50 protein-coding genes, 4 tRNA genes and 4 pseudogenes (1 of these 58 cut by a window edge) are annotated in these 57,671 nt (G+C 73.7%); 9 read left to right on the forward strand and 49 right to left on the reverse strand.

The genetic code is table 11. The features are described from left to right. The 17 genes and pseudogenes from pilM to AC1VL8_RS15030 all read right to left on the reverse strand — a co-directional run. Positions 1 to 889, reverse strand: the 5' portion of a protein-coding gene (pilM, locus tag AC1VL8_RS14950; protein ID WP_389229354.1) for a type IV pilus assembly protein PilM. 173 nt of this gene lie to the left of the window's left edge; 889 of the gene's 1,062 nt are visible here — the first part of the coding sequence; the start codon lies at positions 887 to 889; the stop codon falls past the left edge of the window. A 90-nt stretch (positions 890 to 979) separates the two neighbouring features. Next, positions 980 to 1,774, reverse strand: coding sequence for a prepilin peptidase (locus tag AC1VL8_RS14955; RefSeq protein WP_389229357.1), 795 nt, complete (start codon positions 1,772 to 1,774; stop codon positions 980 to 982). A 25-nt stretch (positions 1,775 to 1,799) separates the two neighbouring features. Further along, positions 1,800 to 3,365 carry a ricin-type beta-trefoil lectin domain protein gene (locus tag AC1VL8_RS14960; protein WP_483075721.1) on the reverse strand — a complete coding sequence of 522 codons (1,566 nt, stop codon included), beginning with the start codon at positions 3,363 to 3,365 and terminating at the stop codon, positions 1,800 to 1,802. 2 nt (positions 3,366 to 3,367) lie between these two features. Further along, entirely contained in the window at positions 3,368 to 4,126 is a 759-nt protein-coding gene (locus AC1VL8_RS14965; protein WP_483076264.1) for a PulJ/GspJ family protein, read from the reverse strand. Beyond that, positions 4,039 to 4,929 (reverse strand): Ig-like domain-containing protein, encoded by an 891-nt coding sequence (locus tag AC1VL8_RS14970; RefSeq protein ID WP_483075722.1) that lies wholly within the window; start codon positions 4,927 to 4,929, stop codon positions 4,039 to 4,041. Before AC1VL8_RS14970 ends, AC1VL8_RS14965 begins: the two co-directional genes overlap by 88 nt. A 142-nt stretch (positions 4,930 to 5,071) precedes the next feature. Then, positions 5,072 to 5,842: pseudogene (locus AC1VL8_RS14975) on the reverse strand (prepilin-type N-terminal cleavage/methylation domain-containing protein); the annotation flags it as partial. Positions 5,843 to 5,946: 104 nt separating this feature from the next. After that, positions 5,947 to 6,369 carry a type IV pilin protein gene (locus tag AC1VL8_RS14980; protein WP_483075723.1) on the reverse strand — a complete coding sequence of 141 codons (423 nt, stop codon included), beginning with the start codon at positions 6,367 to 6,369 and terminating at the stop codon, positions 5,947 to 5,949. A gap of 273 nt (positions 6,370 to 6,642) precedes the next feature. Beyond that, positions 6,643 to 9,504: a PilT/PilU family type 4a pilus ATPase gene (locus AC1VL8_RS14985; protein ID WP_483075724.1), complete on the reverse strand. Its 2,862-nt coding sequence runs from the start codon at positions 9,502 to 9,504 to the stop codon at positions 6,643 to 6,645. 103 nt (positions 9,505 to 9,607) lie between these two features. After that, a complete protein-coding gene (locus tag AC1VL8_RS14990) occupies positions 9,608 to 11,281 on the reverse strand; it encodes a GspE/PulE family protein (RefSeq protein ID WP_389229378.1) in 1,674 nt (557 codons plus the stop codon). Positions 11,282 to 11,436: 155 nt separating this feature from the next. Further along, positions 11,437 to 12,318 carry a shikimate dehydrogenase gene (locus AC1VL8_RS14995; RefSeq protein WP_483075725.1) on the reverse strand — a complete coding sequence of 294 codons (882 nt, stop codon included), beginning with the start codon at positions 12,316 to 12,318 and terminating at the stop codon, positions 11,437 to 11,439. Continuing rightward, positions 12,315 to 13,487: an endolytic transglycosylase MltG gene (gene mltG, locus AC1VL8_RS15000; protein ID WP_389229384.1), complete on the reverse strand. Its 1,173-nt coding sequence runs from the start codon at positions 13,485 to 13,487 to the stop codon at positions 12,315 to 12,317. The genes AC1VL8_RS14995 and mltG overlap by 4 nt, the downstream gene beginning before the upstream one ends. Further along, a complete protein-coding gene (ruvX, locus tag AC1VL8_RS15005) occupies positions 13,484 to 14,008 on the reverse strand; it encodes a Holliday junction resolvase RuvX (protein ID WP_483075726.1) in 525 nt (174 codons plus the stop codon). The genes mltG and ruvX overlap by 4 nt, the downstream gene beginning before the upstream one ends. A 77-nt stretch (positions 14,009 to 14,085) precedes the next feature. Further along, positions 14,086 to 16,779, reverse strand: a complete 2,694-nt coding sequence (gene alaS, locus AC1VL8_RS15010; protein ID WP_483075727.1) for an alanine--tRNA ligase — start codon at positions 16,777 to 16,779, stop codon at positions 14,086 to 14,088. A gap of 147 nt (positions 16,780 to 16,926) precedes the next feature. After that, positions 16,927 to 17,433 (reverse strand): hypothetical protein, encoded by a 507-nt coding sequence (locus AC1VL8_RS15015; protein ID WP_389229390.1) that lies wholly within the window; start codon positions 17,431 to 17,433, stop codon positions 16,927 to 16,929. Beyond that, on the reverse strand, positions 17,430 to 17,795 hold the full coding sequence (locus tag AC1VL8_RS15020) for a DUF948 domain-containing protein (RefSeq protein ID WP_389229393.1): 366 nt from the start codon (positions 17,793 to 17,795) through the stop codon (positions 17,430 to 17,432). Before AC1VL8_RS15020 ends, AC1VL8_RS15015 begins: the two co-directional genes overlap by 4 nt. A gap of 165 nt (positions 17,796 to 17,960) precedes the next feature. After that, positions 17,961 to 18,587, reverse strand: a complete 627-nt coding sequence (rpsD, locus tag AC1VL8_RS15025) for a 30S ribosomal protein S4 (protein ID WP_389229396.1) — start codon at positions 18,585 to 18,587, stop codon at positions 17,961 to 17,963. Between the two features lie 210 nt (positions 18,588 to 18,797). Next, positions 18,798 to 20,225 (reverse strand): replication-associated recombination protein A, encoded by a 1,428-nt coding sequence (locus tag AC1VL8_RS15030; protein ID WP_389229399.1) that lies wholly within the window; start codon positions 20,223 to 20,225, stop codon positions 18,798 to 18,800. A 92-nt stretch (positions 20,226 to 20,317) separates the two neighbouring features. Here AC1VL8_RS15030 and AC1VL8_RS15035 point away from each other — a divergent pair, with 92 nt between their 5' ends. Beyond that, a complete protein-coding gene (locus AC1VL8_RS15035) occupies positions 20,318 to 22,555 on the forward strand; it encodes an MMPL family transporter (RefSeq protein ID WP_483075728.1) in 2,238 nt (745 codons plus the stop codon). A 24-nt stretch (positions 22,556 to 22,579) separates the two neighbouring features. On the opposite strand, the gene AC1VL8_RS15040 is transcribed toward AC1VL8_RS15035, so the two are convergent. The 3 genes from AC1VL8_RS15040 to AC1VL8_RS15050 form a co-directional block, all read right to left on the reverse strand. Beyond that, positions 22,580 to 23,425, reverse strand: a complete 846-nt coding sequence (locus AC1VL8_RS15040; protein ID WP_483075729.1) for a GNAT family N-acetyltransferase — start codon at positions 23,423 to 23,425, stop codon at positions 22,580 to 22,582. Beyond that, entirely contained in the window at positions 23,422 to 25,236 is a 1,815-nt protein-coding gene (gene aspS / locus AC1VL8_RS15045) for an aspartate--tRNA ligase (RefSeq protein ID WP_483075730.1), read from the reverse strand. The genes AC1VL8_RS15040 and aspS overlap by 4 nt, the downstream gene beginning before the upstream one ends. 79 nt (positions 25,237 to 25,315) lie before the next feature. Continuing rightward, positions 25,316 to 26,428: an Rv2578c family radical SAM protein gene (locus AC1VL8_RS15050; protein WP_483075731.1), complete on the reverse strand. Its 1,113-nt coding sequence runs from the start codon at positions 26,426 to 26,428 to the stop codon at positions 25,316 to 25,318. Positions 26,429 to 26,530: 102 nt separating this feature from the next. Here AC1VL8_RS15050 and AC1VL8_RS15055 point away from each other — a divergent pair, with 102 nt between their 5' ends. Beyond that, positions 26,531 to 27,100 (forward strand): TspO/MBR family protein, encoded by a 570-nt coding sequence (locus tag AC1VL8_RS15055; RefSeq protein ID WP_483075732.1) that lies wholly within the window; start codon positions 26,531 to 26,533, stop codon positions 27,098 to 27,100. Between the two features lie 28 nt (positions 27,101 to 27,128). Here the strand turns inward: AC1VL8_RS15055 and hisS are convergent. Together hisS and AC1VL8_RS15065 are read right to left on the reverse strand one after the other, a co-directional pair. Next, positions 27,129 to 28,489, reverse strand: a pseudogene (gene hisS, locus AC1VL8_RS15060) (histidine--tRNA ligase). A gap of 5 nt (positions 28,490 to 28,494) precedes the next feature. Then, positions 28,495 to 29,217 (reverse strand): MBL fold metallo-hydrolase, encoded by a 723-nt coding sequence (locus AC1VL8_RS15065; RefSeq protein WP_389229420.1) that lies wholly within the window; start codon positions 29,215 to 29,217, stop codon positions 28,495 to 28,497. Positions 29,218 to 29,393: 176 nt separating this feature from the next. On the opposite strand from AC1VL8_RS15065, the gene AC1VL8_RS15070 reads away from it, so the two are divergent. The 3 genes from AC1VL8_RS15070 (at position 29,394) to AC1VL8_RS15080 (ending at position 32,632) form a co-directional block, all read left to right on the forward strand. Beyond that, positions 29,394 to 30,176, forward strand: a complete 783-nt coding sequence (locus tag AC1VL8_RS15070; RefSeq protein ID WP_483075733.1) for a peptidylprolyl isomerase — start codon at positions 29,394 to 29,396, stop codon at positions 30,174 to 30,176. Further along, the gene (locus AC1VL8_RS15075; RefSeq protein WP_483075734.1) at positions 30,173 to 31,900 is read left to right on the forward strand and encodes a DUF349 domain-containing protein; all 1,728 of its coding nucleotides are present in this window, start codon (positions 30,173 to 30,175) and stop codon (positions 31,898 to 31,900) included. The genes AC1VL8_RS15070 and AC1VL8_RS15075 overlap by 4 nt, the downstream gene beginning before the upstream one ends. Before the next feature lie 72 nt (positions 31,901 to 31,972). Then, positions 31,973 to 32,632, forward strand: coding sequence for a hypothetical protein (locus AC1VL8_RS15080; protein ID WP_483075735.1), 660 nt, complete (start codon positions 31,973 to 31,975; stop codon positions 32,630 to 32,632). Between the two features lie 66 nt (positions 32,633 to 32,698). Here AC1VL8_RS15080 and AC1VL8_RS15085 read toward each other — a convergent pair whose 3' ends face one another. The 23 genes and pseudogenes from AC1VL8_RS15085 to AC1VL8_RS15195 all read right to left on the reverse strand — a co-directional run bounded on the left by AC1VL8_RS15085 (position 32,699) and on the right by AC1VL8_RS15195 (position 53,383). Beyond that, positions 32,699 to 35,029 carry a RelA/SpoT family protein gene (locus tag AC1VL8_RS15085; protein WP_483075736.1) on the reverse strand — a complete coding sequence of 777 codons (2,331 nt, stop codon included), beginning with the start codon at positions 35,027 to 35,029 and terminating at the stop codon, positions 32,699 to 32,701. A gap of 198 nt (positions 35,030 to 35,227) precedes the next feature. Beyond that, on the reverse strand, positions 35,228 to 35,788 hold the full coding sequence (locus AC1VL8_RS15090; RefSeq protein WP_389229435.1) for an adenine phosphoribosyltransferase: 561 nt from the start codon (positions 35,786 to 35,788) through the stop codon (positions 35,228 to 35,230). After that, positions 35,785 to 36,891, reverse strand: coding sequence for a protein translocase subunit SecF (gene secF / locus AC1VL8_RS15095; RefSeq protein WP_483075737.1), 1,107 nt, complete (start codon positions 36,889 to 36,891; stop codon positions 35,785 to 35,787). Before secF ends, AC1VL8_RS15090 begins: the two co-directional genes overlap by 4 nt. Next, the gene (gene secD, locus AC1VL8_RS15100) at positions 36,891 to 38,864 is read right to left on the reverse strand and encodes a protein translocase subunit SecD (RefSeq protein ID WP_483075738.1); all 1,974 of its coding nucleotides are present in this window, start codon (positions 38,862 to 38,864) and stop codon (positions 36,891 to 36,893) included. Before secD ends, secF begins: the two co-directional genes overlap by 1 nt. Positions 38,865 to 38,962: 98 nt before the next feature. Further along, positions 38,963 to 39,394 carry a preprotein translocase subunit YajC gene (yajC, locus tag AC1VL8_RS15105; protein WP_483075739.1) on the reverse strand — a complete coding sequence of 144 codons (432 nt, stop codon included), beginning with the start codon at positions 39,392 to 39,394 and terminating at the stop codon, positions 38,963 to 38,965. Between the two features lie 93 nt (positions 39,395 to 39,487). Continuing rightward, positions 39,488 to 40,558 carry a Holliday junction branch migration DNA helicase RuvB gene (gene ruvB, locus AC1VL8_RS15110; protein ID WP_483075740.1) on the reverse strand — a complete coding sequence of 357 codons (1,071 nt, stop codon included), beginning with the start codon at positions 40,556 to 40,558 and terminating at the stop codon, positions 39,488 to 39,490. Then, positions 40,551 to 41,171 carry a Holliday junction branch migration protein RuvA gene (ruvA, locus tag AC1VL8_RS15115; RefSeq protein WP_483075741.1) on the reverse strand — a complete coding sequence of 207 codons (621 nt, stop codon included), beginning with the start codon at positions 41,169 to 41,171 and terminating at the stop codon, positions 40,551 to 40,553. The genes ruvB and ruvA overlap by 8 nt, the downstream gene beginning before the upstream one ends. A gap of 94 nt (positions 41,172 to 41,265) precedes the next feature. Next, positions 41,266 to 41,835: a crossover junction endodeoxyribonuclease RuvC gene (ruvC, locus tag AC1VL8_RS15120; RefSeq protein WP_483075742.1), complete on the reverse strand. Its 570-nt coding sequence runs from the start codon at positions 41,833 to 41,835 to the stop codon at positions 41,266 to 41,268. A gap of 248 nt (positions 41,836 to 42,083) precedes the next feature. After that, complete coding sequence (locus tag AC1VL8_RS15125; RefSeq protein WP_389229457.1) at positions 42,084 to 42,842, reverse strand: YebC/PmpR family DNA-binding transcriptional regulator; 759 nt, start codon at positions 42,840 to 42,842, stop codon at positions 42,084 to 42,086. A gap of 87 nt (positions 42,843 to 42,929) precedes the next feature. Further along, complete coding sequence (gene pdxT / locus AC1VL8_RS15130; protein WP_483075743.1) at positions 42,930 to 43,547, reverse strand: pyridoxal 5'-phosphate synthase glutaminase subunit PdxT; 618 nt, start codon at positions 43,545 to 43,547, stop codon at positions 42,930 to 42,932. Positions 43,548 to 43,556: 9 nt separating this feature from the next. Next, on the reverse strand, positions 43,557 to 44,759 hold the full coding sequence (locus AC1VL8_RS15135; protein ID WP_483076265.1) for a pyridoxal phosphate-dependent aminotransferase: 1,203 nt from the start codon (positions 44,757 to 44,759) through the stop codon (positions 43,557 to 43,559). A 41-nt stretch (positions 44,760 to 44,800) separates the two neighbouring features. Beyond that, entirely contained in the window at positions 44,801 to 45,088 is a 288-nt protein-coding gene (locus tag AC1VL8_RS15140) for an NUDIX hydrolase (protein WP_483076285.1), read from the reverse strand. Between the two features lie 85 nt (positions 45,089 to 45,173). Continuing rightward, positions 45,174 to 45,335: pseudogene (locus AC1VL8_RS15145) on the reverse strand (NUDIX domain-containing protein); the annotation flags it as partial. 35 nt (positions 45,336 to 45,370) lie between these two features. Next, positions 45,371 to 45,715 (reverse strand): type II toxin-antitoxin system PemK/MazF family toxin, encoded by a 345-nt coding sequence (locus AC1VL8_RS15150; protein WP_483075744.1) that lies wholly within the window; start codon positions 45,713 to 45,715, stop codon positions 45,371 to 45,373. Continuing rightward, entirely contained in the window at positions 45,709 to 45,957 is a 249-nt protein-coding gene (locus AC1VL8_RS15155; RefSeq protein ID WP_483075745.1) for a ribbon-helix-helix protein, CopG family, read from the reverse strand. Before AC1VL8_RS15155 ends, AC1VL8_RS15150 begins: the two co-directional genes overlap by 7 nt. Before the next feature lie 124 nt (positions 45,958 to 46,081). After that, positions 46,082 to 47,005, reverse strand: a complete 924-nt coding sequence (gene pdxS, locus AC1VL8_RS15160; protein ID WP_389229469.1) for a pyridoxal 5'-phosphate synthase lyase subunit PdxS — start codon at positions 47,003 to 47,005, stop codon at positions 46,082 to 46,084. 117 nt (positions 47,006 to 47,122) lie between these two features. Next, positions 47,123 to 47,554, reverse strand: coding sequence for a hypothetical protein (locus tag AC1VL8_RS15165; protein ID WP_483075746.1), 432 nt, complete (start codon positions 47,552 to 47,554; stop codon positions 47,123 to 47,125). A gap of 189 nt (positions 47,555 to 47,743) precedes the next feature. Continuing rightward, entirely contained in the window at positions 47,744 to 48,937 is a 1,194-nt protein-coding gene (locus AC1VL8_RS15170; protein ID WP_483076266.1) for a glycosyltransferase family 4 protein, read from the reverse strand. Between the two features lie 23 nt (positions 48,938 to 48,960). Beyond that, the gene (locus AC1VL8_RS15175) at positions 48,961 to 49,962 is read right to left on the reverse strand and encodes a phosphatidylinositol mannoside acyltransferase (RefSeq protein ID WP_483075747.1); all 1,002 of its coding nucleotides are present in this window, start codon (positions 49,960 to 49,962) and stop codon (positions 48,961 to 48,963) included. Continuing rightward, positions 49,959 to 50,564, reverse strand: a complete 606-nt coding sequence (gene pgsA / locus AC1VL8_RS15180; protein ID WP_389229479.1) for a phosphatidylinositol phosphate synthase — start codon at positions 50,562 to 50,564, stop codon at positions 49,959 to 49,961. Before pgsA ends, AC1VL8_RS15175 begins: the two co-directional genes overlap by 4 nt. Before the next feature lie 7 nt (positions 50,565 to 50,571). Then, positions 50,572 to 51,159 carry an HIT family protein gene (locus AC1VL8_RS15185; RefSeq protein WP_483075748.1) on the reverse strand — a complete coding sequence of 196 codons (588 nt, stop codon included), beginning with the start codon at positions 51,157 to 51,159 and terminating at the stop codon, positions 50,572 to 50,574. Positions 51,160 to 51,163: 4 nt separating this feature from the next. After that, positions 51,164 to 53,179 carry a threonine--tRNA ligase gene (thrS, locus tag AC1VL8_RS15190; RefSeq protein WP_483075749.1) on the reverse strand — a complete coding sequence of 672 codons (2,016 nt, stop codon included), beginning with the start codon at positions 53,177 to 53,179 and terminating at the stop codon, positions 51,164 to 51,166. Between the two features lie 132 nt (positions 53,180 to 53,311). Further along, positions 53,312 to 53,383: transfer RNA gene (locus AC1VL8_RS15195), tRNA-Val, on the reverse strand. Positions 53,384 to 53,621: 238 nt separating this feature from the next. Here AC1VL8_RS15195 and AC1VL8_RS15200 point away from each other — a divergent pair. Then, positions 53,622 to 54,050: an SsgA family sporulation/cell division regulator gene (locus AC1VL8_RS15200; protein WP_389229488.1), complete on the forward strand. Its 429-nt coding sequence runs from the start codon at positions 53,622 to 53,624 to the stop codon at positions 54,048 to 54,050. 11 nt (positions 54,051 to 54,061) lie between these two features. On the opposite strand, the gene AC1VL8_RS15205 is transcribed toward AC1VL8_RS15200, so the two are convergent. From AC1VL8_RS15205 to AC1VL8_RS15215, 3 genes and pseudogenes are all read right to left on the reverse strand, one after another. Then, complete coding sequence (locus tag AC1VL8_RS15205; protein ID WP_483075750.1) at positions 54,062 to 54,364, reverse strand: aminotransferase class IV; 303 nt, start codon at positions 54,362 to 54,364, stop codon at positions 54,062 to 54,064. Positions 54,365 to 54,410: 46 nt separating this feature from the next. Then, positions 54,411 to 54,974: pseudogene (locus AC1VL8_RS15210) on the reverse strand (aminotransferase class IV); the annotation flags it as partial. Then, positions 54,896 to 56,008: a chorismate-binding protein gene (locus AC1VL8_RS15215; RefSeq protein WP_483075751.1), complete on the reverse strand. Its 1,113-nt coding sequence runs from the start codon at positions 56,006 to 56,008 to the stop codon at positions 54,896 to 54,898. The gene AC1VL8_RS15215 and the pseudogene AC1VL8_RS15210, both read right to left, overlap by 79 nt. A gap of 179 nt (positions 56,009 to 56,187) precedes the next feature. Here AC1VL8_RS15215 and AC1VL8_RS15220 point away from each other — a divergent pair. The 3 genes from AC1VL8_RS15220 to AC1VL8_RS15230 all read left to right on the forward strand — a co-directional run bounded on the left by AC1VL8_RS15220 (position 56,188) and on the right by AC1VL8_RS15230 (position 56,489). Beyond that, positions 56,188 to 56,259: transfer RNA gene (locus AC1VL8_RS15220), tRNA-Gly, on the forward strand. A gap of 55 nt (positions 56,260 to 56,314) precedes the next feature. Then, positions 56,315 to 56,385, forward strand: a tRNA-Cys gene (locus AC1VL8_RS15225). Between the two features lie 29 nt (positions 56,386 to 56,414). Continuing rightward, a tRNA-Val gene (locus tag AC1VL8_RS15230) sits at positions 56,415 to 56,489 on the forward strand. Between the two features lie 50 nt (positions 56,490 to 56,539). Here the strand turns inward: AC1VL8_RS15230 and AC1VL8_RS15235 are convergent. Then, entirely contained in the window at positions 56,540 to 57,538 is a 999-nt protein-coding gene (locus AC1VL8_RS15235) for an NAD-dependent epimerase/dehydratase family protein (RefSeq protein WP_483075752.1), read from the reverse strand. Between the last annotated feature and the right edge of the window lie 133 nt (positions 57,539 to 57,671).

The following is a 57,671-nucleotide window of genomic DNA, read 5'->3' on the forward strand; positions in this document are numbered from 1 at the left end:
CGCCACCACCGGTGAGCAGCACGCCCTCGATGCCCGCGCCCGGGTGGTTGCCCGCGTAGTAGACGAACGTGTTGCGGATCGACTCGACGAGCTGCCGACCGATCGCGGCGATCGCCTCGCCCGCCGACTCCGCGCCGGGAGGCGCCTGGAACTGCAGACCGACCTCGCGCTTGAGGCCCTCGGCCTCGTGCGCGGTGATGCTCATGGAGGTCGCGACGGCGTCCGTGATGTGCTGCCCGCCGGTCGGGATCATCCGGACGAGCACCGGCACACCGCGGGCGGAGATCACGACGTTGGTGACCCGAGCGCCGATGTCCACGAGCGCGACCGTGGACTCGCCGACACCGCCCCGGGCGAGCGCCCGGACGAGCGCGAACGCGTTGAGGTCGACCATCGTCGGCTTGAGGCCCGCGGACTCGGCGGCGAGCACGTTGGCCGCGACCGTGTCGCGCTGAGCGGCGACCAGCAGGCCGCGCACCGTACGGCCGCGGTCCGTCGTCGCCTCACCCGTCGGGTAGAAGTCGAGCAGCGCGTCACCTCCCGCGACGGGGATCAGCTCCTGCACCTGGTACGGCAGGGACGCCTTGAGCTGCGGGAGCGGCATCCAGGGCAGCTCCATCTCGCGGACGACCACGCGCTGGTTGCCGACCCCGAGGACGACGTCCTTGGTGCTGAACCCGGCCTGCTGCCAGAGCTGCTTCAGCGCGTGCGACACGACCGCCTGCTCGACGACCTCGCCGTCGCGCACCGCGCCCGGGGGCAGGTCCACCTGACCGAACCGCTCGAACGTCCCGTTGCCGCCGGCGGGACCGCCGCCGCCGAAGGCCACCTCGGCGGCGCGCACGGCGCTCGTCCCGATGTCCAGCCCGACCACACGTGAGGAGGCCACCGCACGTCCCTTCATCGATTGTCTTCAGTGCCTATCGGGCAGCCCGGGGGCGCCCTTGAGAAGTCGTGCGGGTGGGATCGCCGACAAACGTCAGAACACCGCCAGGTAGGACGCCCAGAGCGGCTCCCCCGCGGCGATCCCCAGAATGGCGCCCGCGATCATCCACGGGCCGAACGGAATACCGGACTTGCGCCCCGCCCGCCGGGTCACCAGCAGGCCGATGCCGAACACGCCACCGAGGACGAACGCACCGAACGCGCCGACCGCCAACGCGCCCCAGCCGAACCACCCGAGGTAGAGACCCAGCACCCCGGCGAGCTTGACGTCGCCGAATCCCATGCCGCGCGGGTTGACGGCGAACAGCACGAAGAAGAACGCGGCGAGGGCGGCCGCGCCGATGACCGCGCGCACGGCCGCGCCCGTGTCGAGCGACCCGTCGGGTGCGAGGTCGGCCAGCAACAGCAGCCCCGCGCCGACGCCGTACGACGGCAGCACGATCGCGTCCGGCAGCCGGTGCACGTCGAGGTCGATCAGCGTGAGCGCCACCATGACGGCGGCCAGGTACAGCATCGCCGGCAGCGCCCAGAGCGTGAGCGTCTCCGAGACGAACCACCCGGTGAGCGCGAACAGGAGCGCCGTGCCCGCCTCGACCAGCGGGTAGCGGCGCGCGATCGGCGCGCCGCAGTCCCGGCAGCGGCCGCGCAGCGCCAGCCACGACAGCACGGGGACGTTGTCGCGGGACCGGATCCGGTGCCCGCACGCCGGGCAGGCCGACGGCGGGCTGACCACGGACTCGCCGCGCGGGACCCGCCACACGACGACGTTGAGGAACGAGCCGACGAGCAGGCCGAGCAGCGCACTGCACGCGATGACCAGACCCGTCACGACGACGCTCCCCCTGCGGCGCTGGTCATGGCCGGGTGCCCTCCACGTAGTCGCCGATCTGCGCGTCGGACTTCTGCGGCGGCGCGTTCCACTTCTGGTCGGCCTCGCCGGAGCACGAGGTCACGACGATCTTCGACCAGGCGGACTTGTACTTGTCGTCGCTCAGGCCGACGCAGCGGCCCAGGTAGTCCACGAACGTGTAGGAGTTCGCCGAGTTCCCCGTGTTCTGGTACCGGTCCCACTGCTGAGCCGGCGCGGTGGTGCTGCAGCTGCTGGTCAGCGTGACGTACGTGCCGCCGGCGCCGGGCGCCTGCAGGCAGTAGGTCTTCGAGGTGTTGTTGTCCACCCGGACGCTGATCCGCTGGTTCTCCAGCACCGACTGCCCGACCGGCGGCTCGGAGTAGTACCACTTGTGGTTCCAGTTGAGCTTGGAGCCGCCGGTGGGGTCCTGCTTGCACGGGTACACGATCATGAACGCCGATCCGACGGTCTGGTCGGTCACGTCGAAGCAGCGACCGAACTCGAGGTAGTTGACGATCTGGATCGTCTCGTACTTCGCGCCACCGGCGCCGACGGCCGGGTCCGGGTTGAACGAGCCCCACGCCTGGTCGCTCGCGCACGAGCCGATGTGCAGCTTGGCGCCGTTGATCGCGCCGGAGTTCGTGGTGCCCGCGAACAGGCACGACCCCGAGTAGTCGGTGATGCTGTCGTTCTCGCCCCGCCACCGGGCGCCGGTGTCCCAGCTCCACAGCTGCTGCCACCGCGAGGCATCCGTCGTGCACTCCTGCAGCTTCGCCTGCACGGACCCCGACCGCGGGTCGCCGCCGATGCACAGCGCCTTGCCACCGGGGAGCGTCGACACCGACAGCTCGAGCTTGTAGTCGGCGTCGTAGACCCAGAGCTCGCGGTCGTCGTCCGCACCGCACTGGTCCTTGGGCACGTAGGTGATCGTCGACCCCACCGTGGTGTTGTCGGCGCGCAGGCAGTACTGGTCGCCGAACGTGTAGATGCGACCGCCGTTGATGTTGCTGTTCGTGGTGTTGAACTGGTAGACGCTGGACAGCGAGCGGTCCGCCTCGTCCGCGGACAGCCGCGGCGTCGTCTCGGAGAAGCCCTGGGCGCTGATGTACGCGTACGCGGGCTGGGTCGCGGGGCGGCAGCCCGTCATCTTGTTGTTCGCCAGCCACGTGGCGGACTGCCCGGCGGGGTCGTCCTTGTAGTACCGGACCTGCACCGAGTAGCGCAGCTCGCCGGTCGCATCCGCGACGGTGCCCGACAGGGTGCACGGGAGCTGGGTGAGGTCGCCGTAGACGGCTCCGGTGAAGTCCGCGGCGCCGCCCGCCGAGCGGATGCGGCTCAGCGCCGCCTCGACACCGGCCTCGGCCGCGAAGATGGTCCGGGTGTTCTTCCGTGCGAACTCGGTGGGGCGGGTCTGCGCCATCACCAGGGCGAGCACGACCATGCTCAGCGACGCCATGATCAGCACCAGCAGGATCGAGCTCATCATCGCGACGCCGCTGTCGCGGCCGATCGCCTCGAGGAGGGTCCGGCGACGGGCGCCCGCACCCCGCGTCGTGGTCCGCTTGCGCATGGTCAGGGCCTTCCCGCCGCGGACACGCAGACCTGCGTGTCCGACCTGCCGTCGTTGTTCGCGTCCGCGTTGCTGACCGACGCGACGCTGCTGTTGCGTGCCACGAACGTCGTCTCGCTCACGGCCTTCGCCCCCGCGAGGTCGTTGCCGACCGTCAGGCGCAACGTCAGCCGCTGCCGGGGCTCGTTCTTCGTCGCGATCGCCTGGTGCACCTGGAACGGGTACGGCCGCGCCGGGCTGGCGTCGTCCGGGAGCACGTCGGAGATGACCGTCGTCCACGCGGGGATCGACGGCGTCGCCACGTCCCGCCACGTGCGGAACTGCAGGTCGCCGCTGCCGGGCACCCACCGCCACTGCGTGCACATCGCGACGCCGGTGCTGGACACCGCGGCGCCGGTACGGAACTCCACGTACTGCGCACCGCTCGTGCCGGTGCCGGGGTAGTTCACCGACTCCGCGTACCGGACCTGGCGCTCCATGCGCTGGAACGTGTTCCGGAGCGAGTCGCCGGACGCCGCGGTGACGTCGGCCCGCACGGTACCGCGGGTCATGATGACGACGCCGGCCATGAACACCGCGATCACGACCATGAAGATGCCCATCGCGACGAGCAGCTCGACGAGCGTCATCCCCTCGTCGCGACGCTCGGGTCGCAGCGCCCTGCGGACCCGGCTCACTTCGTGGTCACCGTGACCGTGACCGGGTCGGACACGAGGTCCGCGTACTGGCCCGTGCCCTGCAGCGTGTAGGTGAAGGTGCACGTGGTCGCCTTGTTCACGTCCGGCGTCTGGAAGTTGACCCGGCCGTTCTGGATGTCGTTCTGCTGGCTCGGGAACGAGCCGCACGACGGCTTGCTCAGGATCGGCGACAGCTGGACGGTCCCGCCGTAGTTCATCGGCGCGTCGTTCTGCCCGATGTACAGGCTGACCGTCGACTTCCGGTTCTGGTTGGTGAACGTGTCCGGCTGCGCGACGGGCATGATCATCAGCGTGATCGTCTTGACCTCGGACTTGACCGACGAGTCCGGCGTCATCACGCGGTACTGGAACGTCCACCTGCCCAGCACGTTGCCCTGCTGCGCGTACGCGACCTGCGTGCCGATGCGGTTGTTGCTGGCGTTGTAGGCCTTGCCGTTCACGAAGACCTGGCCCTGGTTCGCCGAGACCGACATGACCTCGACGAGGTAGCCGGCCGGGTTCCCGGTGATGCCGAGCATGTTGAGGTCCAGGGTCGAGCCGTTCACCGTCGCCGGGACCCGCACCGTCAGGTCCGCGGACTTCGGGGGCGCCCAGGCGGTGACGGTGATCGAGACCTTGGCCTGGTTCTCGCTCACCAGCCCGCTGGTGTCGGTCACCTTGTACTCGAGCGTGTCGGCGCCGATCTGGCCCGGCGTGTACACGATCGAGGTGCCGGAGACCGTCGCGGTGCCCTTGGTCGGCTTGGTGATGATCTGGATCGACGCGGGAGTCGCGAAGTCGTTGGCGGTGACCGGGATCGTCACGGTCTGGCCCTGCGACGTGGTGGCCGTGTCGTCCTTGACCACGGGGGTGACCTTGACCCGCACCGTGGCGTCGTTCGACTCGCGACCGGCCTGGTCCTTGAGCTTGTAGGTGAAGCTTCTTGTTGCCCGACCAGTAGCTGCCGGGCGACTGCGCCGGGTTGTACAGGACCGTCCCGTCGGCCTGCAGCGTCGCCGTGCCGTGCGTGGGGGCGGTCACCAGGCGGACCGGGTTCGAGACGACGACGCCCAGGATGTCGTTCCGCAGCACCTCGACCGGGACGGCCGTGCCACCCGCGTACGCGACCGCGTCGTCGTCGACGGCGATCGGGCGGGTGGTGTTGTTCCAGGTGAGGTCGGAGTTCGGGTCGATCAGCGAGGCGACCTGGTACGAGCAGCCGTCCGGGGGGCAGGACTGGCTGTCCCAGGTGACCTGGACGATGACGCGCATCAGGCGGGTGTAGCCCGACGGGACCGAGGTGGGCTCGGTCGCCCCGACCGTGCCGCATGCGGCGTTGGCGTCGGCCTTCGAGCGGTAGCACGGTCCGACCAGGGTCAGCGCGGAGTACTCGAGGTTGTTCAGGGTGGAGGTGCGGGTCAGCGGGACGGCGTCGTCCGTGGTGCCGGCCAGCGCGGTCGTGGCCGGGTCCCACGCCGGGTAGGTCTGGGAGTAGCCCTCCAGGCCGGCGGTCGCGACGGACGCCCAGGCGGCGTCGACGTCGCTCTTGGTCCGCCCGGCCACCAGGCCGCTCGTCGCGCCGTTCAGCTTGGCGGCGACCGAGTACGCGCTCTCCATCGCCTCGTTCGCGACGACCACGGCGTTCTGGGACTGCTGCTGGTGGCTGACCGCCCGGGTCCCGCCGACGAAGAAGTACAGCGCCGCCGTGGCCGTGATGGTCAGCAGCGCGAGGGAGACGATGACCTCGACGAGGGTGAAGCCTGCGTCGTCCTGCGGGACGGTGGGGCGGCGCCGGGCCATGGGGAGGTCTCCTGTCGGGGTGGGCTGCGTACCGGAGCCGGAGCGGCCAGGTGGGCCCGAGCGCGTGCTCGGGCCCACCTGGGTCGTGCGGGGTGAGCAGCCGATCAGGGCTGCAGGCCGCCCTTGGCGCTGTCGTACGTGTACAGCGTGCCGGTGCCGTCCGTGCTGTTGATGCCGGTGATCGTGTAGGTGCCAGAGCCACCGTTGGTGTACTTGATGGTGGTGTTGGCGTTGCTCAGGTTGACGACCTTGGTGTCCGTGCCGGTCACCAGAGTGATCGTCTTACCGGAGGAGTCGACCGAGGCCGGGTAGGCCTGCTTGTTCACGAAGGCGGTCTCGACCTCGTTCGCGACCGTGCGCAGGTCGGACTTGATGCCGGCGTCGACCGCGCTCTTGCGCTGGTTGAGGAACACCGGGATCGCGATGGCCGCGAGGATGCCGATGATGATGACGACGACGAGGAGCTCGATGAGCGTGAAGCCCTTGTCGTCCTTCTTCGCCATGGCCTGGTGGATGCGAGCGATCATGCTCAACTCCTGTTTCAGATTCGGATTCAAGGTAGTCAGTCGGCGGTGCTCCCGGGGAGCGCCGCCGATGAAGATTTCGGGCTCCTGGAGGTCCGACTTGAGGCCGTCACGGGGCCAATCTCCGAATCACCCGTTCGCCGCACCAGAACCGGTCGAACCGGACATTAAAGGATGAAATGCGTCACCCGTTCGGGTGGGCGTCGTCGCTGGTCAGGCGCGCGAACGGGCGACGCCGCAGAGGTCCCGCGACGTCGCCCGTGCGTTTGTCCGGCGCTACTGGACCAGCTCGTAGATCGAGAAGATCGGCATGTACAGCGCGACGATCATGCCGCCGATGAGGCCACCGAGGACGACGATCATCAGCGGCTCGATGAGGCTGGTCAGCTGCTCGGTGGTGGATTCGACCTCCTGGTCGTAGAAGTCCGCCACCTTGGCCAGCATCGTGTCGAGCGCGCCGGTGTCCTCGCCCACGGCCATCATCTGGGTGACCATCGGCGGGAACACCGGGTGATCGGCCAGCGGCCCCGCGAGCGAGTGACCGGTGCGCACGGACTCCTGCACGGCCTTGGTGGCGCGCTCGATGACGATGTTGCCGCTGGTCTCGCCGACGATCTCGAGGGCCTGCAGGATCGGCACGCCCGCGTGGATCATCGCGCCGAAGTTCCGGGTGAACCGGGCGATCGCGATCTTCTGGAACAGCTTGCCGAACACCGGCATCTTGAGCTTGACCGGGTCGAGCTTCTCCCGCACCGCACGGTCGTTCTTGTGCTTGCCCCACCAGAACGCGAACACGATGACCGCGACCACGATCGGGACGATGGCCCACTTGAGCCCGGCGGACAGCATGACGAGGAACTGGGTCGGTGCCGGGAGGTCGCCGCCGAGCGAGGCGAACATGTTCTCGAAGATCGGGACGATGAACAGCAGCATCCCGACCACCGCGAGGATCGCGATGATGAAGACCACGACCGGGTAGGTCATGGCGCTCTTCACCTTGCCGCGCAGCTTGACCTCGGACTCGAAGTTCGTGGCGATCGACGTCAGCACCTCGTCCAGGAAGCCGCCGATCTCACCGGCTCGGACCATGTTGATCATCAACGGCGGGAACACCACCGGGTGCCGACCGAGCGCGACCGAGAACGCGACACCGGTCTCCACGTCGTTGCGCACCTGGGCGAGCACCTTCGCCAGCGGCTTGGACTCCGTCTGCTCCGTGAGGATCGCCAGTGCACGGATCAGCGACAGGCCGGAGCTGATCATCGTCGCGAGCTGCCGGGACGCGATCGCGAGGTCCTTCAGCGTGATCTTCTCGCCGATGCCGGCGATCGAGATCTCCCGGCTGAGCCCCGTGTTCCTGACCTCGTTGATCGAGAGGGCAGCCATGCCCATCTCGCGCAGGCGGCTCGCGACCGCCGCCTCGTTGGCCGCGTCGACGCGGCCCTTGACGATCTTGCCCGCGCGGTCGCGGACCGCGTACTCGTAGGTCTTGGAACCCGTTGCCGTCGTCGTCGCCATCAGTGTGCCTGCATCCCGTACGCGTCGTGGCCGAGGCCGGCGGAGCCCTGCGTCTGGCCGCCGGAACGGCCCGTGAGCCGGTTGAAGTCCTCGATGTGGTGGCACTTCTCCAGACCGACCTCGTAGCTGATCGAGCCGTTCTTCACGAGCTCGGCGAGGTGCTGGTCCATCGTGTGCATGCCCTGCTGGGCGCCGGCCTGCATGGCCGAGTAGATCTGGTGGGTCTTGCCCTCGCGGATGAGGTTCCGGATCGCGGGGGTGGCGATCATGACCTCGGTCGCGACCGAACGGCCGATGCCGGTGGTCCGCTTGCACAGCGTCTGGCTGACGACGCCCTGGATCGCGCCGGCGAGCTTGCGTGCGCACCTGCGCCTGCTGCGACGCGGGGAACACGTCGATCACGCGGTCGATGGTCTGCGCGGCGTCCTGGGTGTGCAGCGTCGCGAACACCAGGTGACCGGTCTCGGCCGCCGTCAGCGCCACCGAGATGGTCTCCAGGTCGCGCATCTCACCGACCAGGATGATGTCGGGGTCCTGACGCAGCACGTGCTTGAGCGCGTTCGCGAACGAGTGGGTGTCCTCCCCCACCTCGCGCTGGTTCACCAGGGCCTTCTTGTGCCGGTGCAGGAACTCGATCGGGTCCTCGACCGTCATGATGTGGTCCGCGCGGGTGCGGTTCGCGAGGTCGATGATCGACGCGAGCGTCGTCGACTTGCCGGAACCGGTCGGGCCGGTGACCAGGACCAGCCCGCGCGGCAGGCCGGCGAAGGTCGAGACGATCGGCGGGACGCCGAGCTTCTCCAGCGGCTTGATCTCGTAGGGGATCACGCGGAACGCGGCGCCGAGCGACTCGCGCTGCTGGTACAGGTTGAGCCGGAACCGGGCGAGCCCGCGGACCGAGTAGGACAGGTCGAGCTCGAGGTTCGCCTCGAACTTCTCCCGCTGCTTCTGGGTCAGCACGGCGTAGATGGTCCGGCGCAGCGCCTCGGCCTGCATCGGCTCGAAGCCCTCGAGCGGCTGCAGCGACCCGCTCAGCCGGATGGTCGGGGCGGCGCCGGAGGTGAGGTGCAGGTCGGAGGCGCCGGCCTGGACCATCGCGGTGAGGGTCGCGTCCAGGTCGAGGTCGCCCTCGCGGGCACGGTCGCCCTGACCGGCGCGCTGCGGAGCGGCCTGCCGGAGCGCGGCGCGCGTGCCGGCCGGCGCGGGGCGCTGCTCGGCGGGCGGGCTCGCCGGGGACGGGGGCGACGCTGCCGGGGCGGGCGTCGGGACGGACGGGGCGGGCACGTGCGCCGCGGGGACGCCGCCGTACGGCGGGAGCCCGGCGGGCGGGGCCGTGGGGTGGGCGTACGCGCCGACGGGCGGGATGCCCGGAGCACCGTGGGCCGCGCCCGGAGCACCGTGGGCACCGACGGGCGGCGCGCCGGGCGCGGGCGCCCCAGCGGGACCACCCGCGTAGCCGGGCGGCGGACCGGCGGGGGCACCGTAAGGGGCGAGGGCCGGGACCGGCCCGGAGCCCGCAGCGGGCGCGCTCGGGGTCGGGACCCCGGCGCCGGCGGGCACGTACGGCGGCAGCGCCCGCGCGGGCTGCTGCAGCGGGTCACCCGGGTAGGGCTCGGTCACCGTTCCACCTCTTCTGTCGCGCGCCGCGCACCCGCGGCGTCCCGTGCGTACTCATCGGTCGCACCGGTGCCGCTCTTGAGCGTCCGGGCGGTGAACCAGCCGGTCACGCGACGACCCGCAGGATCTCCTCGAGCGAGGTCTGCCCGAGGACGACCTTCTGCCAGCCGTCGTCGCGGAGCGTGATCATCCCCTGCTTGCGCGCCGTGGCGCCGATCTCGGCGGCGGAGGCGCGGGCGACCGCGAGGCGCTCGATCTCCTCGCTGACCTCCATCACCTCGTGCAGCGCGACGCGCCCGCGGTAGCCGGTGCGGGAGCACGCGACGCAACCGACCGGCCGGAACATCTCGGGCCGCTGCTCCCCCGGCACCCACGGGAAGCGCGCGGCGACGAGCTCCTCCTCGGTCGGCACGTACGGCTCGCAGCACTTGGCGCACAGCCGGCGCGCGAGCCGCTGGGCCACGACGGCGTCGAGGGCGGAGCCGACGAGGAACGGCTCGATGCCCATCTCGACGAGGCGGGTGACCGCGGACGGCGCGTCGTTGGTGTGCAGGGTGGACAGCACGAGGTGGCCGGTGAGCGCCGCCTCGATGGCGATCTGCGCGGTCTCGTGGTCACGGATCTCACCCAGCAGCACCACGTCGGGGTCGGACCGCAGGATCGAGCGCAGCGCACCCGCGAACGTCAGGCCCGCCTTGGGGTTGACCTGCACCTGGTTGATGCCGGGGAGCCGGTACTCGACCGGGTCCTCGACCGTGATGACGTTGATCTCCGGCTTCGACACGGCGTTGAGCGTCGCGTAGAGCGTGGTCGACTTGCCGGAGCCCGTCGGACCGGTGACCAGGATCATCCCGTAGGGCTTGGTGTACGCCTCGCGGTACGTCTCGTAGTTGTGGTCGAGGAACGCCAGGTCCCGCAGGTCGAGGCTCGCCGTGGAGTTGTCGAGGATACGCATGACGATCTTCTCGCCCCACACCGTCGGCAGCGTCGCGACGCGGAGGTCGATCTTCCGGCCGTTGTGCGTGACCGACATGCGGCCGTCCTGCGGCTTGCGGCGCTCCGCGATGTCGATGTCCGACAGGATCTTGACGCGCGAGATCACGCCGCCCTGGATCTGCTTGGGCGAACGCTGCATCTCGTGCAGCACGCCGTCGATCCGGTAGCGGACCCGCAGGTCGTGCTCGGTGGGCTCGATGTGGATGTCGGACGCGCGGTCCGAGATCGCCTGCGTGACCAGCAGGTTCACGTATCGGACGATCGGGGCGTCGTCGTCGACGACGTCGCCCATGTTGCTGAGGTCGACCTCGGGAGCGCGGTTCTCCTCCTCGAACGCCGAGGACAGGTCGTCGATCTCCCCGTCCGCGCGGCAGTACCGGTCGATCGCCCGGCTGAGGTTCTCGAACGTCGCGACGATCGGCAGCACCGCCATGCCGGACACCGTGCGCACGTCGTCGACCGCGACGACGTTGCCGGGGTCGGCGGTCGCGAGCACGAGCGCCCCGTCCTGGAACCCGACGGGCAGCACCGTGTACCGCCGGCACAGGGCCGCGGGGACCATCGACACGGCCGACCGGTCGACCTGGTACTCGTCCAGGTCCACGAACGACATGCCGACCTGGCGCGCGAGCGCCGCCACGAGCTGACCCTCGGTGAGGATGCCGATCTCGACCAGCGTCCGACCGAGCGACTGGCCGCGGGCCATCTGCTCGTCCAGCGCCGCCATCAGCTGCGCCTCGCTGACCAGGCCCTCGTCCAGCAGGATCTCGCCGAGCTGCTTCACCCCGTGTCCCTCCGTCCGGGGCAGGCGGTGCACCTGCCCCGTTCAGCCCATCGGCAGGACCGGCCGGTGAGATGAGGGACGAGGGCAGATCGGTGCCCGGGACCGAGGTCCCGGGCCGGGTGAATCGGCAGGGGCCCCGTCCCTGGTGGGGCGGGTCAGGCGGGCGCGGACGTCCCGTCCAGCGCGGCGCCGAGCGCCGCGTCCATCGCCGCGAGCGGGCCGGGGCGACCCGTCATCAGCCGCACCTGCTCGACGGCCTGGTGCAGCAGCATCCGCTCCCCCGGCACCGCCGCGCCGCCCCGGGCCGCCCACACGGACTGCAGCGCGGTGGGCCGCGGGTCGTACGCCACGTCGAGCAGCACCGCACCGGGCCGGAGCGGGTCGACCCCGCGCGCGAGGTCGGCCGCGAGGTCGTCGGCGGCGTGCGGCGGCAGCGTCGACACGACGAGGTCGGCGCGGGTCAGCGCGTCGAGCGCGCCCGTGAGCGACCGGAGGACGGGCTCGACGCCCATCCGGTGCGCGGCCCGGGTCAGCCCGCCGGTGCGACCGAGCGAGCGGACGTGCACGACGGGCGTGGTGCAGCCGAGCTCGGCGAGCGCGGCCAGCGTGGACGCCGCCGTCGCGCCGGCACCGAGCACGACCGCGGTCGGCCGGTCCGGGAGCCCGGCGGGGCCGGCGCCCTCGCGCAGCGCCGCGACGATCCCGTGCACGTCGGTGTTGGCGCCCGTGAGCACCGGCCGTCCCCCGCCGGGCTGCACCAGGAGCGTGTTCACCGCGCCCACGACGTCGGCCAGCGGCTCGACGTGGTCGAGCAGCGGGATCACGGCCTGCTTGAGCGGCATGGTGAGGCTGAGACCCGCCCACGTGCCGTCGAGCGCGGCGACGAACGCGGGCAGCTGCTCCTCGGTGACGTCGACCGCCTCGTAGGACCAGCCGTCGAGGCCGAGCGCGCGGTACGCGGCCCGGTGCAGCAGCGGGGACAGCGAGTGGGCCACCGGGTGGCCGAGGACGGCCGCCCGGCGCCCGCTCGTCGTCATCCGCCGTTCGCCTCCTGCCAGGCGCGCAGCTCGTCCCGGTTCGCCTCGTGCTCCGGGAAGGTCTCCGCGAACTTGGTCTCGCCGGTGTCGAGGTTGACGGTCACCCAGTAGAGCCACGGCCCGTCCGCCGGGTTGAGCACCGCGTCGATGGAGACCTCGCCGGGGTTCGCGATCGGCGTCGGCGGCAGGCCGGTCACCTTGTAGGTGTTGTACGGGTTGTACGGCGGCTGGGCGTCGCGGGTGTCCGCGTACGTCAGCTCCGTCCCCGACTTGCCCAGGCCGTAGGCCACGATCGCGTCGATCTGCAGCGGCATGCCGATGTCGAGGCGGTTCTGGATCGCCCGCGCCATCTTCGCCCGGTCCTCGTCCAGCTTGCCCTCGCGCTCGACGATCGACGCCTTGTTCAGCACCGTCTCCCACTGGTCCTGCGGGACGCCCTTGCTGGTGAGCAGCGACGTGGTCCGCGCGACCATCTGGGACAGCACGCTGGCGGCGCTGGAACCGGGCTCGATCTCGTAGGTGGCCGGGAACAGCCAGCCCTCGACGTTGCCGCCCGCCTCCGCGGGCAGGCCGATGGCGGCGGGGTCCGCGGCGGCGGCCTGCAGGTCCTCGACCGGGATCGTCGTGATCTCGTACAGCCGCTGGTAGATCTGCTGCGCGGTGTACCCCTCGGGGATCGTCACGCGGGACGACACGCGCGCCTCGGGGTCGAGCAGGGCGACGACGGCGTCGCTCGCCTTCATCTCGAGCAGCAGCGTGTAGGTGCCGGGCTGGATGCCGACCGCGGCGGGGTTGGCCGCGTACGCGTCCGTGAACGCCTTGGCCGTCGCGACGACCCCGGCCTCCTCGAGCGTCGCGCCGATCGCGCCGCCGGTGTCACCGGCGGCCACGGTGACCTGGACCTCGCCGCTGCCGGGGCCCGGGTAGTCCGAGACGCCGGTGTCGCTGCCGCCCCCGACTCCGGTGAACAGGCCGCCGAAGATGCTCCAGACGACGAACGCGGCACCGCCGAGCAGAGTGAGCGCGAGCACGAGCACGACGACCGTGCGGCGACGGCGGTGCTTGCGTCGCTGCACGCGCTGCTCGGCGCTGTCCCGGCGTGACCGGCGCGAGGGCGGGGGCGCCTCGTGGTTCTCCTGCTGCGGAGCCCCGAGGAAGAGGTCGCTCACTCGGTCGTCCCTTCGGTTCGTCCTGGCTGTGCCACGTCCTGCGGACCCCCCGCGCGCTCACCCGGTGCGTCCACCTGGCGGGCCGGGACGACCCGCTCGCCGGGCCGTCGGCCCGAGGAACGCTCCGCGTCGAGCGCGGTCTGCAGGATCACCACCGCGGCCGCCTGGTCGACGACCGCCCGGTGACGTCGCCCGGACCGGCCGGACGCGTGCAGCGCCTGATGGGCGGTGATGGTGCTCATCCGCTCGTCGACCAACCGCACCCCGACGGGTGCGACAGCCTGCGCCAGCGCACCAGCGTACGCGCGCGCGGCCTGCGCCGCAGCGCCCTCGTCGCCGGACAGGTGCCGTGGGAGCCCCACGTACACCACCGCGGCGTCCCGCTCGGCGACCTCGGCGACGATGTCGGCCAGGTCCCCGGGCAGGTCACCGGCGTCGACGGGGTCGGTGTCGCGGGCGAGCGTGGCCACCGGTGTGGCCACGAGTCCGTCCGGGTCGCTGGCCGCGAGTCCGACGCGCACCGATCCCACGTCGACCGCGAGGCGTGCCCCGCGGACGACGGGTTCGGCTGCCCGGGTGCGGGGCTTGGCGCCCGGCCTCAGGCGCCCGCTCCGACCGTGTCGCGGATGCCGGCCAGCGCCTCCGGCAGGCGCGCCGCGTCGGTGCCGCCGCCCTGGGCGAGGTCGTCCTTGCCGCCGCCGCCGCCACCGAGGACGGTCGACGCCGCCTTGACGAGCGCACCGGCGCGGACCCCCCGCTCGCGCGCCGCCGCGTTGGTCGCGACCACCACGACGGGCCGGCCCTTGGCCACGCCGCCGACCGCGACGACCGCGGGCGCGGACTCGCCCAGGCGCGACCGGACGTCCAGCACGAGCGTGCGCAGGTCGTCCGCCGCGACCTCGCCGGCGTCGTGCGTGACGACCCGGGTGCCGCCGACGTCCTGCGCGCCCGCGGCGAGCGAGCCGGCCGCGGCCAGCACCTGGGCGGCGCGCAGCGCGGCGAGCTCCTTCTCGGACTCCTTCAGCCGGCTGACCAGGGACGACACCCGGTCGGACAGCTCGTCCGGGCGGGCGCCGAGCAGGCCGGACAGCTGGCCGACCAGCGCGTGCTCCTTGGCGTGGAACCCGTACGCGCCGTCGCCCACCAGCGCGTCGACCCGGCGGACGCCGGAGCCGATCGAGGACTCGCCGAGCAGCGTGACCAGGCCGAGCTCACCGGAACGGCGCACGTGGGTACCACCGCACAGCTCGCGGGACCAGTCTCCGCCGATGGACACGACGCGGACCTGGTCGCCGTACTTCTCGCCGAAGAGCGCCATCGCGCCGAGCGCGCGGGCCTCGGCGATCGGCATGGTCTGGTCGGTGACGTCGAGGTTCTCCTGCAGGCGGGTGTTGACCCGCTCCTCGACCTCGGACAGCACGCCCGCGGGGACGGCCTGGCCGGACCGGAAGTCGAACCGGACGCGGCTGGGCGCGTTCTCGGACCCGGCCTGGGTCGCGGAGTCGCCCAGCGCCTCCTGCACGGCCTTGTGCACCATGTGCGTCGCGGTGTGCGCGCGGCTGATCGCGAGGCGGCGCGCGGTGTCGATCGTCGCGACGCCGGGCTCGTCGAGCGTGACCGTGCCCTCGACGAGGCGGCCGCGGTGCACCGGCAGGCCCTTGACGGGCGCCTGCACGTCGTCGACCTCGACGGTCGCGCCGCCGTCCAGCACGATCGTGCCGTGGTCGGCCAGCTGACCACCCATCTCGGCGTAGAACGGCGTGACGTCGAGGACGATCTCGACGTCGGCGGGCGCGGTCGCGGCGGGCGCGGGCACGCCGTCGACCAGCAGGCCCACGACGCGGGACCGCGACGCGGACTGCTGGTAGCCGACGAACTCCACCGGCTTCGCGCCGGACCCGCTGAGCGTCGCGTGCAGGTCCTGGTAGGCGGCGGTGTCCGCGCGGCCCGCGCGCTTGGCCAGCGCGTCGGCCCGGGCGCGGTCGCGCTGCGCCTGCATCAGGGTGCGGAACGCCTTCTCGTCCACGGAGACGCCCTGCTCGGCCGCCATCTCGAGCGTGAGGTCGATCGGGAACCCGTAGGTGTCGTGCAGCTGGAACGCCTTGTCGCCGGTGAGCAGCGGCTTCGTGCCCGCGCCCGCCTGCTTCGCCTCGTTCACGGCGAGGTCGAGGATCGACGTGCCCGACACCAGGGTGCGCAGGAACGCCTCCTCCTCGGCGTACGCGACGCGGGAGATGCGGGCGAAGTCGCGCTCGAGCTCGGGGTACGAGGCGGCCATCGCGTCCTTCGACACGGGCAGCAGCGTGGGCAGCGCGGGGGTCTCGACGCCGAGCAGGCGCATCGCGCGCACGGCACGGCGCAGGAGGCGGCGCAGCACGTACCCGCGGCCCTCGTTGGACGGCGTGACGCCGTCGCCCATCAGCATGAGGCCCGAGCGCACGTGGTCCGCGACGACGCGCATCCGCACGTCGTCCTCGTGGTCCGCGCCGTACCGGCGGCCGGAGAGCTGCTGCGCGGCCTCGATGACCGGGAACACCTCGTCGATCTCGTACATGTTGTCGACGCCCTGGAGCAGGAACGCGACGCGCTCCAGGCCCATGCCGGTGTCGATGTTCTTCTGCTTGAGCTCGCCGAGGATCGGGAAGTCCTCCTTGCCGCCCCCGTCGCCGCGCTCGTACTGCATGAACACGAGGTTCCAGATCTCGATGTAGCGGTCCTCGTCCACGACGGGGCCGCCCTCGGCGCCGTACTCGGGGCCGCGGTCGACGTAGATCTCCGAGCACGGGCCGGCGGGGCCGCGCGCACCGGTGGACCAGTAGTTGTCCTTCATGCCGCGGCGCTGGATGCGCTCGTCCGGCAGGCCGGCGATCTTCTTCCACAGCGCGGCGGCCTCGTCGTCGGTCTCGTAGACCGTGACCCAGATCTTCTCGGCCGGGAACCCGTAGCCGCCCTGGTCCTGGGGGGTGGTGATCAGCTCCCACGCGTGGGTGATCGCCCCCTCCTTGAAGTAGTCGCCGAAGGAGAAGTTGCCGTTCATCTGGAAGAACGTGCCGTGCCGGGTGGTCTTGCCGACCTCCTCGATGTCGAGGGTGCGCACGCACTTCTGCACGCTGGTGGCGCGCGGCCACGGCGCGGTCTGCTCGCCGAGCATGTACGGGATGAACGGCACCATGCCGGCGATCACGAACAGCGTGGAGGGGTCGGGCGAGATCAGCGGGGCCGAGGGCACCACGGCGTGGCCGCGGGCCTCGAAGAAGTCGAGCCAACGCTGGCGGATCTCGGCGGTGCGCATGGTGTCCTCGTCATCTCGCGGGCGGGGTGGCGTCCCGCCGTCCTCGTGCTCAGCGTCGCACCGGGCGGGGGTGTTCCCGCGGGGGCGACCGGGTGCAGCCTAGGGCGCTGCGGGCCCGGGGTCAGGCACCCGGGCCTCGGTGGGTGGTCAGAAGGAGTACGGCAGGTCGCCGTCCTGGTCGTCGGGGTCGTCGGTCGGCTCGTCCGCCCAGCCGCGCCGCGACCGGGCGGCGCGGGCGGCCACGCGGGCCTCCGGGTCGTGCTGCCAGGCGGGCGGGGTGGACCCGGAGGGGTCGTCGTGCAGCCCGTCGCGCTCCGCCCGCCGCGCCGCACGCTCGGCGCGGATCGCGTCCACGTCGACGTCGCCGACGAGGTCGTGGCGCAGCTGCTGCTCGCGCTCCGCCATCCCGTCACGGAACGCGCGCCGGGCGTCCGAGAACGACCGGACGGCGCCCGCGGTGGTGGCGCCCGCGCGGAACGCGGTGCGCACGGCCCGGGCGGCGGTCGTGGCGGTGGTGGCCGCGCCCGTGGCGGGGCCGCCGGCGTGGGCGCCGTGGGCGGCCGGCGCGCCGGTCACCCCGTCGAGCAGCCCGAGCCGCTTGGCACCGGCGACCGCGGCAGCGGCGCCGACGGCGACCCAGAGCAGGCGGCTCATCGCCCGGACCTCCCCCGGCCCGTGAGGCCGGACAGCGCGCGGCGCACGCCGTAGGAGAACGCGGCGACCTTGATCATCGGGCCCCCGACCGTCGCCGCGAACAGGGACGTCAGCGCGGAGGCGTTCTGCGTGATCTGCGCGGCGGACGTCGTGATCGCGTCGACCCGCTCGAGCTGGGTGTTCGTCGAGGAGACGGTGGTCGCGGCCTCGTCGAGGATCGGCACGGTGTGCTCGGTGATCTCGCGGACCGAGGTGCGCGTCTCGTCCAGCACCCGCCCGAGCTTCACCAGCGGCACGGCGAGCGCGCCGACCAGCAGCACGAAGGCGATGGCCGCGATCAGCCCCGCGATGTCTCCCAGCATGGTCAGCCCTTCAGCTCGTGCCGGTGGTGCCCGGCGCTCCCGCGAAACCCTACCCGGCACGGCCGGGTCGACCGTGCCGTCCTGCACGTGGCCCCGGAACGCCGCGACGCCCCGGCACCGGCCCTGACGGGCGGCACGGGGGCGTCGCGGGTGGACCGGGTGCGGTCAGCGGGCGTAGTACTCCACGACCAGCTGGACCTCGCACGTGATCGGGACCTCGGCGCGCTTCGGGCGGCGGACGAGGACGGCGCTCAGCTTCTCGAGCTGGACGTCGAGGTAGCCCGGCAGGGCCGGCAGCACGTCGCGGTGGGCGCCGGCGGCGGCGACCTGGAACGGCACCGTGGTCTGGCTCTTGGGCTTGATCTGCAGGGTCTGGCCCTCCTTCACGCGGAAGGACGGACGGTCCACGATCTTGCCGTCGACCAGGACGTGACGGTGCACGACCGTCTGGCGCGCCTGGAGGATGGTGCGGGCGAAGCCGGCACGCAGCACCAGGGCGTCGAGGCGGGTCTCGAGGTCCTCGACGAGGGCCTCACCGGTCAGGCCCGGGGCCTTGCGGGCGTCCTCGTACGCACGGGCGAGCTGCTTCTCGCGGAGCGCGTACTGGGCGCGCAGACGCTGCTTCTCGCGCAGACGCACCGCGTAGTCCGACTCGGTGCGGCGACGGGCGCGGCCGTGCTCACCGGGCGGGTAGGGGCGCTTCTCGAAGTGCTTGACGGCCTTGGGCGTCAGCGCGAGGCCGAGGGCGCGCGAGAGGCGCACCTGGCGACGCGCACGGGTCACGTTGCTCATGAGGATCTTCCTGTCGTTCGTACGGCACACCCGGTCCCGGCGACTCCGGGGCGGGCGCGGGGCCGACCTTGGTGCGTCGGGGGCTGCGAGACGAGCCGTGGGCCCCCGGGACGCGGCTAAGACCCCAGGCGGCCGTCCGGCACACGGCGCGGACGACCTGTCGACTCTACCGGGACCGGGTCGGATCACCTAACCGGTGGCGGCGCGCGGCTACGGCGCGTCCGGTCGCGGCGGCGGTGCCTGGTCCAGGACCGACCGGATGCGGCCCAGCCGCTCGCCGACCTGCCGCTCGTAGCCGTTGTCGGTCGGCGTGTAGTAGCGGCTGCCGACCAGGTCGTCCGGCAGGTACTGCTGCGCGGCGATCCCGTGCGGGTGGTCGTGCGCGTACAGGTAGCCCTTGCCGTGGCCGAGGGCCTTCGCGCCCGCGTAGTGCGCGTCCCGGAGGTGGCCGGGCACGGCGCCGATCCGACCCGCGGACACGTCGGCCAGCGCGGCGTTGATGCCGTTGTACGCCGCGTTCGACTTCGGCGCCGTCGCGAGGTGCACCACCGCCTCCGCGAGGATGATCCGGGCCTCGGGCATGCCGATCAGAGCGACGGCCTGCGCGGCGGCGACCGCGGTCTGCAGCGCCGAGGGGTCCGCCATCCCGACGTCCTCCGCCGCGGAGATGACGATCCGCCGGGCGATGAACCGCGGGTCCTCCCCCGCCGCGATCATCCGCGCCAGGTAGTGCAGGGACGCGTCGACGTCGGACCCGCGCACCGACTTGATGAACGCGCTGATCACGTCGTAGTGCTGGTCGCCGTCCCGGTCGTACCGCACGGCCGCGACGTCGATCGCCCGTTCGGTGGTCGCCAGGTCGACCTCGGCCGGCTGGTCCGGGTCCGGCGGCTCGGCGTCCGGGTCGGCCAGCCGCTCCGACCGGGCCGCCAGCGCGGACCCCGCCGCCGCCTCGAGGATGGTCAGCGCCTTGCGCGCGTCGCCGCCGGCCAGGCGCAGCAGGTGGTCCTCGGCGTCCTCGGTGAGCCGGACCGCACCGCCGAGGCCGCGCTCGTCCTCGACGGCCCGGCGGATCAGCGCGCGCACGTCCTCGGTGTCGAGCGACCGCAGGGTCAGCAGCAGCGACCGGGACAGCAGCGGGGAGTTGACGGAGAAGCTCGGGTTCTCGGTCGTCGCCGCGACCAGCGTGACCCAGCGGTTCTCGACGCTCGGCAGCAGCGCGTCCTGCTGGGCCTTGGTGAACCGGTGCACCTCGTCGATGAACAGCACCGTCTCCGAGCCGTCCGCCGCGAGCCGCCGGCGCGCGTCCTCGACGACCTGGCGGACGTCCTTGACCCCGGCGGTCACGGCCGACAGCTCCACGAACCGGCGGCCGGACGTCGTCGCCACGAGGTACGCCAGGGTCGTCTTGCCCGTCCCCGGCGGCCCCCACAGCACCACCGACGAGGGCGCGGCCCGGCGCGTCGTCTCGTCGCCGGGCTCGACCAGGCGCCGCAACGGCGAACCCGGGACGAGCAGGTGGGCCTGGCCGGCGACCTCCGCCAGGCTGCGCGGACGCATGCGCACCGCCAGCGGTGCGCCCGCTGACAGCGCGGGGGTCCCCTGCGCCGTCGAGGTCACCGCGTCGAACAGATCCATGCCCGCGAGCCTACGCACGCCGTCCCCCACGGCGCGCACCGCAGGTGCCGGCGGGGTGCGCCGGACCGTCCCGGCCTGAGATGCTGACCGGCGTGCTCGACAGACTCGGCCTGACGGTCGCCCGCCACCCCCGCCTGACGGTCCTCACCTGGGCGGTCGTCGCGGGCGCGTGCCTGTTCCTCGCGCTCGTCGGCGTCGGCGGCCAGAACCTGTTCGACCGGCTCACCACCGGCGAGCCCACCGTGCCCGGCTCCGACAGCGCCCGCGCCGGCGAGCTGCTGTCGGAGACGAGCACCGCGGGTGCGTCGCTGAGCCTGGTCGTGCAGGGCGTCGACCCGGCGACCGAGGGCCTCGCGGACGCCCTCGCGCCCGCACGCGACGACGTCGCGGGGGTCGAGGGCGTGGTGTCCGTCATCGACCCGTTCGTGCTGCCCGACGGCCCCGCGAACCCCGCCGCAGCGCCGCTGCTCGCGCAGGACGGCGACGGCTTCCTCATGGTCGCCGAGCTCGACCCCGCGCTGTCCGCGGACGACCGGGCCGTCGCGCTGGCGGACGTCGAGCGGCACCTCGCCGCCGTGCCGGGCGCGCTGGACGGCGTCGCGCCCGGGGCGACCGGGCTGGTCGGGGGCGGGTCGCTCATCGTCTCGGCGATCACCGACCAGGTGAAGCAGGACCTCACCACCGGCGAGGCGATCGCGCTGCCGGTCGCGTTGCTCATCATGGTGCTGGTGTTCGGCGGGTTCCTCGCCGCGGCGATGCCGATGGTGGGGGCGCTGGCCTCGATCGCCGGCGGGCTGGGTGCCCTGGTCGCGCTGTCGCACGTGATGGACGACCTCGAGTCGTCGGTGGTGAACGTCGTCACCGTGCTCGGGCTCGGGCTGTCGATCGACTACGGCCTGCTGATCGTGTCGCGGTTCCGCGAGGAGCTGGGCCGTGCCCTCGGCGACGACGCCGGGGCGGGCGCGCGCCGTCGTCGCGGCGACGGGGCCGTGCTGACCGCGCTGCTGGCCACGATGCGCACCGCCGGGCGGACCGTGGCGTTCTCCGCCCTGACGGTCGCCATCTCGATCGCCGGGCTGCTCGTGTTCCGGCAGGACATCCTCCGGGCGTTCGGGGCCGGTGCCGTCGCCGTGATCGTGTTCGCCGTCGCGACCGCGCTGACCCTGGTCCCCGCGCTGCTCGTGCTGACCGGCCGCCGGCTCGCCCGACCCGGCCTGCTGTCCCGCGTGCCCGTGCTGCGCGGCCTGCTCGCCCGGACCGCGGACGTGCAGGCCGACGAGGGCGTGTTCTCCCGGCTCGCGACCCGCGTGCAGCGCCGACCGTGGTGGGTGATGGGGGGCACCCTCGCGGTGCTCCTGGTCCTCGCGACGCCGCTGCTGCACCTCGAGCTGCGCAACTCCACGACCGAGCTGCTTCCCCTGTCCAGCCCGCAGCGGGAGTTCGTCGCCCTGCTGGCCGAGCAGTACCCGGCGTCGTCGTCGCCGTCGGTCACGGTGGTGGCGCGCGCGGACGCTGCCGAGGCGGCGGCGGTGGTCCCGCAGATCGAGGCGCTGCCCGGGGTCGCCTCCGTCGACCCCCCGGCGACCCGGGACTCGGTGGTCGTGATCGGCGTGCGCCCCGAGGGCACCGACCCGGGCGGCGCGACCGCCCAGGAGGTCGTGCACGGGCTGCGCGACCTGGACCTGCCGTTCGACGCCTACGTCGGCGGTCAGGCGGCCAACCAGATCGACTTCACCGACGCGCTGCTCGACCGCGCACCCTGGGCGCTGGGGATCGTCGCGGTGGCGACCCTCGTGCTGCTGTTCCTCATGACCGGGTCGGTCCTGGTGCCGGTCAAGGCGCTGCTGACCAACGCCGTCTCGCTGTGCGCGTCGCTGGGCGTGCTGGTCTGGGTGTTCCAGGACGGGCACCTGTCCGGCCTGCTCGGGTTCGAGCCCACCGGCGGGATCGAGACGTACGTGATCGCGCTCGTGATCGCCTTCGCGTTCGGCCTGGCGATGGACTACGAGGTGTTCCTGCTGTCCCGGATCAAGGAGCTGCACGACGCGGGCGTCCCGAACGACGAGGCGGTCCGGCTCGGGCTGCAGCGGTCGGGCCGGGTCATCACGTCGGCCGCGGCGATCATCGTCGCGGTGTTCGCGGGCTTCGTCGCCGGCGAGCTGCTGGTGATCAAGGAGGTCGGGTTCTCGCTCGCGGTCGCCGTGCTGGTCGACGCGACGCTGGTCCGGCTCCTGCTCGTGCCCGCCACGATGACGGTGCTGCAGGAGGCGAACTGGTGGGCGCCCGGCCCGCTGAAGCGCCTGCACGCGCGTCTCGCGATCACGCACTGACGCACGGACGCCGCCCGCACGGCGTCAGGGACGGCGCAAGGTCGTCAGGCGGTGCACCGTCGCGAAGCCGAGCCGGTGGTAGATCCGCCGCGCGCCGTCGTTGTCGTCCCACATCCCCAGCGACACCCAGTCCAACCCGTCGCCGAGCAGGCCGCGGGTGGCCGCCGCGGTGAGCCCCGCCCCGAGGCCGCGCCCGCGCGCGGCGGGCAGCACGCCGAGCCCGTGCAGGTGCGCCGAGCCGCGACCGCCCGGCCGGCCGACCCGCGGGCCGGCGCCGATCACGCCGCCGAGACCGCCGCGGCCGTCCTCGACGCCCCACCAGCGCTCGCCCGCACCGGCGGGGTCGGCGTCGGTCGTCGGGTTGGCCGCCGCGAGGCACGCGCGGATCGCGTCGCCCTCGGCCGCGGGGTCGAGCTCGCGGACCACGCGCTCGCCGTCGACCGGCGCAGGCGCGGCGCCGGCGACCATCCACTCCCAGCCCGTGCGCGCGGGCCGCAGCCCGAGCCGGCCGAGGTCGTCCGGCGTCAGGTGCGGCATCGCCGCGGTCTCCACCCACGCGAACCGGTGCGCGGGCGACCCGGCGGCGGAGGCGCGCCAGGCGTGCTCGGCGACCAGGACGGCGGCCGCACGGGGCTCGCCCGACGCGAGCAGCATGGTCGCCGGCGCCCCGCCGTCGTCGGGGTGCCCCGGAGTCGACGTGCGCTGCACCGCCCGCTGCACGAGCAGCATCGCGTCCCCCGCGGTCCGGACCTCCGCCGGGCGCCACCAGGTGCGCTCGTCCAGCAGGAACGGGTCGTCCGCCCACCGCGCGGGGAGCGCGGGGTCGGACGACCCGTCCGGGGTGGTCGCCGCGTCGGCGACCCGCGTCACTGCCGCGCGGGGGCCGCCGCGTCCGCGACGGGGGTCTCGGCCTTCGGCGCGGCCGGGGCCTTCTCCTGGGCGTCGACGCCGGCCTCGCGGCGCTGCTGGGCGGTGATCGGCGCCGGAGCACCGGTCAGCGGGTCGTAGCCGCCGCCGGACTTCGGGAACGCGATCACGTCGCGGATCGACTCCGAGCCGGTGAGCAGCGCGACCACGCGGTCCCAGCCGAACGCGATGCCGCCGTGCGGCGGCGCGCCGAACTGGAACGCGTCGAGCAGCCAGCCGAACTTCTCCTGGGCCTCCTGCTCGCCGATGCCCATGATCGCGAACACGCGCTCCTGGACGTCGCGGCGGTGGATACGGATCGAGCCGCCGCCGATCTCGTTGCCGTTGCAGACGATGTCGTACGCGTAGGCCAGCGCCTCGCCCGGGCTCTCCTCGAACCGGTCGATCCACTCCGGCGTCGGCGACGTGAAGGCGTGGTGCACGGCGGTCCAGGCGCCCTCGCCGACGGCGACGTCGTCGTCCTCGCCCGTGGGCTTGAACAGCGGCGCGTCGACGACCCACACGAACGCCCACTGCGACTCGTCGATCAGCCCGCCGCGGCGGCCGATCTCGAGGCGCGCGGCACCGAGCAGCGCCCGGGCCTCGGACGCCTTGCCGGCGGCGAAGAACACCGCGTCGCCCGGCTGCGCGCCGACGGCGGCGACCAGGCCCTCGCGCTCGGCCTCGGAGATGTTCTTCGCGACCGGGCCGGCGAGCGTGCCGTCCTCGGCGACCGTGACGTACGCGAGGCCCTTGGCGCCGCGCTGCTTGGCCCACTCCTGCCAGGCGTCGAACCCGCGCCGCGGCGTCGAGGCGCCGCCGGGCTGGACGACCGCACCGACGTACGGAGCCTGGAAGACGCGGAACGGGGTGTCCGCGAAGAACGAGGTCAGCTCGACCAGCTCGAGGCCGAACCGCAGGTCGGGCTTGTCGGAGCCGAACCGCGCCATCGCGTCGGCGTACGTCATCCGCGGCACCGGGGTCGGCACGGTGTAGCCGATCAGGTCCCACAGCGCCACGAGGATCTGCTCGCCGAGCGCGATCACGTCGTCCTGGTCGACGAACGACATCTCGACGTCCAGCTGCGTGAACTCCGGCTGCCGGTCGGCCCGGAAGTCCTCGTCGCGGTAGCAGCGGGCGAGCTGGTAGTAGCGCTCCATACCGCCGACCATGAGCAGCTGCTTGAACAGCTGCGGGGACTGCGGCAGCGCGTACCAGGAGCCCGGCGCCAGGCGCGCGGGGACGACGAAGTCGCGGGCGCCCTCGGGGGTGGAGCGGGTCAGCGTCGGGGTCTCGACCTCGACGAAGTCCTGCGCGTCCAGCACGCGGCGCGCGGCCTGGTTGGCCTTGGACCGCAGGCGCATCGCCTTCGCGGGCTCCGGCCGGCGCAGGTCGAGGTACCGGTGGCGCAGGCGCGCCTCCTCGCCCACGGGCTCGTCGAGCGACGACGACACCTGGAACGGCAGCGGCGCGGACTCGTTGAGCACGACGACCTGCTGCGCCACGACCTCGACCTCGCCGGTCGCGAGGTGGCTGTTCTCGTTGCCGTCCGGGCGGCGGCCGACCTCGCCGGTGACCTGCAGGACGTACTCGGCGCGCAGGCCGTGGGCGACGGCCTCGTCGCGGATGACGACCTGGGCGATGCCCGAGGCGTCGCGCAGGTCGACGAAGGCCACCCCACCGTGATCGCGCCGGCGATCCACCCACCCGGTCAGGGTGACGGTGGTGCCGATGTGCTCGGCCCGCAGCGAGCCGGCGGTGTGGGTGCGCAGCACGACAAGTCCTCTCAGGTGGTGGGGCGCTGCTCGGAGCAGCCCGGCGAGTCTACTGCCGACCCGGCCGTCGCCGCCGCCGTCAGAACAGCGCCGGCTGCACGACACCGGCCCGCATCGCACCGGTCACCGCACCGGGGAGCAGGCTCACGGGCACCTCCGCGGCCTGCCGGGGCCGGAACCGCCACGGCGCGGGCGTGGCGACCCCCGCGGTGCCGCCGGCCGCCGGGTCCGTCGTCGGGACCTCGGGCAGGTCGAGGCCGTGCCGGCGGCGCAGCGGGCGCACCCGGTCGGACAGCCACCGGCGGTACTCCTCGGGGACGTAGGCGCCGTCCCCGTACAACCGCCGGTACTTCGCGACGAGCGCCGGCCGGTGCTCCGCCAGCCACCGGAGCATGAGCGGGCGCACCGGGCCGCGCAGGTGCAGCGGGATCACCGAGACGCCCGACGCGCCCGCCTCGGCGAGGTCGCGGAACAGCCCGTCGAGGTGGTCGGTCGAGTCCGTCAGCCAGGGCATCACCGGCGCGACCATCACCGTGCAGGGCAGCCCCGCGTCCCGGACCGCGCGGATCAGCGCGAGGCGGGCCCGCGGCGTCGGCGTGCCGGGCTCCATCGCCTGCTGCAGCTCCTCGTCCCCGATCGCGAGCGACACGGCCACGCTCACCCCGACCTCACCGGCCGCCTCGACCAGCAGCGGCAGGTCGCGGCGCAGGAGCGTGCCCTTCGTCAGCAGGGACAGCGGCGTGCCGGAGTGCGCCAGCGCGCCGATGATCCCGGGCATCAGGGCGTACCGGCCCTCCGCGCGCTGGTACGGGTCGGTGTTGGTGCCGAGCGCGACGTGCTCGTGCGCCCAGGACCGGCGCCGCAGCTCGGCGGCGAGCACCTCGGCGACGTTGGTCTTCACGACGATCTGCGTCTGGAAGTCCTCGTCCGGTCCCAGGCCGAGGTACTCGTGCGTCGGGCGGGCGAAGCAGTAGGTGCAGGCGTGCAGGCAGCCGCGCATCGGGTTGACCGTCCACCGGAACGGCATCGCGGACGCCTCGGGCACCTTGTTCAGGGCCGACTTCGCGTGCACCTCGTGGAACGTCACGCCCGCGAACTCCGGCGTCCGGACCGAGCGCTGCAGGCCCGCGAGCGCCAGCCCGGGCAGCGCGCCGTCGGGCTGCCCCGTCGTCTTCTGCCCGTCCCACCGCATGGCTCGATTCGAACACGTGTTCGACCTCGGCGCAAGCACCGCGGTGCTCAGCATGCTGGGCTTCCGGTTGCCGGGTCCGGCACGAGGGCCGACCGTGGAGCCATGACCTCCGCGAACCCGGCCCGGCCCACCCGCTCCCCCGACCCGCGGACCGCCGCGCGCCGCGACGTGCCGACCGACCCGGACGCGGGCGCGCGCCGCGGCCGGCGCGGCTGGCTCGTGCTGGCGGGCCTGCTGCTGCTCAACGTCCTGGTCGCCGCCGGCGGCGGGATCGCGTCGACCTCGGGGGTCGACGGCTGGTACGCGGACGCCGCGAAGCCCGCGTGGACCCCGCCGAACTGGGTGTTCGGGCCCGCGTGGACGGTGCTGTACACGCTGATGGCGGTGGCGGCGTGGCTGCTGTGGCGGCGGCACGGGGCACGGGTGGCACGCACGGCCCTGGTGCTCTACGGCGTGCAGCTGGCGCTGAACGCCGCCTGGACCCCGGTGTTCTTCGGCGCGGAGCAGCTGGGTCTGGGCCTGGCGATCATCCTCGCGCTCGAGCTGGCGCTGGTCGCCACGATCGTCGCGTTCCACCGGCTGACCCCGTGGATCGCCTGGCTGCTCGGGCCCTACCTGGCCTGGGTGCTGTTCGCCACGACGCTGAACGCCGGGGTCGCCGCGCTGGCCTGAGCGCGGCGACCCGGTGGACGCGCGGGGGTCACTCCCCCGCCGGCACGACCCGGGGCCACAGGTCCTCGGCGGGCGGCGCCCACGTCGCGGCGTCGGCGTCGACCTGCTCGCCGGAGCGGATGTCCTTCACCTGGTCCGCGGCGCCGTCCTCGGCGGCCGGGAACCAGACGAACGGGATCCCCCGCCGGTCGGCGTGCTTGATCTGCTTGCCGAACTTGGCGGCGGTCGGGGCGACCTCCACCGGCACCCCGCGCGCCCGCAGGGCGACGGCCACGGCGTCGGACGCCGGCCGGGTCGCCTCGTCGGTCACCGCGACCAGGACCGCCGCGGGCACCCCGCGGGTCGCCCGCACGAGCCCCGCGGTCAGCAGGCGCGAGACCAGCCGGGACACGCCGATGGAGAGCCCGACGCCGGGGTAGGTCTGCTTGCCGTCCGAGGCGAGGGTGTCGTACCGCCCGCCCGAGCAGATCGACCCGAGCTGCTCGTGGCCGACCAGCACCGTCTCGTAGACCGACCCGGTGTAGTAGTCCAGGCCGCGGGCGATCTTGAGGTCCGCCACGACGACGCCCGGGGCGCGCACCGCCGCCGCCTCGATGAGCTGCCCAGCTCCGCGAGACCCTGCTCCATCAGCTCCGAGGTGACGCCGTGGGCGGCCGCCAGCTCCCGCACCCGGTCGACCACGCCGGTGTCCCCGCCGTGGATCGCCGCGAGCGCCAGGCACGCCTGGGCCTGCTCGGACGTGGCGCCGGCCTCGGCGACGAGCAGCCCGGCGACCTTCTCGGCGCCGATCTTGTCGAGCTTGTCGATGCTGCGCAGCACCGCGTCGACGTCCTCGAGCCCCAGCCCGCGGTAGAACCCCTCGGCGACGCGCCGGTTGTTCACCAGGATCCGCACGGGGGGCACGCCGATGTCCCGCAGGGCGCCGAGCGCCTCCGCCATCACCAGCGGCAGGTCGACCTCGTAGTGGTAGGGCAGGTCGCCGGCGCCCACCACGTCGATGTCGGCCTGCACGAACTCGCGGAACCGGCCGTCCTGGGGCCGCTCGCCGCGCCAGACCTTCTGGATCTGGTAGCGCTGGAACGGGAACGCGAGGTGGCCGGCGTTCTCCAGCACGTACCGCGCGAACGGCACGGTGAGGTCGAAGTGCAGCCCGAGCTGGCCGGAGCGGTCGCCGTCGCCCTCCTCCTGGAGCCGGCGCAGCACGTAGACCTCCTTGGAGGTCTCGCCCTTGCGCAGGAGCTGGTCGAGCGGCTCGACCGCGCGGGTCTCGATGCCCGCGAACCCGTGCAGCTCGAAGGTGCGCCGCAGGGTGTCGAGGACGTGCTGCTCGACCACGCGGCCGTCGGGGAGCCACTCGGGGAAACCGGACAGAGGAGTCGGACGTGCCATGCGCGTCATCCTGCCAGGTACGGGTTGGTCCTCAGCTCCGCGTCCACCCGGGTGGCGGGGCCGTGGCCCGGCAGCACGTGGGTGCCGGGCGGAAGGGCGGCGACGACCTCGCGCAGCGTCGTCGCCATCGTGGCCGGGTCCCCGCCCGGCAGGTCGGTGCGCCCGACCGAGCCCGCGAACAGGACGTCCCCGGTGAACGCCACCTGCTCGTCGCCGGCGTCGAGCAGGTACAGCGTCGAGCCCTCGGTGTGGCCCGGGGCGTGCCGGGCGACCAGGCGGACCCCGCCGAGCACGAGCTCCGCGTCACGGGTGCGCGGCGCGTCGTCGTCGGCCCCGAAGGCCAGCACCTCCGGCACCGCCGGTGGTGCCGGGTCGACGCCGGCACCGACGACGGCGGCGAGCAGCCCGTCGGCCAGCGCCCGGGCCGTGGGGTCCGCGGAGCCCAGCCCGAGGCTGCCCAGCGGGTCGGCGACCCGGTACGCGTCGCGCGCGTGCAGCCGCACCGGGACGCCCGCGGCCTCCGCGACGGCACCGGCGTCCCACAGGTGGTCGGCGTGCCCGTGGGTCACCACCACCCCCGTGACCCGCAGCCCGTGCGCCGTCACGGTCCGCGCGACGTCGTCCGCCACGCCCGCCCCCGGGTCGACCACCACGCAGGTGCCGTCGTCGGCCGCGACGACGTAGCAGGTGGCCGCGAACACGGGTGAGGTCAGGGCGAGGATGCGCACCCGGACCACGCTAGCGGCGGAGGGCCGCGCCTCTCGGGTGAGCGGCACCGCGCGGCACGCACTCAGGTCCACCCCCGGTTGCCTAGACTGTCCCGCGGGCACGGGAGCCACGCGCTCCCGTGCGCCGACGCGGGGGCCCGGCCCGGCGCCGACGACCGAGACGACGAGGAGTGTGCGTGCCGTCCAGCAAGCGCGAGCGCGAGTACGAGCGCCGCCGGTACGAGAAGTGGCAGGAGCGCCGCAGCGCGAAGCAGGCCCGGCGACGCCGGATGCAGGTCGTCGCGGGCGGCGTCGTGGGCGTGCTGGTGCTCGGCACCGCCGTGACGTCCGCACTCCTGCTCGGCGGCAGCGACTCCCCCGCGGACGACACCACCACCACCGCACCCCCGACGGACACCGCGACGGGCGGCGAGGCGCGCACCGGCAACGGCGGCCAGCTGCCCGACGCCGCGCTCGCCGAGGGCCGCGCCTGGACGGGCACCCTGACCACCAGCCAGGGCGACATCGGCATCGAGCTCGACGGCGCCGCGGCCCCGCAGGCCGTCGCCAGCTTCGTGACCCTCGCGCAGGAGGGGTACTTCGACGGCACCGACTGCCACCGGCTCGTCACCAGCGGCATCCACGTGCTCCAGTGCGGCGACCCGACGGGCACCGGCACCGGGAGCCCCGGGTACGCATTCGGCCCGATCGAGAACGCCCCGGCGGACGACGTCTACCCCGCCGGCACCATCGCGATGGCCCGCCAGGGCGGCGACGGCGCGTCGATGGGCAGCCAGTTCTTCCTGGTCTACGAGGACTCGACGATCCCCGCGGACCAGGCAGGCGGATACACCGTGTTCGGCCGCATCACGTCGGGCCTCGACGTCGTGCAGGCAGTCGCTGACGCGGGCGTGGACGGTGGTGCCTCCGACGGCACCCCGGCGACCCCCGTCACCATCGAGGGAGTGGAGACCCAGTGACCGAGACGCCCGACGAGCAGCAGCGCTCGCACGACAGCGACGACGCCACCGGCACCGCGCCGGCCGCCGAGGCGGTCACCGGGACGGACGCGCAGGCGCCCGCCGCCGACGACGCGGCCGCGACGGTCGACGCGCCGGCCGAGGAGCCCGCGGCCGAGGAGGCCACGGGCGAGACCGCACCCGAGGCGGACACCGCACCCGAGGCCGACACGGCACCCGAGGCCGACACGGCACCCGAGGCTGAGGCGCCCGAGGCCGAGGCCGAGGCGCCCACGCCCGAGGCGGAGGCCGCAGGGGAGCGCCCCGCGGAGCAGGACGCCCCCGCGGCGCCCCCCGCCCCCGCGCCGCGCCCCCCGTTGCCCAGCGCCATGCGCCCCCGCCCGGTGCCGCGCCCCGCCGCCCCGGGAGCCGCCGCCCCGGCGTCCGCGCCCGTGGTGCCGGTCCCGGTCCCGGACGACTCCGCCGAGGCGGCTGCGGCGACCGCGTTCGGCCGGGTGGACGAGGACGGCGCCGTCTACGTCCGCGAGGCCGCCGGCGAGCGCGCCGTGGGCCAGTTCCCGGGCGCCACGCCCGAGGAGGCCCTGGCGCTGTACGTCCGCCGGTTCCTCGACCTGCAGGCCAAGGTCTCCGTGTTCGAGGCGCGCCTCCAGGCGACTGACCTCGCCGTCAAGGAGATCGACCAGACGCTCAACCGGCTCACCGAGGAGACCGCGGAGCCCGCGGCCGTCGGCGACCTGGACGCCCTGCGGGCCCGCGTCGAGGCGCTGCGCCCGGTCGCGGCCGAGCGTCGCGCCGCGGTCGAGGCCGAGCGAGCCGCGGCCCGGCAGGTCGCGCTCGCCGCACGTGAGCAGATCGTCGAGCGCGCCGAGAAGATCGCCGCGACCGACCCCGCCCGGATGCAGTGGCGGCCCGCCGGTGAGCAGCTGCGCACCCTCCTCGACGAGTGGAAGGAGGCGCAGCGGTCCGGACCGCGCGTCGACCGCACCTCGGAGGAGGCGCTGTGGAAGCGGTTCAGCCACGCGCGGACCACGTTCGACCGGGAGCGGCGGCACTACTTCGCCGAGCTCGAGTCCCGGAACGCCGGCGCCAAGCAGGCCAAGGAGGCGATCGTCCGCGAGGCCGAGCGCCTGCAGACCAGCACCGACTGGGGCGCCACCGCGGGCGCGTACCGCGACCTGATGACGCAGTGGAAGGCCGCGGGCCGCGCGAGCCGCAACGACGACGACGCCCTGTGGGCCCGGTTCCGGGCCGCGCAGGACACGTTCTTCCACGCCCGTGACGAGCTGAACGCCGCCACGGACCGGGAGTACGCGGGCAACCTCGAGGTCAAGGAGGCGCTGCTGGTCGAGGCGGAGGCCATCGACGTGTCGAAGGGGCTCGGCCAGGCGAAGGCCGCGCTGCGCTCGATCCAGGACCGCTGGGAGGCCGCCGGCAAGGTCCCGCGCGCCGACATCCAGCGCGTCGAGGCGCGCCTGCGTGCCGTCGAGGGCAAGATCCGCGACGCCGACCAGGACGAGTGGCGCCGGACCAACCCGGAGACCCGGGCGCGCGCCGAGGGCGCCCTGGCGCAGCTGGAGAGCGCGATCGCCCAGCTCGAGGCCGACCTCGAGAAGGCCAAGGCCGGCGGTGACGCCCGCAAGGTCGCCGACGCGCAGGCCGCGCTGGACGCCCGGCGCGCGTGGCTCGAGCAGATCGAGCGCGCCGCGCAGGAGTCGCGCGGCTGACACGCCGCCCGTCGTCCACAGGATGCCGGTCACCTCTCGCCCGACGGGCGGGGTGACCGGCATCCTGCGTCCGTGACCACCGCCCCGACGGCCCGACCGCCAGCCCCCCTCGCCGCCCCGCTCGTCGCCCGGGCCGACCTCGGTGACATCGCCTGGCAGGTCCTCGCGCACGACGGGCACCTCGTGCCGCTCACCGACGACGTCGGCCTGCCCGCCGGGGTCCGGGCCACCCCGGAGCTGCGCGCGGCGGCGCTCGGGCCGGCGCTGCCGCCGCGCTCCGTCGTCGCCCTGGCGTCCGCCGCATGGGTGCACCTCGGCGGACGCGCGCCCCGGGACGTGCACGCCGAGCGCGTGGTCGGACGCAGCGCGGCGAGTCGCGGCGACCCCGGCGGCGAGACGGTGCCGGGCACGACGGGCGCCGGGTCCGGCGTGCGCGACCGGGACGTCGTGCTGCTCGGCGGCGTCGCCGTTACCACGGCCCGCAGGACCGCGTCCGACCTCCTGCTGCGCGCGCCCGCGGACGCCGCGCTCCGCCTGGTGCGCGCGCTGCTCGACGCCGGGCTGGTGGACCTGGCGGAGGTCCGTGCCGACGTGGCCGCCGCGAGCGGCCGCCGCGGGGTGGTCGCGGCGAGCCGCCTCCTCGACGTGCTCGCCCGTCGCCAAGCGCCCACGCCGACCGCCCCGCCCTCGTCACTCGAGGTCGGTCCGTCGGGCCGAGATCGGTCCGTCTGAGGGGCTACCTCGGTCAGGAGGTGCGATCTCGGCGAGGAGCGCGGAGCGGGTGGCGCTGCGGGCCGGTCAGGCGTCGACGACGGGCTGCTCGGCGGCCTTGGCCCCGGTGATCCGGTAGACGTCGAACACGCCCTCGACCTTGCGCACCGCCGACAGCACGGACGCGAGGTGCGACGGCTCGGCCATCTCGAACACGAACCGTGAGATCGCGACCCGGTCGCGGGACGTCGACACCGACGCGGACAGGATGTTCACGTGGTGGTCGGACAGCACCCGCGTGACGTCCGACAGCAGCCGGCTGCGGTCGAGGGCCTCGACCTGGATCTGCACGAGGAACAGGGCCGTGCTCCCCTGGCTCCACTCGACCTCGACCATCCGCTCCGGCTGGGCCTCGAGCGAGCCGACGTTGATGCAGTCCGACCGGTGCACGCTGACGCCCTGGCCGCGGGTCACGAACCCGACGATGTCGTCGCCGGGCACCGGGGTGCAGCACTTGGCGAGCTTGACCCAGATGTCGTCGACGCCCTTGACGACCACACCGGGGTCGCCGGTCCGGACGCGCCGCGTCGTCTGCCCGGGACGCGCGGTCTCGGCGATGTCCTCCTCGGCACCGGGCTCGCCGCCCATCGCGTGCACGAGGCGCTGGACGACGGTCGCGGCGGACACCTGGCCCTCGCCGATCGCCGCGTACAGCGCGGAGACGTCGGCGTAGCGCATCTCGTTCGCGAGCCCGATCAGCGACTCGTGGGACAGCAGGCGCTGGATCGGCAGGTTCTGCTTGCGCATCGCCTTGGCGATGGCGTCCTTGCCGTGCTCGATCGCCTCCTCGCGGCGCTCCTTGGTGAACCACTGCCGGATCTTGTTCCGCGCGCGGGGGCTGGTGACGAACCCGAGCCAGTCGCGCGACGGGCCGGCGGTCTCGGACTTCGAGGTGAACACCTCGATGACGTCGCCGTTCTCCAGCGTCGAGTCCAGCGGGACCAGGCGGCCGTTGACGCGCGCGCCCATCGTCCGGTGGCCGACCTCGGTGTGCACCGCGTAGGCGAAGTCGACCGGGGTCGCGCCGGCGGGCAGCGCCATGACGTCGCCCTTGGGCGTGAAGACGAACACCTCGCCGTCGGCGATCTCGAACCGCAGGGAGTCGAGGAACTCCGAGGGGTCGGCGGTCTCCTTCTGCCAGTCGACGAGCTGGCGCAGCCACGCCATGTCGTTGCCGTCGACGTCGGTGCCGGTCCCCGCGCCCTTGGCGTTCTCCTTGTACTTCCAGTGCGCCGCGACGCCGTACTCCGCACGCCGGTGCATGTCGTGCGTGCGGATCTGGATCTCGACGGGCTTGCCGCCGGGACCGATCACCGTCGTGTGCAGCGACTGGTAGAGGTTGAACTTGGGCATCGCGATGTAGTCCTTGAACCGGCCGGGGACCGGGTTCCACCGCGCGTGCAGGGCGCCGAGCGCCGCGTAGCAGTCGCGCACCGTGTCGACCAGGACGCGCACGCCCACCAGGTCGTAGATGTCCGCGAAGTCGCGTCCGCGCACGATCATCTTCTGGTAGATCGAGTAGTAGTGCTTCGGCCGGCCGGTGACCGTCGCCTTGATCTTGGAGGTGCGCAGGTCGGCGCCGACCTGGTCCCGGACCACGGCCAGGTACTCCTCGCGGGCCGGGGCACGCTCGGCGACCAGGTGCACGATCTCGTCGTAGACCTTCGGGTAGAGGGTCTGGAACGAGAGATCCTCGAGCTTCCACTTGATCGTGTTCATGCCGAGGCGGTGCGCGAGGGGCGCGTAGATCTCGAGCGTCTCGCGGGCCTTCTTCTCGGCGGACGCCGCGGGCACGAACTTCCAGGTCCGGGCGTTGTGCAGCCGGTCGGCGAGCTTGATGACGAGCACGCGGATGTCCCGGGACATCGCGACGACCATCTTGCGGACCGTCTCGGCCTGCGCGGCGTCGCCGTAGGTCACCTTGTCGAGCTTGGTGACGCCGTCGACCAGCATCGCGATCTCGGGGCCGTACTCGGTCCGCAGCTGGTCGAGCGAGTACGACGTGTCCTCGACGGTGTCGTGCAGCAGCGCCGCCGCCAGCGTCGGCGGGGTCATCCCGAGCTCGGCGAGGATCGTCGCGACCGCGACGGGGTGCGTGATGTAGGGGTCGCCGCTCTTGCGCAGCTGGCCGCGGTGGGCGAGCTCGGCGGTGGCGTAGGCGCGCTCGAGGATGCCGAGGTCGGCCTTCGGGTGGTTGGTCCGGACCGCCTGGAGCAGCGGCTCGATGACGGGCGACTGCGCGGGCCCGCGTCCCTGCCCGAACCGGGCCAGGCGCGAGCGCACCCGGCTGGTGCTCCCCGTCGTCGGGGGCACCTCCGGCCGCGGGTCGGGCGTCGACGTCCGAACCTGGTCCGCCATGCGCGCCTCCTGCCCTGCCGGGGCGTGGCCCGGCTGTCCGACGCCGCTGCCCGGGCCCACCGGGGACCCGGTCGGCCCGCCGGTCACCCCGGTGGCACGGCTGATCCGGTCGATTCTACGGCCAGACGACGCGACCGCCGACCGGGCAGGGCGTGGGCCCCGCCGGTCGGCGGTCGCGAGGGCACGGGTGGGCGGCGGTCAGCCGACCTCGAGCAGCGCGTCGACGTGCCGCCCCGCGAGCCGCGACCGGCCCGGCAGGAACGTCAGGTCCATGAGGAACGACAGGCCCACGACCTCGGCACCGCACTCCTCGAGCAGCTCGATGGTCGCCGACGCCGTCCCGCCGGTGGCGAGCACGTCGTCCACGACGAGCACGCGCGCGCCCGGGAACACGGTGAACGGGTGCAGCTCGACCGCGGCCGCGCCGTACTCCAGCTCGTACTCGCGCCGTGCGGTCGGACCGGGCAGCTTGCCCGCCTTGCGCACGGGCAGGAAGCCCGCACCGAGGGCGAGGGCGACGGGTGCGGCGAGGATGAACCCGCGCGCCTCCATGCCGGCGACCAGGTCGATCGGGCCCGGCACCCGGGCGGCCATCTCCTGGACGACGGCGTCGAACGCGGGCCCGTCCGCGAGCAGCGGGGTGATGTCCTTGAACACCACGCCGGCCGTCGGGTAGTCCGGCACGTCCCGGACCAGGGTCTCGATGCGGTCGACGAGCTCCTGCCCGCTGAGGCGTGCCACGTCCTGGGTGCCGCTCATCGCCGGCCCTTCTTCCGCCGCGGCTGCGCCGCGGGTCCCTGGTGCCCGCCGGGGCGGACCTGACCGGTGAACCGCGCGACCGCGACCTCCTCCTGGGAGGCGTCGCCGTCCGCGCCGCCGGCCGCGAGCCGCGCCCGGGCCGCGAGCACGCGCTCGGTGTGCGCGCGGATCGCCGGCTCGCGCTCGCGCAGGGCGACCTCGAGCGGCGTCGCCAGGTAGATCGAGGAGAACGCCCCGACGATCATGCCGACGAACAGGGCCAGCGCGATGTCGCGCAGCGTGCCCGCGCCGAGCACGAACGCCCCGATGAACAGGATCGCCGCGACCGGCAGCAGCGCCACGACCGAGGTGTTGATCGAGCGGACCAGGGTCTGGTTGACCGCGAGGTTCGCGCGCTCCTCGTAGGTGGACCGCGTCTGGTCGGTGACCCCGGCGGTGTTCTCCCGGACCTTGTCGAAGACCACGACCGTGTCGTAGATCGAGTAGCCCAGGATCGTCAGGAAGCCGATCACCGTCGCCGGCGTGACCTCCCAGCCGACCGCGGCGTACACGCCCGCGGTGATGACGAGGTCGTGGAACAGCGCGACGATCGCCGCCAGCGCCATGCGCCAGTTGCGGAAGTAGATCGTCATGACGACCGACACCAGCACGAGGAACACGACGAGGCTCAGCAGCGCCTTGTTCGAGACGTCCTTGCCCCACGTCGGGCCGATGAACGAGCTGGCGACGTCCTCCTCGCCGACGCCGTACGCCTCCTGCAGCGCCGTGCGGACCTGGTCCACCTGCTCGCTGGTGAGCTCGGCGGTCTGGATCCGCAGCGACGAGGCGCCGACGTTGGTCACGCGCGGGACCTCCTCGGCGGAGACCTCCGCGACCGCGTCGACGGCGGGCTGCTGGTCGGTCGAGGACGCGTTGGACACCGTGAACTCGGAGCCGCCGCGGAACTCGATGCCGGGCTGGAGGCCCGGCTTGAACAGCAGGATCGCCGACAGCACGACGAGCACGCCGGAGATGACGAACCAGCGCGTGCGCCTGCCCACGATGTCGTAGGAGCGGCGACCCGTGTAGAGGTCGTTGCCCCACTGGGCGAAGTTGACGGCCATCAGGCGTCGCTCCCCTCGGTGCGTCGAGCGTCGCCGTCACCGGTCGCGTCGGGCGGGTCGTCGGTGGTGGTGGCGTCGGACGGTGCCGCGTCCGACGGGGTGGTGCCGGGGGCGGCACCGGCCTGGGCGGCGCGCGCGGCGGCGCGGCGCTCGGCGATGGTCCCGCCCGGGACGGCCGGGGCGGCCGTCAGGGTCGACGTCGGCGCGTCCAGCGAGGCCGTCGCACCGGACGTGGCGGCGGTGCGGGGGCCGGTGGCCACCCGCCCGCGACCCACGTAGCGGGTGCCGCCGGTGGCGCCGAGACGCCGCGGGTCCAGGCCGGACAGCGGGTGCCCGCCGCCCCAGAACTTCGTCTTCGCGACCAGGCGCATCACGGGGTGCGTGAAGGTGAACACGATGAGCAGGTCGAGCAGCGTGGTGAGGCCGAGCGTGAACGCGAAGCCCCGGACCGACCCGACCGCGAGGAAGTACAGGACGATCGCGGCGAGGAAGTTCACCGCGTCGGACGCGAGGATCGTGCGACGCGCCCGCTCCCAGCCACGGTCGACGGCCGCGACCAGCGTCCGGCCCTCGCGGAGCTCGTCGCGGATGCGCTCGAAGTACACGATGAACGAGTCCGCGGTGATGCCGATCGCGACGATCAACCCCGCGACGCCGGGCAGCGACAGGCGGTACCCCTGCGTCCAGGACAGCAGGGTGATGACGCCGTAGGTGAGCAGGCCGGCGATCACGAGGGACGCGACCGTGACCAGGCCGAGCGCCCGGTACTGGAAGAACGAGTACAGGACGACCAGCAGCAGGCCGATGAGGCCGGCGATCAGGCCCTTCTCCAGCTGCTCGGAGCCGAGCGTCGCGGAGATCTGCTCCTCGCTCTGCACCTCGAAGCTCAGCGGCAGGGCGCCGAACTTCAGCTGGTTGGCGAGGGCCGCCGCGCTCTCGCGCGTGAACTGGCCGGTGATCTCGGCCTTGCCGTCCGAGATGATGACGCCGGGGCTCAGGCTCGGCGCCGAGATGACCAGGCCGTCGAGCACGATGGCGAACTGGTTCTGCGGCGACGTCAGACCCTGGAGGCGCTCGGTCACGTCCGCGAACTCGCGGGTGCCCTGGCGGTCGAACTCCAGGTTGACGGCCCAGGTGTTGGTGGTCGCGCCGGACGGGCTCACGGACAGGCCGGAGCTCGCGTTGGCGATCCGGGCGCCCTCGACCTCAATCGGGCCGAGGACGTACTTGAGCGTGCCGCTCGGGTCGCAGGTGACCAAGGCCTTGTCGGCCGGGCCCTGCAGGCCGCCGGTGAGGTTCGCGGGATCGGTGCAGTCGAGCTCGTCGAACCGGGCCTGGACCGCCGGGGTGATGTAGTACGCGGCGTCGCTGGCGTTGTCCGGCGCGGCCTTCGTGGGCTCGTCGGACGGCTCGGCTGCCGGGTCGGCGGCGGGGTCGGTCGCCGCGTCGGTCGGCGCGGTCGTGGCCGCCGGGTCGGCGGCGGGGTCAGCGGTGGCGTCGGTCGGCGCGGTCGTCGCCGCCGGATCGGCCGCCGGGTCCGTCGCTGCCGGGTCGGTCGCGGCGGGGTCCGTCGGCGCGGGTGCGCCGTAGGTCAGCACCGGCCGGAACTCCATCTGGGCGGAGGTCCGCACCAGGTCCAGGGTCTCCTCGCTGGGCCTGCCGGGCAGCGCGACGACGATGTTCGACCCGCCCTGGCTGGTGATCTCGGCCTCGGCGACACCCGAGGAGTCGACCCGCTGCCGGATCACCTCGATCGCCTGGGAGATCGTCTCGTTCGTGACGCGGGACTCGTCCTGCGCGACCGGCGCGAGGATCAGCTGCGTGCCGCCCTCGAGGTCGAGCGCGAGCTTCGGGGTCCACGTCGCGTCGGACCACTTGGTCCCCGCGAGCACCGCCCCGAAGACGGCGACCGTGATGACGGCGAGCGTGAGGAGCGTGCGCGCCGGGTGCCGGCGGCGGCTGGGTGGGGCCAACGGGATCGTCTTCTCTCGTGCGCGTACCGCCCGCTGTCGGCGGGCGGTACGGGTGGTGGGTCACCGGCCCCCGCTGCTGCGGGGGCCGGCACCCTCGACTACTTCTTGTCCGGCGACGCGGGACCCTCGTCGTCGCGGCCGTCCTCGCCGCGCGGGGGCTGGAGCGACGACAGGTCGTCCGGCACGTCGATCCGGCCCGGCGGGACCGCGCCCGGCTCGTCGCGCCACTCGACGTCGTCGTCGTCCGCGACGTCGGTGTCCTCGACGTCCTCGACCGGCGGCTCGACGAGGCGCGCGATCGCGGCCTTGATCCAGCGCGTCCGGCTGCCCGGGGTGGACTCGAGGACCACGACGTCACCGTCGACCTCGACGACCGTCCCGTACATCCCGGACCCCGTCATGACCTCCTGGCCGGGCTGGAGGTTGTCGCGGAAGCTCAGCTGCTTCTGCTGCGCCTTCCGCTGCCGGCTCGACAGCAGGAACATCGCCCCGAGGCCGATGACGAGGATGACGAGGAAGGTGGGATCCACGAAGAACAGCTCCTGATCGCTTCAGATGACCGCCGCAGTCTATTCGCCACGGCTCCGGGGTCCTAACGTCTCGGTGCTCCCGGCGGTTCCCACCTAGCCGAACAGGGTCCCCGTGGGTGCCGGCGCCGCGAGCCCGAGGTGCGCCCACGCGTCGGGGGTCGCGACCCGCCCGCGCGGGGTCCGGCCGATGAGGCCCTCGCGCACGAGGAACGGCTCCGCGACGGTCTCGACCGTCTCCGGCTCCTCGCCGACCGCGACGGCCAGCGTGGTCAGCCCGACCGGCCCGCCGCCGAACCGCGTGCACAGCGCCGTCAGCACCGCCCGGTCCAGGCGGTCCAGGCCGCGGTGGTCGACCTCGTAGACCTCGAGCGCCGCCTGCGCCGCGACCAGGGACAGGGTCCCGTCGCCGCGCACCTGCGCCCAGTCGCGCACCCGGCGCAGCAGCCGGTTCGCGATGCGCGGCGTACCACGGGACCGCGAGGCGATCTCCCCCGCCGCCTCCACGGCGAGCGGCACCCCGAGCAGGCCCGCCGACCGCAGGAGCACGCGCTCGAGCTCGTCGTCCGCGTAGAAGTCCAGGTGGCCGGTGAAGCCGAACCGGTCGCGCAGCGGCGCGGGCAGCAGCCCCGCGCGCGTCGTCGCGCCGACGACCGTGAACGGCGGCAGCGACAGCGGGATCGCGCTCGCGCCCGCGCCCTTGCCGACCACGACGTCGACCCGGAAGTCCTCCATCGCGACGTACAGCAGCTCCTCGGCGGGCCGCGCCAGCCGGTGGATCTCGTCGAGGAACAGCACCTCGCCCTCCTCCAGGGAGGACAGCACCGCGGCGAGGTCCCCGGCGTGCTGGATCGCAGGGCCGCTGGTGATCCGCAGGGAGGCGCCGAGCTCGGCGGCGATGATCATCGCGAGCGTCGTCTTCCCGAGCCCGGGCGGGCCGGAGAGCAGCACGTGGTCCGGCGCGCGGCCGCGGCCGATCGCGGCCTCCAGCACCAGCGACAGCTGGTCCCGGACGACCTTCTGCCCCACGAACTCGTCGAGGTGGCGGGGGCGCAGCGCCGCCTCGGCCGCGCGCTCCAGCTCGTCGGCGCCCGGTCGCACGACCGACTCGGGCCCGAGGTCGACGCCGAGGTCCACGTCGTCCGGGAGCCCGCGCGCGTCAGCCACGGCCGCCGCCCAGGGTCCGCAGCGCCGCCCGCAGCACGCCGGCGACCTCGTCCTCCCCCACGGGCTCGGTGCTGCCGTCGAGCACCGTCGCGACCGCGTCCTGCGCGGCCTTCGCGTTCCAGCCCAGCCCGACCAGCGCCTCGACCACCTGCTCGCGGCGGTCGAGCGGCCCGGCGGGCGTCGCGGGACGACCGTCGACCGCGACCGCCGCCGGGGCGCCGAGCCGGTCGGCGAGCTCCAGCACGATGCGCTGGGCGCCCTTCTGGCCGATGCCGGGCACCCGCTTCAGCGCCGCGAGGTCCTCCGCGGCGACGGCGCGCCGCAGGCCGTCCGGGGTGTGCACGGCGAGCATCGCCAGTGCGAGCCGGGGGCCGACGCCGCTGACGGACTGCAGCACCTCGAACACCTCGCGCTCGTCGTCGTCCGGGAAGCCGAACAGCGTCAGCGAGTCCTCCCGCACCACCAGCGCGGTGTGCAGCGTGGCCGTCTGGCCGACCCGCAGCCCAGCCAGGGTCGCCGGGGTGGCCTGCACGAGCATGCCCACCCCGTTGACCTCCACCACGGCGGCGTCCAGCCGCACGGCCTGCACCGTCCCGTGCACCGAGGCGATCACACCGGCTCCTTCCCGTCGGACGTCGCGAGCAGTCTGCCACGGGTGCGAACACCTGTACGAACGACACGCGTGCGCCCGGTCCGGCCGGGACGCCTCAGGCGCGCACCCGGCGGGCCGCCTGCTCGGCCTGCGCCCACGCGGCCTGCGCGGCGGTCATCGACCCGGGGGCGCGCTGCGGGGCACCGACCGCACCGGCCGGTCGCCACAGGTGGCAGATCGCCAGGGCCAGCGCGTCGGCGGCGTCCGCCGGCTTCGGTAGCTCGTCCAGCGACAGCAGGCGCTGGACCATCGTCTGCACCTGCGGCTTGTCCGCGCGCCCGTTGCCGGTGACCGCGGCCTTGACCTCCGACGGCGTGTGCATCGCCACGGGGATCTTCCGGCGGGCCGCGGCGAGCATCGCGATCCCCGCGACCTGCGCCGTGCCCATCACGGTCCGGACGTTGTGCTGGGCGAACACCCGCTCGACGGCGAGGGCGTCCGGGGCGTGCTCCTCGAGCCACTCGTCGATGTGCGCGGCGATCAGCAGCAGCCGCTGGTCGATGTCCGCGGTCGGCGGGCTCTGCGCCACGCCCACGGCGACCATCCGCACCCGCCGCCCGGGGAGCCCGTCGACCACCCCCAGCCCGCACCGGGTCAGCCCAGGGTCCACACCGAGTACGCGCACCGGTCCAGTCTCCCAGCCCGCCCCGACCCGGGGTGGATCCACCCGGCCGGACACGCCGGTGCGTGTCGCCCGTCTCGTTCCACACATCCCCGGGCTGGATCCACTCCGGGGTGGGGCCGACCCGGTGGATCCACCACGGGAGGTGCGGGCCGACCGGGTGGATCCACCCCGGCGTGGTGCGGGAGGGCCGGACGCGACGACGCCCCGCGCGGCACGGGGCCGGGCGGGGCGTCGCGGTGCAGCCGGGCTCAGTCGTCGTTCTCGAGCTCGGCCATGACCTCGTCGGAGGCGTCGAAGTTCGCGTAGACGTTCTGCACGTCGTCGGAGTCCTCGAGCGCGTCGATCAGCCGGAAGATCTTGCGGGCGCCCTCGGCGTCCACCTCGATCTGGGTGGCGGGGTGGAACACGACGTCCGCGGAGTCGTACTCGATGCCGGCCTCCTGCAGGGCCGTGCGGACCGCGACGAGGTCGGTCGCCTCGGATAGGACCTCGAACTGGTCGCCGGCGTCGTTGACCTCCTCGGCGCCCGCGTCCAGGACCGTCATCATGACGTCGTCCTCGGTGGTGCCCTCCTTCGGGACCAGCACCACGCCCTTGCGGGAGAACAGGTACGCCACGGAGCCGGGGTCGGCGAGCTGCCCGCCGCTGCGCGTGAACGCCACGCGGACGTCGGCCGCGGCGCGGTTGCGGTTGTCGGTGAGGCACTCGACCAGGAACGCGACGCCGCCGGGCCCGTAGCCCTCGTAGAGGATCGTCTGGTAGTCGGCGCCGCCGGCCTCCGCCCCGGAGCCGCGCTTGACCGCGCGGTCAATGTTGTCGTTCGGGACCGACGTCTTCTTCGCCTTCTGGATGGCGTCGAACAGCGTCGGGTTGCCCGCGGGGTCACCTCCGCCCGTGCGGGCGGCGACCTCGATGTTCTTGATCAGCTTGGCGAACAGCTTGCCGCGCTTCGCGTCGATCGCGGCCTTCTTGTGCTTGGTGGTGGCCCACTTGGAGTGACCCGACATCGCTTCGTACCCTCTCGTTTCCGCAGCAGCCCTGCGTGCCGGTGCCGGCGTCGCAGCGTGACCCGACGGCGGGTCACGCCGGCGCCCTCACCGGGCGTCGCGGACGATCTCGACGAACAGCCGGTGCACCCGCGTGTCCCCCGTCACCTCCGGGTGGAAGGACGTGGCGAGCAACGAGCCCTGGCGCACCGCGACGATCCTACCGGCGGCGGGGCCCGACTCGACGCGCGCGAGCGCCGTGGCGGCCGGACCGACCTCCTCGACCCAGGGCGCGCGGATGAACACGGCGTGCACCGGGTCGGCCGCGCTGTCCGGCACGCCGTCGATCCGCAGGTCCGTCTCGAACGAGTCGACCTGCCGCCCGAACGCGTTCCGGCGCACGGTCACGTCGAGCCCGCCGAGCGTCCGCTGGCCGTCGATGCCGCCGACGATCCGGTCCGCGAGCAGGATCATCCCCGCGCACGAGCCGTAGGCGGGCATCCCGGCGCGGAGCCGGTCGCGCACCGGACCGTCGAGGTCGAACGCGCGCAGGAGCTTGTCGATCGTGGTCGACTCGCCGCCGGGCAGCACGAGGCCGTCGACCGCGTCGAGCTCGCGGGCCCGGCGGACGGCGACCGCGGTGGCCCCGCACGCCTCGAGGGCGGCCAGGTGCTCGCGGACGTCGCCCTGCAGGGCGAGGACACCGATGGTGGAAAGGGTGGTCACCCCGTCATCCTACGAATCCGCGGGCACCGCACGCAGCGCGGTCGCCGGGACGTCGACGGTCCCCCACTGCTCGACCATGTCCGCGACCCGACCCAGGCCCTCGAGCAGCGCGGCGCGCTCGCTCGCGAGCGACACCCGCACCATGCCCTCACCCGCGGCACCGAACGCGCTGCCGGGCGACACGGACACGTGCCGCTCGTCCAGCAGCCGCAGCGCGAACGCCTCGGAGTCGGCGGTCGCCGCGGACACGTCCACCATCAGGTAGAACGCGCCGGCCGGCCGGATGCAGGGCACCCCGCGCCGCGCGAGCAGCGCCATCGCCGCGTCCCGTCGCTCCCGGTAGGACGCGACCGCCGCGACGACGTCGTCCTGCGGGCCGGTCAGCGCCGCGAGGGCCGCGCGCTGGCTCACCGAGGACGGGCAGGCGACCGTGGCCTCCGCGACCTGGCCGAGCAGGTCGATCACACCGGCGTCCCGGGACACCACGTAGCCGAGCCGCCAGCCGGTCATCGCGTAGGTCTTCGAGAAGCTGAAGAACGTCAGGACGCGCCCGTCGGTGTCGAACGTCGCCGGGCTGACGTGCGGCGCGTCGTAGGTGATCGCCTCGTAGCACTCGTCGGAGAACACCCACAGGTCGTGCGCGCGGGCCAGCTCGACCACGCCGGCCAGGAGCTCCGCCGGGTACATCGCGCCGGTCGGGTTGTTGGGCGAGCAGACGACCAGGACGCGCGTCTGCGGCGTGATCGCGGCCTCGATGTCCGCGAGCGTCGGGACGAAGCCGTTCGCCGCGTGCGCAGGATAGGTGGCGACGTCGACTCCCGCGGACACGGCGGCCATCCGCCAGTTCGGGAACTCGGGGTCGGGGATGAGGACGGTCTCGCCCGGCGCGGCCAGCGCGGTGATCGCCATCGCGAGGCCGTGCATGGCGCCGTGCGTCACGACGACGTCCGCCGCCGAGACGTCGAGCCCGTTGACCCGGCGGACCTTCTCGGCCAGCGCCTCGCGCAGCTCGGGGGTGCCGGTGCTCGACGTGTAGGCGGTGTGCCCGAGGGCCGCGTCCCGACCCGCGGCGGCGACGACGTGCGCGGGCGTCGGCACGTCGGGCTCGCCGATCTCGAGGCGGATCGCCTCGGGGTCGCGCATGGCGAGCTCCATGAGCGTGCGGATCCCGCTGCGGTGGATGCGGGTGGCAGGAGACGTCGAGATGGGCACGCCTGACCCTAACCGACGGACGTTACTGGGCAGTAACGCCGTCAGTCGTCGTGCTGGTCCCCGAGGTGGCGGGTCACGCCGTCCCACCCGCGCAGCAGCGGACGGACCAGGTCGGGCAGCCCCTCCGGGAACACCTCCCGGGTCTCCGCGGCCAGGTCGTCCAGGCGCCACCAGCGCAGCTCGTCCAGCACGTCGAGCTCGACCTCGGTCCAGCCGTCCCGCGCGATCGCGTCGGTGTCGAGCGCCGACTCCACCCGCACGAGGAAGAACTCCTCCTCCTGGCGGCAGCGCTGCGCGTAGAAGTCGAAGATGCCCGTGCGGGTCAGCACCGGTCCGACCAGCGTCGCCGGGTCCAGCTTCCAGGCCGGTCTCCTCGCGGACCTCCCGGACCGCCGCCGCCAGGGCGTCCTCGCCGGGGTCGATCCCCCCGCCGACCGTGAACCACCAGGACCGCTCGGGCTGGTCGACGTCGTGGCCGCGGACCAGCAGCAGCCGGTCGTCGGCGTCGAGCAGCAGCACCCGCGCCGCGCGGCGGAACCGCAGGCCGTCGTCGCCGAGCACCCAGTCGTCGAGCATCGGGCCAGCGTAGTTCCCGCCCCGAGGTGCGCCGGTCACAGGGCGACGACGCGCCGCAGCCCGGCGTCGACCTCCGCCATGAGGTTCTGCGGCAGCCGGGCGACGACCGCGTCGACGTCCGCGCGGTCGACGGTCATCGGCTGGGACACGTTCACCACGGAGTCCTTCGGCAGCCCGGACGCGAGCGCGGGGAGGAACACGTTGCCGGGGTGTCGGGCGAGCTCCGTGTTCGAGCTGATCGGCAGCACGACGACCGTGGCGATCCGCGACCGGTTGTACGGGTCGGACTGCACGACCACGGCGGGGCGACGCTTCGCGGGCGCGCTCCCCCGCGGTTCCCCGAAGTCGACCCAGCAGACCCCGCCGCGCTCGATCACCACTCGGGCGAGCCCTCGACCAGCCGGGCGTTGGCCGCGCGGCGGAGCTCGGCCGCGTCCGCCCCCGGCTGACCCGCGTCGCCGATCGCCGCGTCGATCTGCTCGGTCAGGTCGCCGCCGTCCAGCGCGTCCGCGTAGAGCTCGGCGGCGCGTCGGTAGAACTCCGACCGCGTCATCCCGTGCTGGCGGGCGACGCGGTCGAACCGCTCCGCGCTCCGGTCCGGCAGGCTGATCGCGGTCTTCATGCTGGCGACGGTATAACTCTTCCTACCGGCGTGCAACGGCAGGGCAGGGGTGGTGACCCCCATCCCGATCACCACCCCTCGCTCTCACGTCACCCGCGGTGCAGGACCTGCGCGGACCGGCTCGTCACCAGCCGCGCTCGGCCAGCCGGTGCGGCACGGGCACGTCGTCGACGTTGATGCCGACCATCGCCTCGCCGAGCCCGCGCGAGACGTTCGCGATCACGTCCGGGTCGTCGTAGAACGTCGTCGCCTTCACGATGGCGGCGGCGCGCTCGGCCGGGTTGCCGGACTTGAAGATGCCCGAGCCGACGAACACGCCCTCGGCGCCGAGCTGGCGCATCATCGCCGCGTCGGCCGGGGTCGCGATGCCGCCGGCGGTGAACAGCACGACCGGCAGCTTGCCGGCGCGGGCGACCTCGACGACCAGGTCGTACGGCGCCTGGAGCTCCTTCGCCGCGAGGAACAGCTCGTCCTCCGGCAGGGAGGACAGGCGGCGGATCTCGTCGCGGATGGTCCGCATGTGGGTGGTGGCGTTCGAGACGTCACCGGTGCCGGCCTCGCCCTTGGAGCGGATCATCGCCGCGCCCTCGGTGATCCGGCGCAGGGCCTCGCCGAGGTTGGTCGCGCCGCAGACGAACGGCACGGTGAACTGCCACTTGTCGATGTGGTGCGCGTAGTCGGCCGGGGTCAGCACCTCGGACTCGTCGACGTAGTCCACGCCGAGGCTCTGCAGCACCTGCGCCTCGACGAAGTGCCCGATCCGCGCCTTGGCCATCACGGGGATGGACACGGTGCTGACGATGCCGTCGATCAGGTCGGGGTCGCTCATCCGCGCCACGCCGCCCTGCGCACGGATGTCCGCGGGCACCCGCTCGAGCGCCATGACGGCGACCGCACCGGCGTCCTCGGCGATCTTGGCCTGCTCGGCCGTGACGACGTCCATGATCACGCCGCCCTTGAGCATCTCCGCCATGCCGCGCTTCACGCGGGCGGTGCCGACCGCGGGCACGTCGCTGCTGGTGGTGGGCTGGCTGGTCTCGCTGGTCACTGAGGTTCCTCGCAGTTCGACGGGAGGGGGTGGCGGGTTCCACCGTCATCGTAGACGCGGCCGGGGCGGGGTCCGGTCGTCGTCCACAGGGCAGGTGGTGCCGGGACAGGTGGTGCGTCAGGTGGCGGCGGGCGGTGCACCGGGCCGACCCAGGGCGGGCGGCCAGGCGTCGTCGAGCTCGAGCGTCTGCGGCATCGGCGCCCGGCCGGCCAGCCGCAGCGTCCGGACGGCCCAGCCCCGGCGCATCCGCTGCGCCTGCGCGACGGCCTCGTTGTGGAACCGGCGTGCCAGCTGCACCCGGTACCAGGCGTCGGCGAGGGCGTCGAGCAGCTCGTCGGCGCCGGGCTCCTCGCGCAGGGCGGCGACCTCGTCCGGGTCGTCCAGGGCCTCGCGCAGCGTCGAGGACAGCTCGCTCTCGACCAGCCCGCGGTCGGCCGTGGCGCGCGCGGCACCCTCGAGCTCGTCCGGCAGCCGCGCCATCCCCTGCGTCTGGGGCGACCCGGCGGCGATCGCGGCCCACGACGCCTCCCCGATCAGCACGGAGCTCACCCGGGTCGAGCACGCCGGACGCGGCGAGCGTGGACGCGGCCGAGGCGCGACGGACGAGCTGGGTGTCGACGACGGCACCGGACGCGGCGACCTTGCGGTGCAGCCGGTCGATCCTGGACGCCGCCAGCCAGGACCACCAGACCACCAGCAGGACGACCGCGACCACCAGGACCACGGTCTCGGACCAGCTCACTCGTCACCCCTCAAGCGGCGCAGGTCGAGGCGGCGTGCCCCGCGGCGGGACGTCGGGTCCTCGCCCACGGGCGCGGCGCTGCCCTCGACGGCCATCTCGTACACGGTCAGCACCTCGTGGGTGACCGACGACCAGTCGTACCGGCTGACGGCCGCCTCCCCCGCGGCCGCGACGTGCGCCCGGCGGTCGGGGTCGCCCAGCAGGTCGACGAGGGTGCGCGCGAGGTCGGCGGGGTCGCCGGTGCGGAACAGCACACCGGCCCGGCCCTCGTCGAGCACCCGGCGGAACGCGCCGAGGTCGGACGCCACGACGGCCGTGCCGGCGCTCATCGCCTCGACCAGCACGATGCCGAACGACTCGCCGCCGGTCTGCGGCGCGCAGTACACGTCCGCGGACGCGAGCAGCCGCGCCTTCTCCTCGTCGCTGATCCCGCCGAGGAACTCCACCGCGTCCGCGTCGTCGCCCAGCAGCTCGCGGGCCTCGTCCGGCCCGGTCTCGCCGCGACCTGCGACCAGGAACCGGACCCCGGGGAACGCGCGGCGGACCGCGGGCACCGCGTCGAGCAGCACCGGCAGGCCCTTGCGGGACTCGTCGAGCCGGCCGAGGAACACCACGGTCGGCGCCTCGGGCGTCCCGACCCAGCGCGGGTCGGTGCCGGCGCGCGCGAACGCGTCGACGTACACGCCGTTCGGGATCACGACGGCGTCGCCGCCGAGGTGCTCGACCAGCGTCCGCCGGGCGTCCTCGGACACCGCGATCCGCGCGCTGATCTTCTCCAGCGACTGCCGGACCAGCGGGTAGGCGATCTGCAGCGACCGGGACCGGACCAGCGAGGTGTGGAACGTCGCGACGACCGGGCCGTCGGCGATCCACAGCGCGAGCATGCTGAGCGACGGGGTGACGGGCTCGTGCAGGTGCAGGACGTCGAACTCCCCCGCCTCGACCCACCGGCGCACCCGTGCGGCGGTGAGCGGACCGAAGGTGAGCCGGGCGACGGCGCCGTTGTACCGGACCGGCACGGCGCGACCGGCGGAGGTCATGTACTCCGGGATCGGGGTGTCCTCGTCCGCGGGCGCGAGCACGGACACGGTGTGCCCGCGCTCGATCAGCGCCTCGGCGAGGTCCCGGACGTGGAACTGCACGCCGCCGGGCACGTCGAAGGAGTAGGGGCAGACGATCCCGATGCGCAGCGGCCGCGCGGGGGCGGGCGCGGTCACCGGGAGCGCTCCTCGGCGGCCAGCGTCCGGGCGTAGCGCTCCGGGTCGAGGTCGGCGACGAACACCTTCTGGAGCATGTGCCAGTCCTGCGGCGCCCGCGCGATGCCGGCGCCGAGGTCGTCCACCCAGGCCTGGGTCAGCGCGGCGACGCGCTCGGACCGCGGCACGTCGTCGGGCGTGGTCAGCAGCCGGCCGAACTCGATGACGATCCCCCAGGGCGTGCCCGCGGCGCGACGGCGCTCGCCGTGCAGCCGCTCGTAGGTGATCGACGCCGTGCACAGCGGGGCGCCGGTCGCGACCGCCAGCGCGGCGGGCCCGGCGGCGACGCGCGCGCGCTCGCCGAACAGGTCGACCTCGACCCCCCGGGACGTGAGGTCCCGGTCGGCCAGGAGCGGCAGCAGCCCGCCGACCGGCTGCCGCACGGCCCGGACGAGCTCGCGGAACACCCCGCCGCCCGCGGTCTCCAGCGGGATGATCTCCAGGCCCAGGCCCTGCCGGAACCGCAGGAACTCCTGGAACAGCGCCTCGGGCTTGAGCCGCTCGGCGACCGTGACGGTCCGGCCGAGGTTGCGGGTGGCGTACGCGCCGGCCAGGTCCCAGTTGCCCAGGTGCCCGAGCGCGAGGACCGTCATCCGGCCCTCGGCGATCGTCGCCCGGATCAGCTCCGGGTTCACCAGCCGCACCCGGGCGTCGATCTGCGCGTGCGACACCCCGACCAGCGCGAACGCCTCGCCGAAGTACCGCATGTACGACCGCATCCCGAGCAGCCCGAGCCGGCGGATCTCCTCCGGGCGCGCCTGCGGGCGGACGCGGCGCAGGTTGGCCTCGAGCTGCCGGACCCCCGCGCCGCGGCGCAGCCAGACCACGTCGGCGATCAGCCGGAACACCCCGCGGACCACCGGGTCGGGGACCTTGCCGACGACCCGCCAGGCGAACGCGTAGGCGCGCGCGACGTCGATCCGGCCGCGTCGGGGGCCGAGGGCCTGCGGGGCGGTCACGCGGCTCCCACCGCCTGGCGCCGCACGGTGGCCATCCGCTGCACGATCGTCACCAGCGAGGCGACGGCCAGCAGCGCCAGCACGACGACCAGCACGACCTGCGGCAGACCCAGACCGACGAGCAGGGTCGCGACCAGCACCGCCGCGAGCCGGTCGGCGCGCTCGGCGATCCCGACCTGCGCGGTCATGCCCAGCCCCTCGGCACGCGCCCGGGCGTACGGGACCACCGAGCCGAGCACCAGGCACGCCAGCGCGGTCCCGACGCCCCACGAGTCGCCGTCGCCCACGAAGTACAGCACCAGGCCGGAGAAGATCGCCGCGTCGCCGAACCGGTCGAGCGTCGAGTCGAGGAACGCCCCCCACGGCCCGGAGCGACCGGCGCGCCGCGCCATCACCCCGTCCAGGCTGTCGGTGAGCACGAACACCGCGATCACGAGGCTCGCGGCGAGGAAGTGCCCGGTCGGGTACAGCCACAGGGCGGTGACGACGACCGCCACCGTGCCGGTGATCGTCACCGCGTCGGGCGACACCCCGCGCTTGAGGAGCGCGTCGGCCACGGGCGTGAAGATCCGCGTCATGGCCCCGCGCAGTCGGTTCAGCACGTGCGGGTCATCCCTTCTGGTGGTCGGCGGCGGGCCAGCCGGCCGCCAGCCGTGCGCGCGTGTCCGCGAGCAGCTCGGGCAGCGCGCGCGTCCGGCCGACGACCGGCAGGAAGTTCGCGTCGCCCGACCAGCGCGGCACGACGTGCTGGTGCAGGTGCGCGGCGATGCCGGCCCCCGCGACGTCGCCCTGGTTCATGCCCAGGTTGAACCCGTGCGGGCCGGAGACCGCGCGCAGCACCCGCATCGCCGTGCGGGTCAGCTCCGCGACCTCGGCGACCTCCGCGTCGGTCAGGTCCGTGTAGTCGGCGACGTGCCGGTACGGGACCACCAGCACGTGCCCGCCGTTGTACGGGTAGAGGTTGAGCACGACGTAGGCGACGGCGCCCCGCGCCACCACCAGGCCGTCCTCGTCGGTCAGCGACGGGATGCGGCAGAACGGGCACCCGTCACCGGCGGCGTCGTCGGCGGGCTTGTTCTCGCCGCCGATGTACGCCATCCGGTGCGGGGTCCACAGCCGGCCGAAGCCGTCGGGCACGCCCGGCAGCGCGGCGGCGTCCTGGGCCACCGCGCCGTCGGGTCGGTCGTCCTCGGGCACCGGGTCAGACCTGCGCGTGCTCGCGGACCGCGGTCACGACGCGCTGCACGGCCTCGGCCACCGGCACGCCGTTCTCCTGGCGGCCGTCGCGGTACCGGAACGACACCGCGCCGGCCTCCGCGTCCTCACCCCCCGCGATCAGCACGAACGGGATCTTCTGCGTGCTCGCGTTGCGGATCTTCTTGCCGAACCGGTCGCTGGACCGGTCGAGCTCGGCACGGATCCCCTGGGCCTTCAGCTGCGCGACGACGTCCTCGAGGTACGGCTCGAACGGCTCGGCGACCGGCACCGCGAGCACCTGGACCGGCGCGAGCCAGGCCGGGAACGCCCCCGCGTAGTGCTCGGTGAGCACCGCGAAGAACCGCTCGATCGACCCGAACAGGGCACGGTGGATCATCACCGGCCGCTGGCGGGTGCCGTCGGCGGCGGTGTACGCGAGCTCGAACCGCTCAGGCAGGTTGAAGTCGAGCTGGATGGTCGACATCTGCCAGGTGCGGCCGATGGCGTCCTTCGCCTGGACCGAGATCTTCGGGCCGTAGAACGCGGCGCCGCCCGGGTCGGGGACCAGCTCGAGGCCGGACTCCTCGGCGACCTGACGCAGGGTCTCGGTCGCCTCCTCCCACGCGGCGTCCTCGCCGACCGACTTCTCGGGGTTGCGGGTCGACAGCTCCAGGTAGAAGTCGTCGAGGCCGTAGTCCTTGAGCAGGTCGAGGACGAAGGTGAGCAGGCTGGTGAGCTCCCCCTTCATCTGGTCGCGGGTGCAGTAGATGTGCGCGTCGTCCTGCGTGAAGCCGCGCGCGCGGGTCAGGCCGTGCACCACGCCGGACTTCTCGTACCGGTACACCGTGCCGAACTCGAACAGCCGCAGCGGCAGCTCGCGGTACGACCGGCCCCGGGAGTCGAAGATCAGGTTGTGCATCGGGCAGTTCATCGGCTTGAGGTAGTAGTTCTGCCCCGCCTTGCGGATGTTGCCGTCCGCGTCGCGCTCCTCGTCCAGCTGCATGGGCGGGTACATGCCGTCGGCGTACCAGTCCAGGTGGCCCGAGATCTCGAAGAGCTGCTGCTTGGTGATGTGCGGGGAGTTCACGAACGAGTAGTCCGCCTCGACGTGCTTGCGCCGCGAGTACTCCTCCATCTCCATGCGGATGATGCCGCCCTTGGGGTGGAACACCGCCAGGCCGGAGCCGATCTCGTCCGGGAACGAGAACAGGTCGAGCTCGGTGCCCAGCCGGCGGTGGTCGCGGCGCTCGGCCTCGGCCACGCGGTCCAGGTACGCCTTCAGCTCGTCCTTGGTCGGCCACGCGGTGCCGTAGACGCGCTGCAGCTGCGGGTTCTTCTCGGACCCGCGCCAGTAGGCGGCCGCCGACCGGGTCAGCTGGAACCCGTTGCCGAGCAGCTTCGTGCTGGGCAGGTGCGGGCCGCGGCACAGGTCCTGCCACACGACCGTCTCGGTCTCCCGGCCCGCGCCGCGCACGTTCTGGTAGTAGGTGAGGCCGCCCTGGCCGACCTCGACCGACGCGCCCTCGCCCGCGGTGTCGGCCGTGGACTTCAGGCCGATCAGCTCGAGCTTGTAGGGCTCGTCCGCCGCCAGCGCGCGCGCCTCGTCGTCCGTGACCTCGACCCGGCGGAAGGTCTGCCCCTCCTTGACGATCCGGGACATCACCTTCTCCAGGGCCTTCAGGTCCTCCGGGGTGAACGGGTCCGCGACGTCGAAGTCGTAGTAGAAGCCGTCGGTCACCGGCGGGCCGATGCCCAGCTTCGCGGTCGGGTTGACCTCCTGCACCGCCTGCGCGAGCACGTGCGCGGCGGAGTGGCGCAGGACGGCCAGCCCGTCGGGCGAGTCGATGGTGACGGCCTCGACGACGGCACCGTCGGGCAGCGGCCGGGACAGGTCCCACAGCTCCCCGTCGACGCGGGCGACGACGACCTCGCGGCGCGCGGAGAACAGGTCCGTGCCCGTCGTCCCCGCCTCGGCCGTGGTGCTGGTGCCGTCGACGGTGAGGGTGATGAGCTCGGACACGTGCATGGTCTCCTCGGGTCGGGCCCGCGCCGGACACGCGGGATCCTCGGACGATGCTACCGACCGGTTCACCCGGTCCGTGGAACGACGACGGCCCCGGGTCCGCTGGGGACCTCGGGGCCGTCGTGCCGGTGGGCGATACTGGGTTCGAACCAGTGACCTCTTCGGTGTGAACGAAGCGCGCTACCACTGCGCCAATCGCCCGGCGGGAAAGGACTCTACCCGAACCCGGGGCCAACTCCGAAACCGGGCGCCGCACCGGGCCGGCAGGGGCGGCAGATCCGCGCCACCAGCGGGATCGGCGCCCCTCGCGACCACCGCGCACGGCACGTCGGGGGTCACCCGTGCGGCCTACCGGGTGAAACTCGCCGCCCGACCTCGGCACCTGGCGCCCCGGCTGTCATGATGGTCGTCTCGCGTGACGTGTGTGAAGGAGGATGCAGTGGCCCAGCGCTCGTACGACGTCGTCGAGTCCGTCGCCATGCAGCTCATCAGCTCCGATGCCAGCGTCCTGCCGGTCACCGCGGAGCTGTCGTACCGCGTGAGCGACCCCTACACGGTGCGCGCCGTGTTCACCAGCCCCCAGTCCACGTCGGTGTGGCTCCTGGGTCGCGAGCTCCTGCTCCAGGGGATGCTCGCCGACTCCGAGGACCCGGCCGGCTCCGGGGACGTCCAGGTGTGGCGCGACGAGGACCCGCTGTTCACCCTCATCTCGCTGACCGGCATCGAGGGCAGCGCGCTGCTCGCGTCGCCCTCCGAGCCCCTCGAGCGGTTCCTCACCGCGACCGAGCAGCTCGTCGCGCTCGGCACCGAGAGCGACCGCATGGAGGGCGAGATCGCCGCCCTCATCGCGGCGCTGCTCACCGCCTGACCCCGCCCCTCTCAGGGATCGGGGTCCGCACCCGCGCGCTCGGCGAACAGCCGGGCGACCTCGTCGACCAGCGGTCCCGGCGACACCGGCGCCCCGTCGAGCACGCGCACGGCCACGAACCCGCGCAGCGACCCGCTGAGCGCGAGGTGCGCGGCCCCCCGGGCGACGTCGTCCAGCACCGACCACGGCAGCGCGTCGGCGGGCGCCTCCCGCACCGGCAGGTCCGCACCCGCCGCCCACTCCAGGACGAGCGCGCGCGTCACGCCCGGCAGGCAGCCCGACGACAGCTCCGGCGTCAGCAAGCTCGCCGTCACGCTCGACGAACACGTTCGACCCCGTGCCCTCGCAGAGCGCGCCCCGGCTGTTCGCGAGCACGGCCTCGTTGCCGCCCGCACGGGTCGCGGCGGCCAGGGCCAGCACGTCCGCCGCGTAGGACGTCGACTTGTGCCCGGCGAGCGGCGACCGCTCACCCCGCACCCACGCGCTGCGCACCACGTGCGCCGGGCCCCGCACGGGCGCCGGCCCGCCGGTGACCAGCAGCGTGGGCCGGCCGGCGCCGGGCGTGCCGGGCGTCACCGTGACGCGCACCCGCCCGAGCCCGGCACCACCGGCCGCCAGCACCGCCGCCACGCCCGCCCGCGCCTCGTCGAGGTCGACCATCGGCAGGTCCAGCGCCCGCAGCGACGCCGCGAGCCGGTCCAGGTGCCGGGTGAGCGCGAACGCGTGACCGCCGGACACCGCGCAGGTCTCGAACACCCCGAGCCCGGTGGTCAGCCCCGGGTCGAGCGCCGTCACCAGCGGCTCACCGGGGTCCCGCAGCCGGCCACCGGCCCACACCACGCTCGTCACGGCCGCCAGTCTCCCACCGGGGTGCCCGACGCCAGCGCGACCAGGCGGCGCGCCTTCAGCTCCGTCTCCCGCCACTCCGCGTCCGCGTCGCTCCCCCAGGTGATCCCCGCGCCGGTGCCGAACCGCAGCACGCCGTCGCGCCACACGAACGTGCGGATGCCCACGGCGAGCTCGGCCCGCACGGACCCGTCCGCGCCGACATCCACCCACCCCACCGCCCCGCAGTACGGGCCGCGCGGGACGGGCTCGAGCCGGGCGATCAGGTCGAGGGCCGAGGACTTCGGGGCACCGGACACCGAGCCCGGCGGGTAGGTCGCCGCGAGCAGCGGACCCCACAGGTCCCCCGCTCCCCGCACGTCCGGACGCAGCCGACCCCGCACCGTCGAGACCAGGTGGGCCAGACCGGGGTGCTCCTCGACGCCGAGCAGCGTCGTCACCTCGACCGTGCCCGGCTCGCACACCCGCTGCAGGTCGTTGCGCACCAGGTCGGTGATCATCACGTTCTCGGCGCGGTCCTTGTCCGTCAGACCCGCCGCGGTCACCGCCGTGCCCTTGATCGGCGCGGAGGTCACCCAGCCGTCCTCGACCCGCAGGTACAGCTCCGGGGACGCGGTGACGACCCAGACACCCGGCAGGTCGCCGCCGCCCGGCACCTGCACGCCGCCCGCGTAGGGCGCGGGGTTCCCCGCCGCCAGCGCCACGCCCAGCGCCCGGGCGTCCGGCTCCCTGCCGTGCTCGGCCGGCAGGGGCGCGGACAGGACCCGGCAGAGGTTCGCCTGGTACACCGTGCCCTCGCGGACGGCCTCGCGCAGCGCGGCCACCGCGTCGACGTAGCCCTGCTCGTCCACCGACGACGTCCACGAGTCCGGGTCGGGACCACGCCAGCCGGCGGCCGCGGGTCCAGGCCCGTCGCTCCCCCGCTCGTGCCCGAACCGCCAGGCCGCGACGGGCCCGTCGAAGTCCCCCACCAGCACCCACCGCCCCGGCACCGCGAGCCGCCACGGCTCGGCGGCCACGTCCGGCACGTGCTCGACGGGGTCACGCAGCACCCACCCGCCGAACCACGCGGTCCCCGGGCGCGACGGACGCGACTCAGCACTGTGCACCACGTCACGGTAGCCACCCCCGACGGCCCTCCCGACCACCCACGACACCCGCCAGGACCCCCGGATCCGCGTGATCACGCGGGACACCCGAGGTCAGGGGGACCAATTGGACTCTCCCCGCAGAAGTCGGCTAATGTTCTCGACGCACCAGGAACGCCGGTGAGAACCGGCGGGACAGGCGTGCGGACGTGGCTCAGTGGTAGAGCATCACCTTGCCAAGGTGAGGGTCGCGGGTTCGAATCCCGTCGTCCGCTCGGAGGCAGACACTCCCGGCCGACCTTCATCGGTCGCTGAGGACTGAGGTCTCAGGGTGGAGTGGCCGAGAGGCGAGGCAGCGGCCTGCAAAGCCGTCCACACGGGTTCGAATCCCGTCTCCACCTCGTAGTAACGCGGTGCTCTCGAGCACCACGGGCGATTGGCGCAGCGGTAGCGCGCTTCCCTGACACGGAAGAGGTCACTGGTTCGATCCCAGTATCGCCCACCAGCAGAGCCCTAGGTCACAGACCTGGGGCTCTTGCCGTGTCCTGGGTTGCCTCACGCCGTCTCTCCGTACCGCGCGACCAGCTCGGCCTCCCGCTCACTGCTCAGGCCGGCGCGCAGTGCGCCGGCGTCGCGGGCGCGCGCCCACTCCAGGGTGTCCCGGACGGTGTCCACCAGCGGGCGTGTCCGCAGTCCCGCGCTCACCGCGCGCGAGGCGTCGACCCGGAAGAAGCCGCGCATGTCGAGATCCGCGGGTGGGAGCCACAGGGGAAGGTCCAGCCACGGGCGCACCCCCTCCGCGGCCATCTGCTCCCCGCTCAGCTGCACGGGTCGCAGCTCCACGCCGGCGACGTCCGCGACGACCTGGGCGAGGCGAGCGAACGGCACGTGGTCAGCAGCCGCGTTGTACACCCCGCGGTCGCGGCTCACGCCCAGCTGGACCATCCACGCGGCCAGGTCACGGGCGTCGATGTACTGGACCGCGGAGTCCAGGTCGGGCGGGACGACGTGCGGACCGGCCCCGCTGAGCCGGAGCACCCAGTACGTCAGGCGGTCCGACGGGTCGTGGGGCCCGACGACGACGGTCGGCCGGACGATCGTCCGACTCGCGAACAGGTCAGTGACGCGTGCCTCGCACAACGCCTTGAGCGGACCGTAGGACGCGCCGTCGACCTCGGTCGGCACGGGGCCGTCGAGCCGGCCGAGGGCTGCTTCCTCCGTCGTCCCGGGACGGCGGAGATCGGCGTAGGCGGAGACGCTGGAGACGAGGACGTAGTGCCCGCACCCCTCCACCAGATGAGCAGCGGTGCGGTCGACCTGGTCGGGGTGGAAGGCCGACAGGTCGAACACGACGTCCCACGTGCTTCCGTCGAGGGCGGAGACGTCGCCGTCGCGGTCGCCCCGCAGCCGGACGAGCGTGTCGAACAGGGCCGGCTGCGTGACCCCCCGGTTGAACAAGGTCACGTCCCATCCCGCCGCGACGAGCGCCTCGACGAGGTGCACCCCGAGGAACTCGGTCCCGCCCAGCACCAGGGCCCTCTGTCCACGTGACATGGCTCACGACCGTACCCCGGGCAGATCGCACCGGGATCGCGGGGCGCCGGTGGCGAGCCTGGGGGCCTGCGAGCGGCGCTTGCTGGGGCTCGCCTGACCGCGGCCCGGGCCGCCTCGCCGACAACGACGCGTG

Source organism: Cellulomonas sp. KU4C (assembly GCF_056868065.1).

What these genes read in the sequence shown, in the direction of transcription:
- AC1VL8_RS15020 (WP_389229393.1), bottom strand. Translation starts at nt 17,795, where the DNA reads ATGCTGGGAGACATCGCGGGGCTGATCGCGGCCATCGCCTTCGTGCTG.
- AC1VL8_RS15235 (WP_483075752.1), bottom strand. Translation starts at nt 57,538, where the DNA reads ATGTCACGTGGACAGAGGGCCCTGGTGCTGGGCGGGACCGAGTTCCTC.
- secF (WP_483075737.1), bottom strand. Translation starts at nt 36,891, where the DNA reads ATGGCCGTCAACTTCGCCCAGTGGGGCAACGACCTCTACACGGGTCGC.
- AC1VL8_RS14980 (WP_483075723.1), bottom strand. Translation starts at nt 6,369, where the DNA reads ATGATCGCTCGCATCCACCAGGCCATGGCGAAGAAGGACGACAAGGGC.
- AC1VL8_RS14960 (WP_483075721.1), bottom strand. Translation starts at nt 3,365, where the DNA reads ATGCGCAAGCGGACCACGACGCGGGGTGCGGGCGCCCGTCGCCGGACC.
- AC1VL8_RS15050 (WP_483075731.1), bottom strand. Translation starts at nt 26,428, where the DNA reads ATGCGGTGGGACGGGCAGAAGACGACGGGGCAGCCCGACGGCGCGCTG.
- AC1VL8_RS15085 (WP_483075736.1), bottom strand. Translation starts at nt 35,029, where the DNA reads ATGGCGGACCAGGTTCGGACGTCGACGCCCGACCCGCGGCCGGAGGTG.
- AC1VL8_RS15055 (WP_483075732.1), top strand. Translation starts at nt 26,531, where the DNA reads ATGACCTCCGCGAACCCGGCCCGGCCCACCCGCTCCCCCGACCCGCGG.
- AC1VL8_RS15125 (WP_389229457.1), bottom strand. Translation starts at nt 42,842, where the DNA reads ATGTCGGGTCACTCCAAGTGGGCCACCACCAAGCACAAGAAGGCCGCG.
- AC1VL8_RS15155 (WP_483075745.1), bottom strand. Translation starts at nt 45,957, where the DNA reads ATGAAGACCGCGATCAGCCTGCCGGACCGGAGCGCGGAGCGGTTCGAC.
- AC1VL8_RS15030 (WP_389229399.1), bottom strand. Translation starts at nt 20,225, where the DNA reads ATGGATCTGTTCGACGCGGTGACCTCGACGGCGCAGGGGACCCCCGCG.
- AC1VL8_RS15015 (WP_389229390.1), bottom strand. Translation starts at nt 17,433, where the DNA reads ATGAGCCGCCTGCTCTGGGTCGCCGTCGGCGCCGCTGCCGCGGTCGCC.
- alaS (WP_483075727.1), bottom strand. Translation starts at nt 16,779, where the DNA reads ATGCGCACCGCCGAGATCCGCCAGCGTTGGCTCGACTTCTTCGAGGCC.
- AC1VL8_RS15090 (WP_389229435.1), bottom strand. Translation starts at nt 35,788, where the DNA reads ATGAGCGGCACCCAGGACGTGGCACGCCTCAGCGGGCAGGAGCTCGTC.
- rpsD (WP_389229396.1), bottom strand. Translation starts at nt 18,587, where the DNA reads ATGAGCAACGTGACCCGTGCGCGTCGCCAGGTGCGCCTCTCGCGCGCC.
- AC1VL8_RS14995 (WP_483075725.1), bottom strand. Translation starts at nt 12,318, where the DNA reads ATGACGACGAGCGGGCGCCGGGCGGCCGTCCTCGGCCACCCGGTGGCC.